At 58.2% G+C, this 55,886-nt stretch carries 53 protein-coding genes and 3 pseudogenes; 35 read left to right on the top strand and 21 right to left on the bottom strand.

The features are described 5' to 3' along the window. Positions 1-37: 37 nt before the first annotated feature. Genes ilvC through AC07UI_RS28770 form a run of 3 tightly spaced genes read right to left on the bottom strand, consistent with a single transcriptional unit; the run spans position 38 to position 3,321 of the window. Positions 38-1,054, bottom strand: a complete 1,017-nt coding sequence (gene ilvC / locus AC07UI_RS28780) for a ketol-acid reductoisomerase (protein WP_057725048.1) — start codon at positions 1,052-1,054, stop codon at positions 38-40. Between the two features lie 48 nt (positions 1,055-1,102). Next, positions 1,103-1,594 carry an acetolactate synthase small subunit gene (gene ilvN, locus AC07UI_RS28775; RefSeq protein WP_150643298.1) on the bottom strand — a complete coding sequence of 164 codons (492 nt, stop codon included), beginning with the start codon at positions 1,592-1,594 and terminating at the stop codon, positions 1,103-1,105. Between the two features lie 2 nt (positions 1,595-1,596). Then, the gene (locus AC07UI_RS28770) at positions 1,597-3,321 is read right to left on the bottom strand and encodes an acetolactate synthase 3 large subunit (RefSeq protein ID WP_494995688.1); all 1,725 of its coding nucleotides are present in this window, start codon (positions 3,319-3,321) and stop codon (positions 1,597-1,599) included. Between the two features lie 382 nt (positions 3,322-3,703). On the opposite strand from AC07UI_RS28770, the pseudogene AC07UI_RS28765 reads away from it, so the two are divergent. Beyond that, positions 3,704-3,808, top strand: a pseudogene (locus AC07UI_RS28765) (DUF4124 domain-containing protein); the annotation flags it as partial. 21 nt (positions 3,809-3,829) lie between these two features. On the opposite strand, the gene AC07UI_RS28760 reads toward AC07UI_RS28765, so the two are convergent. Genes AC07UI_RS28760 through mrcB form a run of 3 tightly spaced genes read right to left on the bottom strand, consistent with a single transcriptional unit; the run spans position 3,830 to position 7,237 of the window. After that, positions 3,830-4,165, bottom strand: a complete 336-nt coding sequence (locus tag AC07UI_RS28760; RefSeq protein ID WP_494995687.1) for a YqcC family protein — start codon at positions 4,163-4,165, stop codon at positions 3,830-3,832. After that, a complete protein-coding gene (locus AC07UI_RS28755) occupies positions 4,165-4,896 on the bottom strand; it encodes a tetratricopeptide repeat protein (protein WP_494995686.1) in 732 nt (243 codons plus the stop codon). Before AC07UI_RS28755 ends, AC07UI_RS28760 begins: the two co-directional genes overlap by 1 nt. A gap of 16 nt (positions 4,897-4,912) precedes the next feature. Further along, positions 4,913-7,237: a penicillin-binding protein 1B gene (mrcB, locus tag AC07UI_RS28750; RefSeq protein ID WP_494995685.1), complete on the bottom strand. Its 2,325-nt coding sequence runs from the start codon at positions 7,235-7,237 to the stop codon at positions 4,913-4,915. 117 nt (positions 7,238-7,354) lie between these two features. On the opposite strand from mrcB, the gene AC07UI_RS28745 reads away from it, so the two are divergent. The 3 genes from AC07UI_RS28745 (at position 7,355) to AC07UI_RS28735 (ending at position 9,866) form a co-directional block, all read left to right on the top strand. Beyond that, a complete protein-coding gene (locus AC07UI_RS28745; RefSeq protein WP_494995684.1) occupies positions 7,355-8,911 on the top strand; it encodes a bifunctional aminoglycoside phosphotransferase/ATP-binding protein in 1,557 nt (518 codons plus the stop codon). A gap of 91 nt (positions 8,912-9,002) precedes the next feature. Beyond that, the gene (locus AC07UI_RS28740) at positions 9,003-9,347 is read left to right on the top strand and encodes a pentapeptide repeat-containing protein (protein ID WP_494995683.1); all 345 of its coding nucleotides are present in this window, start codon (positions 9,003-9,005) and stop codon (positions 9,345-9,347) included. Positions 9,348-9,593: 246 nt separating this feature from the next. Next, positions 9,594-9,866 (top strand): TfoX/Sxy family protein, encoded by a 273-nt coding sequence (locus AC07UI_RS28735; protein WP_007902045.1) that lies wholly within the window; start codon positions 9,594-9,596, stop codon positions 9,864-9,866. A 567-nt stretch (positions 9,867-10,433) separates the two neighbouring features. Here AC07UI_RS28735 and AC07UI_RS28730 read toward each other — a convergent pair. From AC07UI_RS28730 to AC07UI_RS28715, 4 genes are read right to left on the bottom strand one after another with little or no spacing between them, the layout of a single operon-like run. Further along, positions 10,434-11,312: a ChaN family lipoprotein gene (locus tag AC07UI_RS28730; protein WP_494995682.1), complete on the bottom strand. Its 879-nt coding sequence runs from the start codon at positions 11,310-11,312 to the stop codon at positions 10,434-10,436. A 21-nt stretch (positions 11,313-11,333) separates the two neighbouring features. Next, positions 11,334-12,101 carry a heme ABC transporter ATP-binding protein gene (locus tag AC07UI_RS28725; protein ID WP_494995681.1) on the bottom strand — a complete coding sequence of 256 codons (768 nt, stop codon included), beginning with the start codon at positions 12,099-12,101 and terminating at the stop codon, positions 11,334-11,336. Continuing rightward, on the bottom strand, positions 12,101-13,138 hold the full coding sequence (locus AC07UI_RS28720) for a FecCD family ABC transporter permease (RefSeq protein WP_494995680.1): 1,038 nt from the start codon (positions 13,136-13,138) through the stop codon (positions 12,101-12,103). The genes AC07UI_RS28725 and AC07UI_RS28720 overlap by 1 nt, the downstream gene beginning before the upstream one ends. After that, positions 13,135-14,022, bottom strand: coding sequence for a heme/hemin ABC transporter substrate-binding protein (locus AC07UI_RS28715; protein WP_494995679.1), 888 nt, complete (start codon positions 14,020-14,022; stop codon positions 13,135-13,137). The genes AC07UI_RS28720 and AC07UI_RS28715 overlap by 4 nt, the downstream gene beginning before the upstream one ends. 209 nt (positions 14,023-14,231) lie before the next feature. Between AC07UI_RS28715 and AC07UI_RS28710 the strand changes: the two genes are divergently transcribed. Continuing rightward, positions 14,232-14,549 (top strand): Rieske (2Fe-2S) protein, encoded by a 318-nt coding sequence (locus AC07UI_RS28710; protein WP_494995678.1) that lies wholly within the window; start codon positions 14,232-14,234, stop codon positions 14,547-14,549. On the opposite strand, the gene sfsA is transcribed toward AC07UI_RS28710, so the two are convergent. Further along, positions 14,546-15,259, bottom strand: coding sequence for a DNA/RNA nuclease SfsA (gene sfsA, locus AC07UI_RS28705; RefSeq protein ID WP_494995677.1), 714 nt, complete (start codon positions 15,257-15,259; stop codon positions 14,546-14,548). The two genes, AC07UI_RS28710 and sfsA, sit on opposite strands and share 4 nt — an antisense overlap. Further along, positions 15,259-16,431: a pyridoxal phosphate-dependent aminotransferase gene (locus AC07UI_RS28700; RefSeq protein WP_494995676.1), complete on the bottom strand. Its 1,173-nt coding sequence runs from the start codon at positions 16,429-16,431 to the stop codon at positions 15,259-15,261. The genes sfsA and AC07UI_RS28700 overlap by 1 nt, the downstream gene beginning before the upstream one ends. Before the next feature lie 332 nt (positions 16,432-16,763). On the opposite strand from AC07UI_RS28700, the gene dksA reads away from it, so the two are divergent. From dksA to AC07UI_RS28615, 17 genes are all read left to right on the top strand, one after another. Then, positions 16,764-17,207: an RNA polymerase-binding protein DksA gene (gene dksA / locus AC07UI_RS28695; RefSeq protein WP_494995675.1), complete on the top strand. Its 444-nt coding sequence runs from the start codon at positions 16,764-16,766 to the stop codon at positions 17,205-17,207. A gap of 185 nt (positions 17,208-17,392) precedes the next feature. Next, positions 17,393-18,289 carry a tRNA glutamyl-Q(34) synthetase GluQRS gene (gene gluQRS, locus AC07UI_RS28690; RefSeq protein WP_494995674.1) on the top strand — a complete coding sequence of 299 codons (897 nt, stop codon included), beginning with the start codon at positions 17,393-17,395 and terminating at the stop codon, positions 18,287-18,289. A 77-nt stretch (positions 18,290-18,366) separates the two neighbouring features. After that, positions 18,367-18,543: a hypothetical protein gene (locus AC07UI_RS28685; RefSeq protein ID WP_003176118.1), complete on the top strand. Its 177-nt coding sequence runs from the start codon at positions 18,367-18,369 to the stop codon at positions 18,541-18,543. Next, a complete protein-coding gene (locus AC07UI_RS28680; RefSeq protein ID WP_494995673.1) occupies positions 18,527-21,481 on the top strand; it encodes a sensor histidine kinase in 2,955 nt (984 codons plus the stop codon). The genes AC07UI_RS28685 and AC07UI_RS28680 overlap by 17 nt, the downstream gene beginning before the upstream one ends. A gap of 22 nt (positions 21,482-21,503) precedes the next feature. Then, positions 21,504-22,940: a sigma-54-dependent transcriptional regulator gene (locus AC07UI_RS28675; RefSeq protein ID WP_494995672.1), complete on the top strand. Its 1,437-nt coding sequence runs from the start codon at positions 21,504-21,506 to the stop codon at positions 22,938-22,940. A 185-nt stretch (positions 22,941-23,125) separates the two neighbouring features. After that, positions 23,126-23,515, top strand: coding sequence for a hypothetical protein (locus AC07UI_RS28670; RefSeq protein WP_494995671.1), 390 nt, complete (start codon positions 23,126-23,128; stop codon positions 23,513-23,515). Between the two features lie 155 nt (positions 23,516-23,670). Then, a complete protein-coding gene (locus AC07UI_RS28665; RefSeq protein ID WP_494995670.1) occupies positions 23,671-25,080 on the top strand; it encodes a polynucleotide adenylyltransferase PcnB in 1,410 nt (469 codons plus the stop codon). A 4-nt stretch (positions 25,081-25,084) separates the two neighbouring features. Then, positions 25,085-25,564: a 2-amino-4-hydroxy-6-hydroxymethyldihydropteridine diphosphokinase gene (gene folK, locus AC07UI_RS28660; protein ID WP_494995669.1), complete on the top strand. Its 480-nt coding sequence runs from the start codon at positions 25,085-25,087 to the stop codon at positions 25,562-25,564. A gap of 259 nt (positions 25,565-25,823) precedes the next feature. After that, complete coding sequence (gene panB / locus AC07UI_RS28655) at positions 25,824-26,624, top strand: 3-methyl-2-oxobutanoate hydroxymethyltransferase (protein ID WP_494995668.1); 801 nt, start codon at positions 25,824-25,826, stop codon at positions 26,622-26,624. After that, the gene (panC, locus tag AC07UI_RS28650; RefSeq protein WP_494995667.1) at positions 26,621-27,475 is read left to right on the top strand and encodes a pantoate--beta-alanine ligase; all 855 of its coding nucleotides are present in this window, start codon (positions 26,621-26,623) and stop codon (positions 27,473-27,475) included. Before panB ends, panC begins: the two co-directional genes overlap by 4 nt. 205 nt (positions 27,476-27,680) lie before the next feature. Further along, positions 27,681-28,061: an aspartate 1-decarboxylase gene (gene panD / locus AC07UI_RS28645; protein ID WP_003228271.1), complete on the top strand. Its 381-nt coding sequence runs from the start codon at positions 27,681-27,683 to the stop codon at positions 28,059-28,061. A gap of 245 nt (positions 28,062-28,306) precedes the next feature. Beyond that, positions 28,307-29,971 (top strand): glucose-6-phosphate isomerase, encoded by a 1,665-nt coding sequence (pgi, locus tag AC07UI_RS28640; RefSeq protein WP_494995666.1) that lies wholly within the window; start codon positions 28,307-28,309, stop codon positions 29,969-29,971. A gap of 188 nt (positions 29,972-30,159) precedes the next feature. Then, positions 30,160-32,097: an acetate--CoA ligase gene (gene acs, locus AC07UI_RS28635; protein ID WP_494995665.1), complete on the top strand. Its 1,938-nt coding sequence runs from the start codon at positions 30,160-30,162 to the stop codon at positions 32,095-32,097. Positions 32,098-32,149: 52 nt separating this feature from the next. Next, complete coding sequence (locus AC07UI_RS28630; RefSeq protein ID WP_494995664.1) at positions 32,150-33,022, top strand: oxygenase MpaB family protein; 873 nt, start codon at positions 32,150-32,152, stop codon at positions 33,020-33,022. Between the two features lie 163 nt (positions 33,023-33,185). Next, positions 33,186-34,364: an acetyl-CoA C-acetyltransferase gene (locus AC07UI_RS28625; RefSeq protein WP_494995663.1), complete on the top strand. Its 1,179-nt coding sequence runs from the start codon at positions 33,186-33,188 to the stop codon at positions 34,362-34,364. A 98-nt stretch (positions 34,365-34,462) separates the two neighbouring features. After that, entirely contained in the window at positions 34,463-35,476 is a 1,014-nt protein-coding gene (locus AC07UI_RS28620) for a class I SAM-dependent rRNA methyltransferase (protein WP_494995662.1), read from the top strand. Positions 35,477-35,582: 106 nt separating this feature from the next. Then, positions 35,583-38,534 carry a DUF748 domain-containing protein gene (locus tag AC07UI_RS28615; protein WP_494995661.1) on the top strand — a complete coding sequence of 984 codons (2,952 nt, stop codon included), beginning with the start codon at positions 35,583-35,585 and terminating at the stop codon, positions 38,532-38,534. 222 nt (positions 38,535-38,756) lie between these two features. On the opposite strand, the gene AC07UI_RS28610 is transcribed toward AC07UI_RS28615, so the two are convergent. Both AC07UI_RS28610 and AC07UI_RS28605 read right to left on the bottom strand, forming a co-directional pair. Further along, a complete protein-coding gene (locus tag AC07UI_RS28610) occupies positions 38,757-39,113 on the bottom strand; it encodes a BON domain-containing protein (RefSeq protein ID WP_494995660.1) in 357 nt (118 codons plus the stop codon). A gap of 371 nt (positions 39,114-39,484) precedes the next feature. Beyond that, on the bottom strand, positions 39,485-39,901 hold the full coding sequence (locus AC07UI_RS28605; protein ID WP_494995659.1) for a pilin: 417 nt from the start codon (positions 39,899-39,901) through the stop codon (positions 39,485-39,487). 277 nt (positions 39,902-40,178) lie between these two features. Between AC07UI_RS28605 and AC07UI_RS28600 the strand changes: the two genes are divergently transcribed. From AC07UI_RS28600 to yacG, 4 genes are read left to right on the top strand one after another with little or no spacing between them, the layout of a single operon-like run. Further along, positions 40,179-41,396, top strand: a complete 1,218-nt coding sequence (locus AC07UI_RS28600) for a type II secretion system F family protein (protein WP_494995658.1) — start codon at positions 40,179-40,181, stop codon at positions 41,394-41,396. Positions 41,397-41,398: 2 nt separating this feature from the next. Beyond that, a complete protein-coding gene (locus AC07UI_RS28595) occupies positions 41,399-42,271 on the top strand; it encodes a prepilin peptidase (RefSeq protein WP_494995657.1) in 873 nt (290 codons plus the stop codon). Further along, positions 42,268-42,891, top strand: coding sequence for a dephospho-CoA kinase (gene coaE / locus AC07UI_RS28590; protein ID WP_494995656.1), 624 nt, complete (start codon positions 42,268-42,270; stop codon positions 42,889-42,891). The genes AC07UI_RS28595 and coaE overlap by 4 nt, the downstream gene beginning before the upstream one ends. Next, positions 42,888-43,091, top strand: coding sequence for a DNA gyrase inhibitor YacG (gene yacG / locus AC07UI_RS28585; RefSeq protein WP_494995655.1), 204 nt, complete (start codon positions 42,888-42,890; stop codon positions 43,089-43,091). The genes coaE and yacG overlap by 4 nt, the downstream gene beginning before the upstream one ends. An 8-nt stretch (positions 43,092-43,099) precedes the next feature. On the opposite strand, the gene AC07UI_RS28580 is transcribed toward yacG, so the two are convergent. Both AC07UI_RS28580 and AC07UI_RS28575 read right to left on the bottom strand, forming a co-directional pair. After that, a complete protein-coding gene (locus AC07UI_RS28580; RefSeq protein WP_494995654.1) occupies positions 43,100-43,315 on the bottom strand; it encodes a hypothetical protein in 216 nt (71 codons plus the stop codon). A gap of 72 nt (positions 43,316-43,387) precedes the next feature. Continuing rightward, on the bottom strand, positions 43,388-44,077 hold the full coding sequence (locus AC07UI_RS28575; RefSeq protein WP_494995653.1) for an energy-coupling factor ABC transporter permease: 690 nt from the start codon (positions 44,075-44,077) through the stop codon (positions 43,388-43,390). A 357-nt stretch (positions 44,078-44,434) separates the two neighbouring features. On the opposite strand from AC07UI_RS28575, the gene AC07UI_RS28570 reads away from it, so the two are divergent. Continuing rightward, positions 44,435-44,638 carry a co-regulatory protein PtrA N-terminal domain-containing protein gene (locus AC07UI_RS28570; protein ID WP_494995652.1) on the top strand — a complete coding sequence of 68 codons (204 nt, stop codon included), beginning with the start codon at positions 44,435-44,437 and terminating at the stop codon, positions 44,636-44,638. Between the two features lie 241 nt (positions 44,639-44,879). On the opposite strand, the gene AC07UI_RS28565 is transcribed toward AC07UI_RS28570, so the two are convergent. Next, a complete protein-coding gene (locus AC07UI_RS28565; protein WP_494995651.1) occupies positions 44,880-46,088 on the bottom strand; it encodes an MFS transporter in 1,209 nt (402 codons plus the stop codon). Positions 46,089-46,347: 259 nt separating this feature from the next. On the opposite strand from AC07UI_RS28565, the gene AC07UI_RS28560 reads away from it, so the two are divergent. Both AC07UI_RS28560 and dmeF read left to right on the top strand, forming a co-directional pair. Next, the gene (locus AC07UI_RS28560) at positions 46,348-46,623 is read left to right on the top strand and encodes a metal/formaldehyde-sensitive transcriptional repressor (protein ID WP_494995650.1); all 276 of its coding nucleotides are present in this window, start codon (positions 46,348-46,350) and stop codon (positions 46,621-46,623) included. Between the two features lie 11 nt (positions 46,624-46,634). Further along, positions 46,635-47,555, top strand: a complete 921-nt coding sequence (dmeF, locus tag AC07UI_RS28555) for a CDF family Co(II)/Ni(II) efflux transporter DmeF (RefSeq protein WP_494995649.1) — start codon at positions 46,635-46,637, stop codon at positions 47,553-47,555. A 54-nt stretch (positions 47,556-47,609) separates the two neighbouring features. On the opposite strand, the gene AC07UI_RS28550 is transcribed toward dmeF, so the two are convergent. Continuing rightward, complete coding sequence (locus AC07UI_RS28550; RefSeq protein ID WP_494995648.1) at positions 47,610-48,317, bottom strand: response regulator transcription factor; 708 nt, start codon at positions 48,315-48,317, stop codon at positions 47,610-47,612. A 148-nt stretch (positions 48,318-48,465) separates the two neighbouring features. Here AC07UI_RS28550 and AC07UI_RS28545 point away from each other — a divergent pair, with 148 nt between their 5' ends. Beyond that, entirely contained in the window at positions 48,466-49,158 is a 693-nt protein-coding gene (locus tag AC07UI_RS28545) for a response regulator transcription factor (RefSeq protein WP_494995693.1), read from the top strand. Further along, entirely contained in the window at positions 49,136-50,503 is a 1,368-nt protein-coding gene (locus AC07UI_RS28540) for a sensor histidine kinase (protein ID WP_494995647.1), read from the top strand. Before AC07UI_RS28545 ends, AC07UI_RS28540 begins: the two co-directional genes overlap by 23 nt. Positions 50,504-50,687: 184 nt before the next feature. On the opposite strand, the gene AC07UI_RS28535 is transcribed toward AC07UI_RS28540, so the two are convergent. Continuing rightward, positions 50,688-51,368: a class I SAM-dependent methyltransferase gene (locus AC07UI_RS28535; RefSeq protein ID WP_494995646.1), complete on the bottom strand. Its 681-nt coding sequence runs from the start codon at positions 51,366-51,368 to the stop codon at positions 50,688-50,690. Positions 51,369-51,596: 228 nt separating this feature from the next. On the opposite strand from AC07UI_RS28535, the gene AC07UI_RS28530 reads away from it, so the two are divergent. From AC07UI_RS28530 to AC07UI_RS28515, 4 genes and pseudogenes are all read left to right on the top strand, one after another. After that, positions 51,597-52,223 (top strand): DUF1780 domain-containing protein, encoded by a 627-nt coding sequence (locus AC07UI_RS28530; protein WP_494995645.1) that lies wholly within the window; start codon positions 51,597-51,599, stop codon positions 52,221-52,223. A 20-nt stretch (positions 52,224-52,243) separates the two neighbouring features. Next, positions 52,244-52,366, top strand: a pseudogene (locus AC07UI_RS28525) (MOSC domain-containing protein); the annotation flags it as partial. A gap of 66 nt (positions 52,367-52,432) precedes the next feature. Continuing rightward, positions 52,433-52,606, top strand: a complete 174-nt coding sequence (locus AC07UI_RS28520; protein ID WP_494995644.1) for a DUF3094 family protein — start codon at positions 52,433-52,435, stop codon at positions 52,604-52,606. 60 nt (positions 52,607-52,666) lie between these two features. Then, on the top strand, positions 52,667-53,965 hold the full coding sequence (locus AC07UI_RS28515) for an NAD(P)/FAD-dependent oxidoreductase (protein WP_494995643.1): 1,299 nt from the start codon (positions 52,667-52,669) through the stop codon (positions 53,963-53,965). Positions 53,966-54,023: 58 nt separating this feature from the next. Here the strand turns inward: AC07UI_RS28515 and AC07UI_RS28510 are convergent, their stop codons facing one another. Beyond that, the gene (locus AC07UI_RS28510; RefSeq protein WP_494995692.1) at positions 54,024-54,887 is read right to left on the bottom strand and encodes a methyl-accepting chemotaxis protein; all 864 of its coding nucleotides are present in this window, start codon (positions 54,885-54,887) and stop codon (positions 54,024-54,026) included. Next, positions 54,879-55,649, bottom strand: a pseudogene (locus tag AC07UI_RS28505) (MCP four helix bundle domain-containing protein); the annotation flags it as partial. The pseudogene AC07UI_RS28505 and the gene AC07UI_RS28510, both read right to left, overlap by 9 nt. Positions 55,650-55,886: the final 237 nt, after the last annotated feature.

Raw genomic sequence — 55,886 nt, 5'->3', positions numbered from 1 at the left:
CGCGGCCTAAGCCGCGTTTTCTCTTCAAGGCTAGAACTTAGTTCTTGGCTTTGTCGACGATCTTGTTGGCACCGATCCACGGCATCATCGAGCGCAGTTGCTCGCCGATGATTTCGATACCGTGAGCGGCGTTGTTACGACGCTTGGCGGTCATCGATGGGTAGCCGGTAGCGCCTTCACTGATGAACATCTTGGCATACTCGCCGTCCTGAATGCGTTTCAGGGCGTTGCGCATGGCCTGACGGGATTCGGCGTTGATCACTTCAGGACCCGTCACATATTCGCCGTATTCAGCGTTGTTGGAGATCGAGTAGTTCATGTTGGCGATACCGCCTTCGTACATGAGGTCAACGATCAGCTTCAGTTCGTGCAGGCACTCGAAGTAGGCCATTTCTGGCGCGTAGCCAGCTTCAACCAGCGTTTCGAAACCAGCTTTAACCAGTTCAACAGTACCGCCACACAGAACAGCCTGTTCGCCGAACAGGTCGGTTTCGGTTTCGTCTTTGAACGTGGTTTCGATGATGCCGGTACGACCGCCGCCAACGCCAGCAGCGTAGGACAGAGCAACGTTTTTGGCGTTGCCGGAAGCATCCTGATAAATAGCGATCAGGTCAGGGATACCGCCGCCCTTGACGAACTCGGAACGCACGGTGTGGCCCGGAGCTTTCGGCGCGATCATGATCACGTCGAGGTCAGCGCGTGGCACAACCTGGTTGTAGTGGATCGCGAAGCCGTGGGAGAAGGCCAGGGTTGCGCCCTGCTTGATGTTCGGCTCGATTTCGTTCTTGTACAGAGCGGACTGGAACTCGTCCGGGGTCAGGATCATGACCAGGTCGGCAGCGGCGACAGCGCTGGCAACGTCGGTCACTTTCAGGCCGTGAGCTTCCGCCTTGGCAACGGTTGCCGAGCCTTTGCGTAGACCAACAGTGACGTCAACGCCAGAGTCTTTCAGGTTGCAAGCTTGTGCGTGACCTTGGGAGCCGTAACCGATGATGGCTACTTTCTTGCCCTGGATGATCGACAGGTCACAGTCTTTATCGTAATAAACTTTCATGAATTTCCCCTATATATCCAGGCCGTTCAGGCCATTCGCTAATTTGAGTTAGATGCTCAGCACTTTGTCGCCACGGGCAATCCCGGTGACGCCACTGCGTACGGTTTCCAGAATCGCGGCAGTGCCGATCGACTGAATGAAGCTGTCGAGCTTGTCGCTGGTACCGGTCAATTGAACGGTATACACGCTAGCGCTGACATCGACTATCTGCCCACGATAAATGTCGGTAGTACGCTTGATCTCGGCGCGCTGGGCACCGGTGGCTTTGACCTTGACCAGCATCAGTTCACGCTCGATGTGAGCACTTTCCGACAGGTCGACCAGTTTGACCACTTCGATCAGCTTGTTGAGGTTCTTGGTGATTTGTTCAATCACTTCATCATGGCCAACAGTGGTCAGCGTCAAACGCGACAGAGTCGGGTCTTCAGTCGGTGCCACGGTCAGACTTTCGATGTTGTAGTTACGCTGGGAAAACAGGCCAACAACGCGAGACAAGGCGCCCGGTTCGTTTTCCAGAAGCAAGGAGATAATGTGCCGCATGATTAAGTACGCTCCGTCTTGCTCAGCCACATATCGCGCATGGAGCCGTCTTTGATCTGCATCGGGTAGACGTGTTCGCTGGTATCGACCTGAATATCGAGGAACACCAGGCGATCTTTCATGGCGAACGCTTCTTCCATCTTCGGCTTCAAATCCTTCAGATCAGTGATGCGTATGCCCACGTGACCATAGGCCTCGACCAGCTTGACGAAGTCAGGCAGCGATTCCATATAAGAGTGCGAGTGACGACTGCCGTAGCTCATGTCCTGCCACTGACGAACCATACCCAGCACGCCGTTGTTCAGGTTGACGATTTTTACCGGCAAACCATATTGCAGGCAGGTCGACAGTTCCTGAATGTTCATCTGAATACTGCCTTCACCGGTGACACAGGCAACATCAGCATCAGGGAAGCTCAACTTGACGCCCATGGCAGCAGGGAAACCGAAGCCCATCGTCCCCAGGCCACCGGAGTTGATCCAGCGGTTAGGCTTGTTGAACCGGTAGTACTGCGCCGCGAACATCTGGTGCTGGCCCACGTCGGAGGTCACATAGGCATCGCCCTTGGTCACTTCGCAGAGGGTTTCGATCACGGTCTGCGGCTTGATGATGCTGCCGTCGCCCTTGTCATAAGGGAACAGGCCGCGATCACCGCGCCACTCCTCGACTTGCTTCCACCAACTGGCAACGGAGTCCTTGTTCGGGGTCTCGCCGATTTCCTTGAGGGTCGCAACCATTTCGGTCAGGACGCTCTCGACCGGACCAACGATAGGCACGTCTGCCTTGATGGTCTTGGAAATCGAAGCCGGGTCGATGTCGATGTGAATGATCTTGGCATTCGGGCAAAACTTGGCCGGGCCGTTGATCACGCGATCGTCGAAACGCGCACCGACTGCCAGGATCACGTCGGCGTGGTGCATCGCCAGGTTGGCGGTGTAGCTACCGTGCATGCCAAGCATGCCGATGAACTGGCGATCAGTGCCAGGGTATGAACCCAGGCCCATCAATGTATTGGTCACCGGCAGGTTGAGCATTTGCGCCAGTTCAGTCAGCGGTGCGGAGCCGCCACCGAGGATCACGCCGCCGCCCGCATAAAGAACTGGACGCTTGGCCGCCAGCAGCATTTCTGCCGCTTTGCGGATTTGGCCGGAGTGACCACGAACAGCCGGGCTATAGGAACGCAGCTTGGCTTTCTTCGGGAAGATGTATTCGAACTTCTCGGCCGGGTTGGTCATGTCTTTCGGGATATCGACCACGACCGGACCAGGACGACCGGATTGCGCCAGGTAGAACGCCTTCTTCATGACTTCCGGAATTTCCGACGCATGCTTGATCATGAAGCTGTGCTTCACGATCGGCCGGGAGATACCGATCATGTCGGTTTCCTGGAACGCATCGGTGCCAACCATGGTGCTAGGCACCTGACCAGAAATGATCACCATCGGAATGGAGTCCATGTAGGCCGTGGCAATACCGGTGATGGCATTGGTTGCGCCCGGGCCGGAGGTCACCAGTACCACACCGGCTTTACCGGTGGCACGAGCGTAGCCGTCAGCCATATGGGTCGCGGCCTGTTCATGACGAACCAGAATGTGGGTCACTTCCGGTTCTTTGAACAGGGCATCGTAAACATGAAGGAGAGCACCACCCGGGTACCCGTAAATATATTTGACGCCTTCGTCACGCAAAAAGCGGACGAGCATCTCACCGCCAGATAAAAGCTCCACGTTGTTCACCTCTAAAACGCCAGAATACCGTCCACTAAAAAGGGAACGGGTCTTAATAGGTTTACTGCTTAGCAGAGCATGAGCGACGGTGGTCGCCGACTACGTCAGCACTGACTGAGCAAGTATTGGGAGCTCCCCAAGTGTTGCGGGGTTTTCCCACCCAGCGCGAGGTAACGCGTTGCGGGTGTAACAGGTCGGCGCGGATGTGCGCCTCATGATCTACTGAGCGGGTCTGCTTCTGGCAGTCCCTCTACAGCGGACTTTGGATTGTTCTGATTCGCCCTCTCCAAGTCAAGTCGTCAATGTGCTTTATTCAAACCAAGTACATGAGAAAGCAAGAAAAAACCTTTAAACAGCAGCTGTGTTAGCTTCAATTGCGCAACCCATGACCAGGAAATGGGTCGACGGTGAGATGCGCCGCCTGACCGACCAACAACGTCAGGAACGCATCACCGAAGCACAGAAACAGATTGCAGATATCTGCCAGCAGGTACTGGCAGCCTCCAATTCAGCGAGAGGCGGTGATCAGCAGATCGAATTCTTTGAGCAAGACCTGCAGTTGCCGATCCTTGCCCTGGACATTTCGGGCAGCGAAGACCATTTCGGCCATCTCCTGAATACCCGAGACATTGGGCAGCGGTAGATCGCTTTCCAAAATCGTTTTCATCCGCGGCAGGAAGATCCATTGCAGCCATTGCTCGAAGTCCAGGGTATCGATCGAGAACGGTTCGACACTGAGCAGAGCGTCTGCCGATGGCGAGACTTCACCCCACCACCCCTGAACCCGCAGCTCACGCTCGATCAACAGGAGTTGTTCGGCAATTTTCGGAAAGCGTGCATCCATCAGAGAGAAACCTTGGCCTTCTGACGAGCCAGTGCCGCGCCTGCGGGGTCACCCTGTTTCTCACGCGCCTGAGCGATCAGCTCCCACAGGTTCGCCTGAAGAGCCGGACGACCATTGGCGAAGGTCAGGCCCCGACGAGCGAACTGCTCGGCTTGCGCCGCATCACCCTGAGCCATGCGCACCTGCGCCAAACGGTAGAGCACTTGCGGTTCGCGCGGGGCGACACGCTGGGCGCGCTCCAGACTGGAGGAGGCACCGTTCAGGTCACCGCTCGCCTGTTGCTGCTGGGCGGTGGTCAGCAAGGCCAGCACAGGACCATCCAACTGCTCGTCAGCGGACAAACCACCGGTGCTGGCGGAAGGAATCCCGCTCGGCGTCGACGGCATACTGTAATTGCCCTGATTGATCGGTGCCGACTGAACAGGCGATGTATCGATCGGTCCTGGAGTGATCGGCCCCGGGGTAATCGGCGCACTGCTGATCGGCGCCGACGTGGTCGCGCCACCGCCCGGAATCATCACCACCACGCCCGAGTCTTGCGGGACGGCCTGAGTCTGAGCTTGCGTCGGGCGCTTGACAGTCGTCTGACGGAAGCCGCCATTGGCCGAAATCCTCTCGCTGTTGGAAACGGCGCTGCCGGAATCCACCACCGGTATCGCGCCGCGCTGCACGCTGGAGCAACCGTTGAGCAAAGCCAGAGCTGTAATAGCTGGAATCCACCACTTGTTCACTTAAATCCCTCTTCGCTTAATTCATCCAGCCTTTGACCCAATCCATAACCGACTCAACGGAAGCCGGGCTTGCGCCACCGCAAGCGGCACCGGGAGGCGGTTCACTGCCGCGAATATACGGCATCTGCACCGCGCCCGGGCAGCTCGCTTCGGAACCCTGCCCGGTACGGGAGTCGACCCAAGCCTGAACAACGTTTTCCGGCTGCGGCATATCCAGCGGCAACGGGTCAGCCTTGCGCATGAAACTGGTCCAGACCTGCAGGGCGCCAGTGGCACCGGTGAAGGGTGTTTTACCGTTGTCATCGCGACCGAGCCAGACCACTGCCAGCAAATCCTGGCTAAAACCGGCGAACCAACTGTCTCGTGAATCGTTACTGGTGCCGGTCTTGCCCGCCAGCGCCAGGGTTTTCGGCAGGACGTTGTAGACCGAACTGCCGGTACCTTCGCGCATCACCCGCTGCATGGCGCTCTGGATCAAGTAGATCGAACCCGGATCGAAACGCTGCTGAATCTGGAACGGATAACGCTTGAGCGGCTGGCCTTCGGCGGTCAACACGCTACGAATCCCACGCATCGGCGTATTGAAACCGCCGTTGGCCAGGGTCTGATACATAGTCGCCACTTCCATCGGACTCAAGCCACCAGCCCCCAGCAACATCGACGGGAAGGCTGGAAACTCGCGGGTAATACCCAGGCGCGCCAGTGTCTTGAGGACATTTGGCACGCCGACTGCCAGGCCCAGACGTGCGGTCGACAGGTTGTAGGAATGCGCCAACCCCTGGTACAGGAAGACCGTGCCGTGGGAACGGCGATCATAGTTCTGCGGCTTCCAGATCTGACCGTCAGCCCCCTTCACCGAGAAAACATCATCGGAGAGCCAGCTGGTCAATGTGTATTGGCTCGGTTTCTCAAGTGCAGTCAGGTAAACCGCAGGCTTGACCAACGAGCCGATTGGCCGCACGGCATCCAGTGCCCGGTTGAAACCGGCAAAGCTTGCCTGACGGCTGCCGATCATGGCCTGGACCTCCCCCGTTTCCGGGTTGGTCACCACCATCGCGGCTTCGACCTCATCCGACCCCTTGCGGCCGGCAAGACGCTTGAAGGTATCGTTGACCGAGGCCTCTGCCTTCATCTGCAGAATCGGATCGAAACTGGTGAAAATCCGCAGCCCTTCTTCGGTCAAGTCTTCGTCGCGGTAGTCTTCGCGCAACTGACGTTTGACCAGATCAAGGAAACCCGGGAACGAGCTGTCAGCCAGACTGCCGCGCGTGGTTACGCCCAACGGCATCTTCTTGGCTGCTGCCACTTGCTCGGCAGTCGCAACGCCTTGCTGCTCCAGCAGATCGAGTACCAGGTTACGACGCTCAAGCGCATGTTCAGGGTAACGACGCGGGTTATAAAAGGACGGCCCCTTGACCATGCCCACCAGCAACGCGACCTGATGCAGTTTGAGTTCGGACAGCGGCTGGCTGAAGAAGAACTGACTGGCCAGCCCAAAACCGTGCACCGCCCGCTGACCGTCCTGACCGATGAAAACTTCGTTGAGGTAAGCCTCAAGGATTTCGCGCTTGTCGTAATGCATCTCAAGCAGCAGGGCCATCATCGCTTCGGTCAGCTTACGCGACAGGCTGCGCTCGTTGGTCAGGAAGAAGTTTTTGACCAGTTGCTGAGTCAACGTACTGCCGCCCTGACGCATTTGCCCCGACGAGGTGTTGACCCAAACGGCCCGGGCAATCGACTTCGGAGAAACCCCGAAGTGGTGATAGAAGTCCCGGTCTTCCACGGCTACCAACGTATCAAGCAGGTACGGTGGCACCTGATCGATCTTGATCAGGATGCGATCTTCGAGGTTTTTCGGGTAAAGACCGCCGATCAATAGCGGTTCCAGACGCACGACCGAGACTTTCGAGCCATTGATCGCCGAAAGCTCGGCCACATAGTCTCCGGAGAAACGCACCCGCACCGGCTGGGCCTGCTCCAGACCTTCATAGAACTGGAAACCGCGAGTATTCAAATCGACCGTGTTGCCATTGACCGATGCTGCGCCGGGACCATTGGCGACGCTTTCGCGCCGGTAACCCAGAGCATCGAGTTCAGTCAGGAAATCTTCCTTGCTGAGCTTTTGTCCGACGAACAGCTCCAGCGGCCGGGCATAAACCTTGGCCGGGATGGTCCAGCGCTTGCCGGAGAACTTCTCCTGAACCACTGCATCGAGATAAACCGCAAAGCCGGCGAGCACCACCAGGCCGACCAGGCTGAGCTTCAGAGCCCAGCCTAACCAGGGGCGCAGGCCACCAGAGGGACGTTTTTTAGCGGAACGGGGGGATCGAGTACGAGTCATGGCGGCGGATTATACGCACTTTATTGAGACTCAACAGGAGCCCTCCCAGGTTTGCACTCCCGCCGCTTGCAGCCATAATGACGCCCTTGAATTTTTCCCGACTCCAAAGGATCGCCTGTGAGCCAGTCCCTGATCGCCGCCCTGCAAAATCCGGCCCTCTATCCTCATCCCGTAGAAGGGTTTCAGGTCATCGAGACGCATATCTCCTGGGTGCTGCTCACCGGCCCCTACGCCTATAAAGTGAAGAAGCCAGTCAACTTCGGCTTCCTGGACTTCACTGGCCTGGAGGCTCGCGAACACTTCTGCGGCGAAGAGCTACGCCTGAACCAGCGCCTGACCCATGATTTGTACCTGGAAGTGTTGCCGATTACCGGCAGCGCCGAAGCTCCGCAATTGGCTGGCAGTGGTCCGGTGATCGACTACGCGCTGAAAATGCGTCAGTTCCCGCAAAGCCAATTGCTTAGCACCCTGCAAGCCAATGGCGAGCTGACGACTGCGCACATCGATGCGATGGCCAAACAGATCGCTCAGTTCCACCTCAGTGCACCAGTGGTTCCGGCAACCCACGAGGCCGGCACTCCCGAAAGCGTCATGGCACCGGTTCGGCAGAACTTCGAACAAATTCGCCCATTTCTCAGCGACAAGGCTGACCTGCTGCAACTCGACGCCCTGCAAGCCTGGGCAGAAAGCAGCTTCGAGCGTCTCAAGGCACTGCTCGCCCAGCGCAAGGTCGAGGGGTTTATCCGTGAGTGTCACGGTGACATCCATTTGGGCAACGCCACCGTCATTGACGACAACGTAGTGATCTTTGACTGCATTGAGTTCAACGAACCGTTCCGCTTCACCGACGTATACGCCGACACCGCGTTCCTCGCGATGGACCTGGAAGATCGCGGCCTTAAAAGCCTGGCGCGGCGCTTCATCAGCCAGTACCTGGAGCTGACCGGCGATTACCAGGGACTTGAACTGCTGAACTTCTACAAGGCCTATCGCGCGCTGGTTCGCGCCAAAGTCAGCCTGTTCAGCATGCCGGCCGAAGCCGACCCGGTACAGCGAGCGGCCACGCTGAAGCAATACCACAACTACGCCAATCTGGCAGAAAGCTACAGCACCATTCCTTCACGTTTCATGGCGATCACCTGCGGCGTTTCGGCTGTCGGCAAAAGTCATGTAGCCATGCGCCTGGTGGAAGCATTGGGCGCGATCCGCCTACGCTCCGATGTCGAACGCAAGCGGTTGTTTGGCGAGCAACAGGTGCAAAACAACGTTGAGGCGGGCATTTATAGCGCCGAATCCAGTGTTGCCACCTACGCCCGCCTGCATCAGATTGCCGATGTAATTCTGCGTGCCGGTTTCCCCGTAGTGATTGACGCCACATACCTCAAGCGCGAGCAACGCGATGCCGCTTCGAAAATCGCCGAAGCCACCGGCGCGCCGTTCCTGATCCTTGACTGCAATGCTCCGCAAGCGGTCATCGAGAGCTGGCTCGCACAGCGTCAGGCGGAAAAAAATGATCCGTCCGACGCAACCATGGCAGTTATCGAAGCTCAGCAAGCTACTCGTGAGCCCCTGACCGCTGCGGAAATTCTGTGCAGCAAACGTGTCGAGACCAATGAAAGTGGCACGCTCGACAGCTTGGTCGCACACATTCGCCAACGCTTGCCGGGCCTGTAAGCAACTATTTCAGCCGTGAAACCGGTATCGGCTTCACGGCTGCAAAATAGTGGCACTATAATGGCGCCATAAATCCAACAGGTGACGCCCCATGAGCCAGCCGAAATTTCTAGACACGCCGCTTTACACGTTGCTGCACAAAGACGACATCGAAGGTTTCAATAGAGAAAGGCCTAACGGCGGACCTATCGACATGCGTGGCGGTGATTTCCGCGGGCTCGACCTACGTGATCTGAACGCCGAAGGTATCGATTTCACTGACGCCTATTTCCGCTCAGCTGATTTGCGCGGCCTGGATTTGCGCAGTTCTTCCATGGAAGGCGCGAGCCTGGCACATGCACAAATCTCTGGCGCTTACTTCCCACCAGAGCTGACAGCCGATGAGATTCTCATGTCGGTGAATTTCGGCACGCGCTTGCGCTACCGCACCAGGTAATTCACTCACCTGAAGTCCGGCGCCCCCTTACTATGCGCTGGACTGTGCATCGTGATTTCCGCTGTCAACCAGCGTGCCCGCTCTCAACCTCCTTCCCACTGCGTTTGCAGCCCTTTCTATAGTTCTCTGACCTCCCGGCTTAGAAGCTTTTCATCGAAACCTACCAAACAATCACGCTTTTCCTACTGACCGCTACACTCCTTTGAAGCTCGCCCACGCACCGCTCGGCCGTCGCAAGGAGGCTTGATGAATGATGAACTGCAGCACCTGAAAAACCTTGGCAAGACGTCGGCGCAATGGTTACACGCCGTGGGCATCCACAGCGCTTCTGACTTACGCCGCCTGGGGGCGGTGGATGCATATCGGGCCGTGCGAACCCGGGGGTTTCGTGCATCGAAGGTGTTGCTCTATGCAATCGAAGGCGCGCTGATGGACGTGCACTGGAACGACATCCCGGCAGAGCGCAAAGAGGCATTAAACAAACAGCTGGATGCCATATCGTCACGCCATAAGATTTGAGCGGGCAGGATTTTCATGTATTTACTCGGGAAGCAACCGGCCTGCGCCGACGTACTGATCGTTCGACTACAACGGATTCGAAATCCGTTGCTGAAGGACCTTATGCCATGCAGTGAGGTGCTCCGGTTTGAATCGACCGAAGACCTCTCGACGTCATTTCCGGGCAATCAAAGAAGTCATCCGCTTCTATTCGCTCAAAGAGAAGAGCTTGAAGCCCCTGCATATAGGCGATCAGAAAGAGCGCTTGGCTCAATTCACAGAAATGAGAAAACAGCTGTTGACACAGAAATGAGAATCGTTATGATTACCACAACTGGTCGCGAGATCAGTCGATAACCTGGAAGACCAGTGGTTCGGACTCTCAGCTTATCTCCTCATCAGGCTAATCACGGTTATTTGACCCGGCTTTTGCCGGGTCTTTTTTTACCTGTCGAAAAGTGGCCAAAATCCGTGCTGAACGGCTTTTCAATTCGCGCTACTGGATCAAGGGAGGATTCCTGGCCCGTCCGTGGGCACACCACAAGCCCCGGCGAAGCATTTGGGTGAGTTCTATGGCCAGTCAGGATTTTACTGACGCAACTGAGCGCAATAATCCCGTTCCGGCATGGCGGCGGTATACCAGACATAGTCCGCCGTTTCCGGAGCAACCTCGACACCTTCCTGTGCCAGCATCAATACGACCGTCCCGCTCGCCGCCCCAAGGTCAAGCAGATGGACCGGTACTCCAACATCCTTGCGCGCGTGGTAAGCACCGGCAAATAGCAGCGAGGGTATGGGGGCCGCCAGCAGGCGCTCAGCCATCCGCCGATCACGTTGCTGCTGGACAGCCAGCATCGCGGGCATTTGCGCTTCCGGTAGCAGACCACAATGAGATTCGCGTACTTGTGCCAGCAGTTCGTCCTTTACCGAAGCCGAGTTCGAACGAACACCACTCAACGCAGGCGCCTGAGTATAAATTCGCCGTACTTCACTTCTGTCCAGATTGGCCGCCAACAACGGATAAGGCTGAGCCAGGGCAAAGCGCACGACAGGACCGTACAGCGTCCAGTCCCAACCGGATTGCCACGCCAACGCCCCAGGTAGATCGCCGGGCCAGCCAGACGCCTTCAACCCCATGCGGACCTTGTCGACGCGTGACTGCTGATCCGGCATCAACATCTCCAGAAGAAGACTGCCTTGAACACGACGATCAGCCAACGCCTTTAACAACTGCAATTGCAGTGCATGGTGATCGGGATTGTCGTGCTGCTCACCGACGACGACCCGCGAAGCCTTGGCCAAGTGACCGACCAGTTCATCCACCGTCAGCACCTGTCCATTATTGAGATCACGGATCACACCGGCAGTTGGCTCTTTCGAACTGTTTGAAACCGGTGTGTCCGGCAATATCGCCGCGTTATGACATGCACCGAGGAGCATCAGAGCCAGTATCAGAATTGCGCGCATGCTCTCACTCCGAGGGTGCTCTTAACGGGCGATGATCAACGGGTGCCCGCGCTCCGGATGCTGCTGCACCAGCACATCCAGCCCAAAAACGGCTTTCAGGGGTTCCGGTCGCAGCACCCGCGCCGGGCTGTCCAGCACATGAGGGCGTCCGCCCTCAAGCAACAATAGACGATCACAATAGCGCGCTGCCAGGTTCAGATCATGCAGGATCACCAACACTGCCGCGCCGTGGTCGGCAAACTCGCGAATCGCCTGCAACGTGGTGTGTTGATGCAGCGGATCGAGCATCGACGTCGGCTCGTCGAGCAGCAGGGTTTGCCCGACTTGCCCCGGCCACAGCTGCGCCAGCACTCGCGCCAGGTGCACCCGTTGCCGCTCGCCACCGGACAACGCCAGGTAACTGCGCCCGCTCAGATGTCCGGCGTCGGCTGCATGCAAGGCGGCGGCAATAATTTCGTCGTCGCGGACTCGACCGCTTTGGTGGGGCAAACGCCCCATACCGACCACCTCTTCGACCCGAAAGGCAAAATCCAATGTCGAGGTCTGTGGCAATACCGCCAGGCGTTGTGCCCTTTGCGCACCATCCCAGTGTCCCAACTCACGCTCATCCAGCCAGACCTTTCCCTGAGCGGGACGCAACTCACCGCACAATGCACCGAGCAAGGTGCTCTTGCCCGCACCGTTCGGCCCGAGCACGCCGAGCACTTCGCCCGGTTTGAGCTCCAGGTTGATATCCGCCAACACCGTCTGCTTGCCGCGGTGGATCTGCAGGTTTTCCGCTCGCAGCATCAGGCGCGCCCTCGTAACAACAAATACAGAAAAAACGGTGCACCGATAAACGCCGTGACTATCCCGATCGGTAGCTCGGCGGGCGCCAAGGCCAAACGCGCCACCAGATCGGCAAACAGCAGCAGACTCGCCCCCGCCAACACCGAGGCAGGCAACAAAACCCGGTGATCCGGCCCGACCAACAACCGCACCAGATGCGGCACCACCAACCCGACAAAGCCAATCATCCCGGCCGCCGCAACCGCCGCGCCGACTCCGAGCGCCGTGCAGAACACCAATTCACGCTTGAGCCTTTCAACGTCGATGCCCAAATGGCTGGCCTCCGATTCGCCCAGCAACAGTGCATTCAGCGCCTTGGCCCGACGCGGAAGCCACAGCGCCACCGCTGCGCTCACCAGCAGTAACGGCCACAGTCGCGAATAACTGGCGCCGTTAAGGCTGCCCAGATTCCAGAAAGCCAGCGTACGCAATGTGGCGTCATCCGCCAGATAAGTGAACAAACCGACTGCCGAGCCGGCCAGCGCGGTCAGGGCGATCCCCGCCAACAACATGGTCGCCACGCTGGTTTGACCATTACGACGGCCGAGGCGATAAACCAGCGCCGTCACCCCCAGCCCGCCGAGAAAGGCACACAGCGAAAGCAGGTAAGGACCTATCGCCTCAGGCAGCCCGCCAAGCGCCGCGCCACCAACAATCGCGATCGCAGCGCCCAACGCGGCACCACTGGATACGCCGACCAGCCCTGGGTCGGCCAACGGATTGCGGAATAAACCCTGCATCGCCACGCCGGACAACGCCAGTACCCCGCCCACTGCCAGGCCGAGCAACGTCCGTGGCAGACGGATCTGGCCGAGGATCAGTTCGGCCTGCTCCAGCCCCTCTGCCGGAATTGGCAACCCGCTCAAGCGCAATGCTGCGCGCAACGTATCCAGCAACGGCAAACTGACCGGCCCCAGCGCCAATGACAGCCAAATCGCCAATACACACAACAGGCTCAAGCTGATAAACAACGCTCGCGGCTTTACCAGAGTGCTCATAGGGCAGTTTTAGCCTTGGCTGATTCAATGGAATAGAAGCTGGCCGACAATTTCACCAGACTTTCCGGCAACCGTGGACCGAGACCGCCTACCAACAAGCTCGGATCGAGCTCAAACACTTGCCCGCCCTTGGCTGCACGGGTTGAGGCAAGGATCGGGTTCTCCTTGAACAGTGCGGCGCGCGCAGCTTCGCCGGTCAAGCTGCGGTCAGCGAAGACCAGTACTTCGGGATTCAGGCCGGCCAGAGACTCGACTGAAAAGGGTTTGTAGCCGCTATGAGTCGCCAGATTCTGGCCGCCGGCCTCCTGCAGCAACCAGTCAGCTGCCGTGTCCTTGCCGGCAACCAAGGGCTTGCCACCCGCATGCCCCAGTAACAACAGCACACCCGGTGCTTTTTGCCGGGTCTGCAGCTGGCTGACCCAGGCCCTCTGCTGTTCCAGTTGCTGCTGATAGTTCCGGAACAATTGCGCGGCCTTGTCTTCGGTGCCCAACAGCTTGCCCAGATGCTGCAAGTTACCCTGCAAGGTCGGCAAATCAGGTTGCGCCGAGAACAGCTCGACCTGCACGCCTGCGCTACGAATCTGCGACAGCGTCGGCGGTGGGCCCATTTCTTCGGTGCCGACGAGAATCTGCGGGCGCAAACTCAAAATGCCCTCAGCTGACAACTGCCGCTGATAACCGATACTGGGCAGTGCCTTGAGTGATTCCGGGTGCTGGCTTGTAGTATCTACACCAACCAGCTTCGACTCGCCCCCCAATGCGCTGACCCACTCCGACAACGCTCCACCGGCACTGACCCAACGTTGCGGCAATTGAGCCGCTACGGCGCCATGGGCAAGCAAAAGTCCGACACAGAACACAATAGCGCTGGAACTCAGGCGCATAAGAGGTTTTCCTTTGAGGGGCTGCCCCACTGGATTACGCGTCAATGTGACATGCCGAGGACCCTCGGCATCGTAATCAGCGAGTGCATGCACAACGAGCGAAGCGCGCATTTGATAATTGCTTGCATTTGAGCGTCAAGCACAGACATGTTTCGTCACATCACACCATGGCAGCCCGAGCATAGAGCCTTCGGCATTTGAGGATAGACATGAAGTTTCTTTGCACCCACGCCGAACTGGGCGACGCCAGCAGCCGCGGTTTTGATATCGACGGCCAGAAGCTGTTCGCCGTACGCCGTGACGGCCAGGTCTATGTCTATGTAAACCGCTGTCCGCACCGGGGCGTTGCGCTGGAATGGCAGCCCGATCAGTTTCTCGACCAGAGCGCCAGCTTGATCCAGTGCGCCACCCACGGCGCACTGTTCCTGATCGAAAGCGGTGAATGCATCGCTGGCCCTTGTGCCGGGCAATCCTTGACCACCGTCCCCTGCAAGGAAGATAGCCATGGGATCTGGGTGCAACTCTAGCTGTTCAGGATGACCTCCAGACGCCGGTCGATGCAAACCTCTTCTGCGCTCAGCCGCACGCCGTAAGCCAACACCTCGACCCCGGACGCAATCGCCTCACGCAGCGCCGCGGCATAACCCGGATCGATCTCCTCGGCCGGACGCACTGCCTCGATGCCGGTCAGGTTGACGCAATACAACTGCACCGCACGAATACCGTCCCGCGCCAGACAGGCCAACTCCCGCAGATGCTTGGCGCCGCGTACGGTCACGGCGTCGGGAAACGCGGCGATCGGTGAACCATTGAAGCCTAGCGTGACACTTTTGACCTCGACAAACGCCGGGCCACTTGGGTAATCCAGGCGGAAATCGATACGGCTGTTTTCCTGACCGTAAGCCACTTCGCGCTTCAGCCCGGTGAAGCCATTGAGCTCAGCGATCAAACCGGCGCGCAAAGCCTCCTCAATCAAGCCATTGGCCCGTGCCGTATTGACGCACGCCAGCCGCCCCTGTGGGGTTTCGCTGATTTCCCAGGTACCGGGCAATTTGCGTTTAGGGTCATTGGAACGACTGAACCAGACCTGCCCGCCTTCCACCATGCAGTTCAACATCGAGCCGGTATTGGGGCAGTGAATGGTCAGCAACTCGCCGCCAATGGTTTCGATATCCGCCAAAAACCGTTTATAGCGACGTAGCAAACGACCTTCTTCGAGTGGAGGATGAAAGCGCATCAGCCTTGCCAGTTCCGCAAACCGCGAGCAATCCGCTCGACTGCTTCCTGCAAACGATCCAGGTTCTGGGTATAGGCAAAGCGCACGTGATGGCCGGCCTGATGACGGCCGAAGTCCAGCCCCGGCGTAAAGGCGACGTGCTCGGTTTCAAGGAAATGCCGGCAGAAAGCAAAGGCATCGCCACCAAACGCGCTGATATCCGCGTATAGGTAAAACGCACCTTCCGGTTCCACGGCAATACCGAACCCCAGCTCCCGCAGGGCTGGCAACAGGAAGTCACGACGACGGCCAAACTCGGCGCGCCGCTCTTCAAGAATGCTCAGCGTGTCGGGCTCGAAGCAGGCTAATGCGGCGTGCTGGGCCATGCTTGGTGCACTGATATAGAGATTCTGCGCAAGTTTTTCCAGTTCACCGATGGCCGCTTGCGGCGCCACCAACCAACCCAGGCGCCAGCCCGTCATGCCGAAATATTTCGAGAAACTATTGAGGACAAACGCGCTGTCATCGACTTCCAGCACGCTGGCCGCGTCAGTGCCATAGGTCAGACCGTGATAGATCTCGTCCACCACCAGATGACCGTTACGCGCCTTGATCGCAGCAGACAACCCGGCCAATTCGTCACGACTCAAAATGGTCCCGGTCGGATTGGCCGGTGAAGCCACCAGCGCACCGACGCTATCCTGATCCCAATGATGCTCGACCAGCTGCGGGGTGAGTTGATAACGCGTGTGCGGACCCACCGGCACCAGCTGCGCTGCACCTTCCACCAATCGCAGAAAGTGCCGGTTGCACGGGTAACCCGGGTCCGCCAGCAGCCAGTGTTTACCCGGATCGACCAGTAAACTGCTGGCCAGCAGCAGCGCACCCGAGCCACCGGGGGTGATCAGAATACGCTCGGGATCGATGTCCAGGCCGTAACGCTGCCGGTAAAAACCAGAGATGGCGGCTCGCAACTCCGGGATTCCACGGGCGGCGGTGTAACGGGTTTTCCCCGCTGTCAGCGCAGCCTGGCCAGCCTTGATAATCGGCTCAGCCGTGGTGAAGTCCGGCTCACCGATTTCCAGGTGAATGACATCGTGGCCGGCCGCCTGCAACTCATTGGCGCGTGCCAGCAACGCCATGACGTGGAAAGGTTCGATAGCGCGGCTGCGCGCACTGTAGGGCTGAGCCATTAGCCATTCCTTCAATGGGGAGCAAAAAACTGATTCTACCCAACGACTGGATCGAGGGAGAGCTTAAAGCAGTTTGAACCATCAGATCGCAAGATCAAACAACTCGAACGTCTGGCTCAAGTTTGACTAAAATCATTAATTGAGCAGGCTCCAGACCTACCAGGCCAGACTTTTCAACCTTTTGCAAACATCACGGACCGCAGGCTCGACAACCGGGAGTAGCGCGGCCCGTTTTGATCTGGTAAGTTCGCCCGCTTGCAGCCGCAGGGCCGGCAGGTGTCGGTATGGAACATTCCTGCGCAATGGATTACAAGAGTAGAGGCGGTCCATTCATGCCCACCCAAGCAAAGCAAAAGCAGAGCCAGTCGATCAGTGGCTTCGAACCCTACGTTGAAACCAAGGGTGAGGAGTACATGGGCGAGCCCATGCGCAAGCACTTCACCAAGATCCTGAACAAGTGGAAACAGGACTTGATGCAGGAAGTCGACCGCACTGTTGATCACATGAAAGACGAAGCGGCCAACTTCCCTGACCCGGCCGACCGTGCCAGTCAGGAAGAAGAATTCAGCCTTGAACTGCGTGCCCGCGATCGCGAGCGCAAGTTGATCAAGAAAATCGACAAGACCCTGCAGCTGATCGAAGACGAAGAGTACGGCTGGTGCGAGTCCTGCGGCGTCGAAATCGGCGTCAAGCGACTGGAAGCCCGCCCTACCGCCGACATGTGTGTCGATTGCAAAACGCTGGCGGAAATCAAGGAAAAGCAGGTCGGCAAGTAACAGTCGACTTGAACGAAGAACGGAGCGTGCAAACGCTCCGTTTTTGTTTCTGGCGCCTGAGCGCCCGCAGGAGCAGCCGGTCGACGCTCGATTGGTCCGGGCGGCGTTCCGACGATGTCGATTTCAAGGACACCATCGCCGGCAAGCCGTGCGCCTACCGGAACAGACAACGTAACATCGCACCCATGACTACCATTAAATCCCCCGCGTACATCGGGCGCTTCGCCCCCACTCCCAGTGGTTACCTGCACTTCGGCTCGCTGGTCGCTGCCCTGGCCTCGTACCTCGATGCCCGCTCGGTAGGCGGACACTGGTTGGTACGCATGGAGGATCTTGACCCACCACGGGAAGAACCCGGCGCCCAAGTTGCGATCCTTGCTGCTCTGGAGCACTACGGCTTCGAATGGGATGGCGAAATGGTCCGACAGAGTGACCGTCACGACGCTTACGCCGAAGTGCTCAATCGCCTGTTCAACCATGGTTTGGCCTACGCTTGCACCTGCTCACGCAAACAGCTTGAGCCCTATCACGGCGTCTATCCCGGCCTGTGTCGCAATGCTGGCCACGCCAGTGACAACGCCGCAATCCGCTTGCGGGTACCCGAGCTTGAATACCATTTTGAAGATCGGGTGCAGGGCGAGTTTCGTCAACATCTGGGGCGCGACGTCGGTGACTTCGTCATTCGCCGCCGCGACGGGCTTTACGCCTATCAACTGGCGGTAGTGCTCGATGACGCCTGGCAAGGTGTGACGGATATTGTCCGCGGCGCCGACCTGCTGGACTCCACACCGCGTCAGCTGTACCTGCAAGAATTGCTGGGACTGCCGCAACCGCGCTACCTGCACGTGCCGCTGATAACTCAACCGGACGGCCACAAGCTGGGAAAATCCTACCGTTCAGCACCGCTGGCCGACGATCAAGCCACGCCACTGCTACTCCGAGCACTGCGTGCCCTGGGCCAGAAACCCGCTAGCGAACTCGACTACGCCAGCCCCCGGGAAGTGCTGAACTGGGGCATTAAGCACTGGGATGCTTTGCAGATCCCGCGCACACTGACCCTGCCCGAAGCGCAAATACGCTGACGGCGCTTGCAGCTTGGCGCCCATCCGTTACCATCGCCGCACGTTTTCGGGCACGCGCACAATAAAGAGAGGCCAGGATGTACATCTATCGTTTGGTCCTGCTCCTGGTAGTCGGGATCTATCTGTTCTCCCCGGCCATCATGGATTGGTGGATCGACGCCACTGGCGCCTGGTATCGCCCTTATCTGCTCTGGCTGATTCTGATCGTCGTGACCTTCATCCTGCAGAGTCAAAAAGATGCCGATGAGCTTTAGCCTGACCCAGATGATCCTGATCAGCGCCGCCTACCTGGCGGTGCTGTTCGCAGTGGCCTGGATCAGTGAGCGCGGGATGATCCCGCGCTCGATCATTCGCCACCCACTGACCTACACCTTGTCGCTGGGTGTGTATGCCAGCGCCTGGGCGTTTTACGGCACGGTCGGCCTGGCCTATCAGTACGGCTATGGCTTTTTGTCCAGTTACCTCGGGGTTTCCGGGGCCTTCCTGCTGGCGCCAGTGTTGCTGTATCCGATTCTGAAAATCACCCGCACCTACCAGCTATCGTCGCTGGCCGACCTGTTCGCATTCCGTTTCCGCAGCACCTGGGCCGGCGCGTTGACGACGATTTTCATGCTGATCGGCGTCTTGCCATTGCTGGCGCTGCAGATTCAGGCAGTCGCCGACTCCATCAGCATCCTCACCCGCGAGCCGGTACAGCATCGCGTGGCCCTGAGTTTCTGTGCGCTGATCACCCTGTTCACGATCTTCTTCGGCTCCCGGCATATCGCTACCCGGGAAAAGCACGAAGGGCTGGTGTTCGCGATCGCTTTTGAGTCGGTGATCAAGCTGATCGCCATCGGCGGCGTCGGTCTGTATGCCCTGTACGGTGTATTCGACGGTCCGCAACAGCTTGAGCTATGGCTGCTGCAAAACCAGACCGCCCTCGCCGCCTTGCACACACCTCTGCAAGAAGGCCCATGGCGCACGCTGTTGCTGGTTTTCTTCGCCTCGGCAATCGTCATGCCGCACATGTACCACATGACCTTCACCGAAAACCTCAACCCGCGCGCTTTAGTGAGCGCAAGCTGGGGCCTACCGCTTTTCCTGCTGCTGATGAGCCTGGCGGTGCCACTGATTCTCTGGGCCGGCCTGAAACTGGGTGCCACCACCCATCCGGAATACTTCACCCTGGGTGTCGGCATTGCCGCCAACAGCAAGGCACTGGCGCTATTGGCTTATGTCGGCGGGCTGTCGGCCGCCAGCGGGCTGATCATCGTCACCACCCTGGCGCTGTCCGGGATGGCCTTGAACCACCTGGTGCTGCCGCTCTATCAGCCGCCCGCCGAAGGCAACATCTATCGCTGGTTGAAGTGGACCCGCCGGGCGCTGATCGTCGCGATCATCATGGCCGGCTACGCGTTCTATCTATTGCTGGGAGCCGAGCAGGATCTGGCCAACCTCGGCATCGTCGCCTTCGTCGCGACGTTGCAATTCTTGCCCGGCGTGCTGTCGGTGCTGTATTGGCCTACGGCCAACCGCCGCGGCTTCATTGCCGGGTTGCTGGCGGGGACGCTGGTGTGGCTGGTGACGATGCTGTTGCCGTTGATCGGCAATCTGCAGGGCTTCTATATTCCGCTGCTGAACATGATCTACGTGCTGGATGACACCAGTTGGCACATGGCGGCCATCGCCTCGCTGGCCGCCAACGTGCTGATGTTCACCCTGATCTCGCTGTTCACCAATGCCAGCACCGAAGAAGCCAGCGCCGCTGAAGCCTGTGCAGTGGATAACGTCCGTCGCCCGCAACGCCGAGAACTTCACGCGGCCTCGCCACAGGAGTTCGCCACGCAACTGGCCAAACCGCTGGGGGCCAAAGCCGCACAGAAAGAAGTCGAACAGGCGTTGCGCGACCTTTATCTGCCCTTCGATGAGCGTCGTCCTTACGCCTTGCGCCGGTTGCGCGATCGTATCGAGGCCAACCTCTCCGGCTTGATGGGGCCGAGCGTGGCCCAGGATATGGTCGAGACTTTCCTGCCATACAAGGCCGGCGGTGAGAACTATGTCACTGAAGATATCCACTTCATCGAAAGCCGCCTCGAGGACTACCACTCGCGCCTGACCGGCCTGGCGGCCGAGCTCGACGCCTTGCGTCGATATCACAGACAAACCTTGCAGGAACTGCCGATGGGCGTCTGCTCGCTGGCCAAGGACCAGGAAATCCTCATGTGGAACAAAGCCATGGAAGAGCTGACCGGCATCGCCGCCCAGCGTGTGGTGGGTTCGCGTCTGAGCACTATTAACGATCCGTGGAAAGAATTGCTGCAAGGCTTCATCAACCTGCCGGACGAGCATTTGCACAAGCATCACCTGGCCCTCGACGGCCAGACCCGCTGGTTGAACCTGCACAAAGCCGCCATCGACGAGCCGCTGGCGCCCGGCAACAGCGGCCTGGTGCTGCTGGTCGAAGACCTGACCGAAACCCAGATGCTTGAGGACAAACTGGTGCATTCCGAGCGGCTGGCCAGCATCGGCCGACTGGCTGCCGGCGTGGCACATGAAATCGGCAACCCGATCACCGGTATCGCCTGCCTGGCGCAAAACCTGCGTGAAGAGCGCGAAGAAGACAGCGAACTGACCGAAATCAGCGGCCAGATACTTGAACAGACCAAGCGCGTCTCACGCATCGTCCAGTCGCTGATGAGCTTCGCCCACGCTGGCAGCCATCAGCACAGCGACGAGCCCGTGTGCCTGGCCGAAGTGGCGCAGGACGCCATTGGCTTGCTGGCACTGAACCGACGCAACTTCGAAGTGCAATTTTTCAACCTGTGCGACCCCGAGCACTGGGTCGACGGCGACCCACAGCGGCTCGCCCAGGTACTGATCAACCTGCTGTCCAATGCCCGCGACGCCTCACCGGCCGGCAGTGCAGTACGGGTCAAAAGCGAAGCCGGCGAACACACGGTCGATTTGATCGTCGAAGACGAAGGCAGTGGTATCCCGAAGAACATCATGGACCGATTGTTCGAACCCTTCTTCACCACCAAGGATCCTGGTGAAGGCACCGGTCTGGGCCTTGCACTGGTCTATTCCATCGTTGAAGAGCATTATGGACAAATCACCATCGACAGCCCGGCTGACTCCGAAAGCCAACGCGGCACCCGTATCAGGGTGACCTTACCGCGTCATGTCGAAGCGACGTCCGCTGTGAACTGAGACCGTCGAGAGAATCGAATCAATGCCGCACATTTTGATCGTCGAAGACGAAACAATTATCCGCTCCGCCTTGCGCCGCCTGCTGGAACGTAACCAGTACCAGGTCAGCGAAGCCGGTTCCGTGCAGGAAGCACAAGAGCGTTTCAGCATTCCCACGTTTGACCTGATCGTCAGTGACCTGCGTCTACCGGGCGCACCTGGCACCGAGCTGATCAAGCTCGGCCAGGGCACTCCAGTGCTGATCATGACCAGCTACGCCAGCCTGCGCTCGGCAGTCGACTCGATGAAGATGGGCGCGGTGGACTACATCGCCAAGCCTTTCGATCACGACGAAATGCTTCAGGCCGTCGCACGCATTCTGCGTGACCGGCAATCGGCACAGAGCGCTGCGGGTGAACGTCCTGCCGGCAAAGCGGCCAATGGCGCAGAGAAAGCCGGTGTTGATAACAGCAACGGCGAAATCGGCATCATCGGTTCCTGTCCGCCCATGCAGGATCTTTACAGCAAGATCCGCAAAGTCTCGCCTACCGATTCCAATGTGCTGATCCAGGGTGAGTCCGGTACAGGTAAAGAGCTGGTCGCTCGCGCCCTGCACAACCTGTCCAGACGCGCCAAAGCGCCGATGATTTCGGTGAACTGTGCGGCCATTCCGGAAAGCCTGATCGAGTCCGAACTGTTCGGCCACGAGAAAGGCGCCTTTACTGGCGCCAGCGCTGGCCGTGCGGGCTTGGTCGAAGCCGCTGACGGCGGCACTTTGTTCCTCGATGAAATCGGCGAGTTGCCGCTGGAAGCTCAGGCTCGTTTGCTGCGCGTGTTGCAGGAAGGCGAAATCCGCCGGGTCGGCTCGGTGCAATCGCAGAAGGTCGACGTACGCCTGATCGCCGCGACTCACCGTGATCTCAAGAGTCTGGCCAAAATAGGCCAGTTCCGTGAGGACTTGTATTACCGTCTTCACGTAATTGCCCTGAAGTTGCCAGCCCTGCGTGAGCGTGGAGCCGACGTCAACGAAATCGCCAACGCCTTCCTCGCCCGGCAAAGCGCCCGGGTCAACCGCACTGACCTGAAGTTCGCCCCGGATGCCGAGCAAGCGATTCGTCATTACTCCTGGCCGGGTAACGTTCGTGAACTGGAAAATGCGGTCGAACGTGCGGTGATTCTGTGCGAGAGCCCACAGATTTCCGCCGAGCTACTGGGAATCGATATCGAGCTTAGCGACCTGGAAGATGACGATTTCATCGGTTTGGCGCCGCAACAGGGCAGCGCCAACAACACCAGCCACGAGCCCACGGAAGACTTGTCACTGGAGGACTACTTCCAGCATTTCGTCCTTGAGCATCAGGATCACATGACCGAGACCGAACTGGCCCGCAAGCTCGGGGTCAGCCGCAAATGCTTGTGGGAACGGCGCCAGCGCCTGGGTATTCCGCGGCGCAAGACCGGGGTTGCCAGCGAGAGCTGAGTCCGCTCAGCCACACGGGTAACACCCTCATACGTAAAAAAACTGTTACCTAAGCTTTTTCACGTAACAAAAGCCGGGGCTTACGGTAACGAAGCCCCGGCTTTTTTACGCCCTGAAAAACCTCCGCCTACCGGCTAACCCCTTGTTTTACTGAGCCTCTCAAAAGTTGGCACGACACCTGCTATATGCTTAGTACAAAAACAATAACAAGCAACGTAAAAGACAATAAAAATAAGACGAATCGGCTCACGCACAATAAAAACAACACGGCGGAGGCGCAGCTAACTGATTCTTTTGGAGAGGCGTTGTATTTGGGGCTTGCCCCGCAACCAGGCCGAGAACAACAAAAAACTGTCCTAAGACAGAGCCTGAACTGGTTGGATCACTGGATCATGCAACACAGCGACCAAAGCAATCCGTTTGCTCTTGGCTCCCGATTGGGAGGGTCACGAAGGCAAAACCTCGTGGCAAGGGCGATCAACAAAAACAAAAAGCCCAACACCAATAATAAAAATAGAGCATGCAACTACTTCTTGGGGAGCTTCGGCTCCCCTTGTAGTTTCTGCGATTCCTGACACCGCGATCAGAACCCGCCGCCTCAGCTCTTAAGAGTTATCCGTGTCAGCGTGGCGCAGCTTCCTACACCATCCCCCGACTAAATGCTAGAATCCCCGCCCATCATGCGGTCATTCTTCGTTATGGCCGAACATTCCTTCAAACAGTGCATCCCATGCTGAAGAAGTTGTTCCAGTCATTCCGTTCTCCCTTGCGTCGTACGCAACACATTCGCAGCACGCCTGAAGTGCTCAACAGCAGCCAGCATTCGCTGCAACGCGCCCAGTTCAGCCGTTATGCGGTAAACATCGTCGAACGCCTGCAGAACGCCGGCTACCAGGCTTATCTGGTCGGCGGCTGTGTGCGCGACATGTTGCTTAACATCACCCCCAAAGACTTCGACGTTGCCACCAGCGCCACACCGGAACAGGTTCGCGCCGAATTTCGTAATGCGCGGATCATCGGCCGTCGCTTCAAACTGGTGCACATCCACTTTGGCCGCGAAATCATTGAAGTCGCGACCTTCCGCGCCAATCACCCGCAAAACGACGACGAGGAAGACAGTAACCAGTCCTCTCGTAACGAAAGCGGGCGCATTCTGCGGGACAACGTCTATGGCACACTGGAAGAAGACGCTCAACGTCGCGACTTCACCATCAATGCCCTGTATTACGATCCGGTCAGTGAACGCATTCTCGACTACGCCAACGGCGTACACGACATCCGCAACCACCTGATCCGTCTGATCGGCGATCCACGACAACGTTACCAGGAAGATCCGGTACGGATGCTGCGGGCCGTGCGTTTCGCCGCAAAACTGGACTTTGGCATCGAGAAGCACAGCGCCGCGCCTATTCGTGAGCTGGCGCCGATGCTGCGGGAAATCCCGTCGGCCCGACTGTTCGAAGAAGTGCTCAAGCTGTTCCTCTCCGGGCATGCCGCCGACACCTTCGAAATGCTGGTGGACCTTCAGCTGTTCGATCCATTGTTCCCGGCCAGCGCCGAAGCACTGGAACACAACCCGACGTACACCCACACCCTGATCAGCGAAGCCTTGATCAACACCGACCTGCGCATCAAGCAGAACAAGCCGGTCACCCCAGCGTTCCTGTTCGCCGCCCTGCTCTGGCCTGCCCTGCCGGCCCGCGTGCTGCGTCTGCAGGACCGTGGCATGCCGCCGATTCCGGCAATGCAGGAAGCCGCTCACGAGCTGATCAGCGAGCAGTGCCAGCGCATCGCGATTCCGAAACGCTTCACCATGCCGATCCGCGAGATCTGGGACATGCAGGAACGCCTGCCTCGGCGCAGCGGCAAACGGGCCGATCTACTGCTGGACAACCCGCGCTTCCGTGCCGGTTACGACTTCTTGCTGCTGCGCGAAAGTGCCGGCGAACAGACCCATGGCCTGGGCGATTGGTGGACCGATTATCAGGACGGCAACGACAGCGAGCGCCGCGACATGATCCGCGACCTCAGCAGCAAGGACGATAGCGCCAGCGGTGCCCCGCGCAAACGGCGCCGCAGCGGTGCCAGCAAGCGCAAGCGCAGTGCCACTGCCGGTACACCGAGCGCGTCGGGCGAGTAAGTTCATGGAACGCATCTACATAGGTATGGGCAGCAACCTGGCAGCCCCGGTGGAGCAATTGCGTAACGCCGTCGATGCGTTGGCGCAGTTGCCGCAGTCCGAACTGGTCGGCGTGTCAGCCTTCTTCCAGAGCGACTCTCTGCTCCCCGGTCAACCGCGTTACACCAACGCCGTGGCCGCGCTGGACTGCAGACTCGCGCCACTGGAGCTGCTCGATGCGCTGCAAGCCATCGAAAACGATCAGGGCCGCGAGCGCAATGAACGCTGGGGACCACGCACGCTGGACCTGGACATCCTGCTGTTCGGTAACCGACTGATCGACGAACCGCGCCTTAAAGTCCCCCACTACCACATGCAGGCCCGAGCCTTCGTGCTCTACCCCTTGGCCGAACTGGCCCCCTCAGGCCTGCAACTGGCTGATGGCCGACTTCTCAGCGAATTGCTCGCCAACTGTCCATTTATCGGACTCGAACGTCTGGCGTAGCTTTGATTTTTTGCAGGAGCGAGGTGCTGAATCGCATCAGTAACGTCGGTAACACCACCGCCGTAACAATGCGGTAACACACACAATTGACTTCCAGAGTTCTCCTCACGACTATAGGCGTCCCGCTGCCGCCAACCCGGCGCTAAAGGGCGCAATCCAGGCCATATAAGCACCACGAAAGAGGGTGCGCCTGTATAAATGACGAATCACGCGCGTTACTCGCAGTAGTTTCCACAGCGCCTGAATGAGGACTTTTTTCATGCCAGACATCACCCTGACCACCCTGCAAAGCCTCAAGCAAAAAGGTGAAAAAATCACCATGCTGACTTGCTATGACGCAACCTTCGCCCACGCCTGCTGCCAGGCTGGCGTCGAAGTGCTGCTGGTGGGCGATTCCCTCGGCATGGTGTTGCAAGGGCATGACAGCACACTGCCAGTGACCACTGCTGAGATGGCATACCACGTTGCAGCCGTCAAACGCGGTAACACCGGAGCACTGATCCTCGCGGACCTGCCGTTCATGGCCTACGCGACCACCGAACAGGCCCTGACCAACAGCGCACAGCTGATGCAGGCCGGGGCCCATATGGTCAAGGTCGAAGGTGCAGTCTGGCTGGCGGAGTCGATCCGCCTGCTGGCTGAGCGCGGCGTACCGGTATGTGCACACATGGGGTTGACGCCGCAGTCGGTGAACATCCTCGGTGGCTATAAAGTCCAGGGCCGCAATGAGAACCAGGCCCGGCAGATGCGCGCCGACGCCATTGCCCTGGAGCAGGCGGGTGCCGCCATGTTGCTGCTTGAGTGTGTACCGAGCGAACTGGCACAAGAGATCACCCAGGCAGTGAGGATTCCGGTAATCGGGATCGGCGCCGGTAGCGCCACCGACGGCCAGGTGCTGGTTCTGCACGACATGCTCGGCCTGTCCCTCACTGGCCGTGCACCGAAGTTCGTGAAGAACTTCATGGCGGGTCAAGATAACATTCAGGCGGCCTTGAACGCATACGTCACTGAAGTCAAAGCCGTAACTTTCCCTGGCGCTGAACACGGATTCTCTGCATGAACACTGTCAAGACCGTGCGCGAGTTGCGCGCCGCTGTAGCCCGCGCCCGCAGCGAAGGCAAGCGTATCGGCTTCGTGCCGACCATGGGCAACCTGCACAGCGGCCATGTGGCGCTGGTGACCAAGGCGGCCCAGCGAGTGGATTTCGTGGTGGCGAGCATTTTCGTCAACCCGCTGCAATTCGGCGCGGGTGAAGACCTCGACAAGTACCCGCGGACCCTGGCCGCCGATCAGGAGAAACTGCTCCAGGCCGGCTGCCATCTGCTATTTGCCCCAGGCGTTGAAGAAATGTACCCGGACGGCATGGCCGGCCAGACTCGGGTCAGCGTCCCGCAACTGTCCGAAGGTCTGTGCGGCGCCAGCCGTCCCGGTCATTTCGAGGGCGTGGCGACGGTGGTCTGCAAGTTGTTCAATATGGTCCAGCCAGATCTGGCGATCTTCGGCCAGAAAGACTTCCAGCAACTGGCGGTCATTCGCGCCCTGGTCCACGACCTGAACCTGCCGATCCAGATTATTGGCGAGCCGACCGTCCGCGCCGCTGATGGTCTGGCGCTATCCTCGCGCAACGGCTACCTCACTGAGGAACAACGCGCCATCGCACCGGCCTTGTACCGCAGCCTGAGCCAGATAGCCGAAGCCATCGAACAAGGCGAGCGCAATTACCCCAAGCTCCTGTCAATGCATAACCAAAAGCTCGAAGCGGCCGGCTTTCGCCCCGACTACCTGGAAATCCGCCAGGCACTGAGCCTGCGTCCGGCCACCGCGGATGACCGCGACCTGGTGATCCTCGCCGCAGCCAATCTGGGCGCCACCCGGCTGATCGACAACCTGCATTTGAACCTCGACGCGTAAAAGAAAGCGGCTCCGCCACATACTTGTGGGAGCGGGCCGGGCGGCGTTCCGATGCTCGCGATGACGGCTTAACATTCAACAAAGATGTTGACTGCCAGACCGCTATCGCGAGCAAGCGAACGTCGCCCGGCCCTTCCCACATATTGCCCGCCTCAATGGCTTCGGGCAAACTCCCCGCCGTTCGGATCTGACCAAGGAAACATTCATGCACGCCATCATGCTCAAAGCCAAGTTGCATCGCGCCGAAGTCACCCATGCTGTGCTCGACTACGAAGGCTCTTGCGCCATCGATGGCGAATGGCTGGACTTGTCCGGAATCCGCGAGTACGAACAGATCCAGATCTACAACGTCGACAACGGCGAGCGCTTCACCACTTATGCGATCCGTGGCGAAGAAGGCTCACGCATGATTTCGGTCAACGGCGCCGCAGCACACAAAGCCAAGGTCGGTGATCGGGTAATCATCTGCGCCTATGCCCACTACAGCGAAGCTGAACTGCTCAACTTCAAGCCGCGCATGCTCTACATGGCGCCGGGCAATGAACTGAGCCACACCAGCAATGCCATCCCGGTTCAGGTCGCCTGACCAACCGCGCATTTCTCCACACTGAAAGCCTGGCGGTCATGTCCGCCGGTCGCGATGTTATAAAAAAGTACCGTTCACCGGTCAGACAAAGCCAAGACAGATCAAGACGCGAGGTTTACTGTATTCGCCCTGCGCTTTTCAATCGTGTTAACGCAGGTTGACTGGACATTGTCTTGTGACTGAGCAGGACATTCCGGGCTTTTTAGTGTCCAAAAGGCAGTTCAAGTAAAAGGAAACCCGCTGCGATGGCGTACTACCGCACTCCTCACGACGTTACCGCTCTGCCCGCCTGGCAAGCGTTGAATCAACACCGCGAAGCCATGCAGGATTTCAGCATGCGCGAAGCGTTCAATGCCGACCCCCAGCGCTTCAATGAATTCACCTTGAGCGGCTGTGGGCTTTTTCTCGATTACTCGAAAAACCTGATCAACAAAGAAACCCGCGACCTGCTGGTGGGCCTGGGTAACGAAGCCGGTCTGCAGGACGCGATCAAGGCGCTGTTCGCTGGCGAGCTGGTCAACTCTTCTGAAGGCCGCCCTGCCCTGCACACCGCACTGCGCCGCCCGGTAGGCGACAAGCTGTCGGTGAACGGCGTCAACGTGATGCCGGAAGTGCACAAGGTTCTGAACCAGATCACTGAGTTGGTCGGCCGGATCCACGACGGTCTGTGGCGCGGTTACACCGAGAAGCCGATCACCGACGTGGTGAACATTGGTATCGGTGGCTCGTTCCTCGGTCCGGAGCTGGTCTCCGAAGCACTACTGTCCTACGCCCAGAAAGGCGTGCGCTGCCATTACCTGGCGAACATCGACGGCAGCGAGTTCCACGAGCTGTCGGCGAAGATTCGTGCAGAGACCACGCTGTTCATCGTTTCCTCGAAATCCTTCAACACCCTGGAAACCCTGAAAAACGCTCAGGCCGCTCGTGCCTGGTATCTGGCCCAGGGTGGCTCTGAAGCCGAACTGTATCGTCACTTCATCGCAGTCTCCAGCAACAATGCCGCCGCCGTGGCGTTCGGTATTCGCGAAGAGAACATCTTCCCGATGTGGGACTGGGTTGGCGGGCGTTACTCGCTGTGGTCGGCCATCGGCTTGCCGATCGCCCTGGCCATCGGCATGTCCAACTTCAAGGAGTTGCTGTCCGGCGCCTACACCATGGACCAGCACTTCCAGAGCGCGCCATTCGAAAAGAACATGCCGGTGCTGCTGGCGTTGCTCGGCGTCTGGTACGGCAATTTCTGGGGCGCGCAAAGCCACGCGATCCTGCCGTACGACCACTACCTGCGCAACATCACCAAGCACTTGCAGCAACTGGACATGGAATCCAACGGCAAGAGCGTGCGCCAGGACGGAACACCGGTGTCCACCGACACCGGCCCGGTCATCTGGGGTGGCGTAGGTTGCAACGGTCAGCATGCATACCATCAGTTGCTGCACCAGGGCACCCAGTTGATTCCGGCCGACTTCATCGTGCCGATCGTCAGCTTCAACCCGGTGGCCGACCATCACCAATGGCTGTACGCCAACTGCCTGTCGCAAAGCCAGGCGCTGATGCTCGGCAAGACTCGCGCCGAGGCCGAAGCCGAACTGCGTGACAAGGGCATGAGCGAGGACGAGGTGCAGAAGCTTGCGCCGCACAAGGTGATCCCGGGCAACCGTCCAAGCAACACGCTGGTCGTCGAACGCATCAGCCCGCGTCGCCTCGGCGCACTGGTGGCAATGTACGAACACAAAGTCTTCGTGCAAAGCGTGATCTGGGGCATCAACGCCTTCGACCAATGGGGTGTGGAGCTGGGTAAAGAGCTGGGCAAAGGCGTCTACAACCGTCTGGTCGGCAGCGAAGAAACCCTGGCCGAAGACGCATCCACCCAGGGCCTGATCAACTACTTCCGCGGTCGTCACCGCGGGTAATCTGAAACTTGCTCCCGTAGGAGCCGAGCTTGCTCGCGATGCAGACGCCGCGGTGTATCAGGTACACCGCGTTATCGTTCATCGCGAGCAAGCTCGGCTCCTACAGAGTCGCTTCTTCCCCCTCTTGAACCCACCTGCTACTCGGCGCATCTTTATCACTTGTCGCAAAACAAGAATAAGGAACCGTCATGTTCGATATCAGCACTTTCCCCAAAGCCGATGCCGTCCGCCGGGCTGCGCAACTGAGTCAGGACGACTACCAGCGCCTGTACCGCCAATCCATCGAGCAACCCGACATCTTCTGGGCTGATCAGGCCAAGCGTTTCCTCGACTGGTCAACACCGTGGCAAAGCGTTCACCACGCGGATCTGAAAACCGGCGCGGCGAGCTGGTTCGCGGGCGGCCAACTGAACGTCAGTTACAACTGCATCGACCGCCATCTTGAACAGCGCGGCGACCAGATCGCGATCATCTGGGAAGGCGACGACCCCGCCGAATCGGCGCAGATCACCTATAAAAAACTTCATCACAACGTCTGCCGCCTGGCCAACGTACTGAAAAGTCGTGGCGTTAAAAAAGGCGACCGGGTCTGTATCTACATGCCGATGATTCCCGAAGCCGCCTACGCCATGCTCGCCTGCACACGCATTGGCGCGGTGCACTCGGTGGTCTTCGGTGGTTTTTCCCCGGACGCCCTGCGTGACCGGATTCTCGACGCCGACTGTCGCACTGTGATCACCGCCGATGAAGGCGTGCGCGGCAGTAAGCTTGTCCCACTGAAAAAGAACGTCGACAAAGCCCTGCTCAGCTGTCCGGACGTCAGCACGGTGCTGGTGGTCGAGCACACCCAAAATGAGGTCAACTGGGTCGAAGGCCGTGACCTCTGGTATCACCAGGCCCTACGCAGCATGAGTGACGACTGCCCCCCCGAACCAATGGGCGCTGAAGACCCACTGTTCATCCTTTACACCTCTGGCAGCACCGGCAAACCCAAAGGTGTACTGCACACCACTGGCGGCTACCTGCTGCAAGCGGCGATGACCTTCAAGTACGTATTCGACTACCGTGACGGCGAAGTCTTCTGGTGCACCGCCGATGTCGGCTGGGTCACCGGCCACAGCTACATCGTCTACGGGCCGTTGGCCAATGGCGCGACCACACTGATCTTCGAGGGCGTGCCGAACTACCCGACCAGCTCGCGGTTCTGGCAGGTCATCGACAAACATCACGTCAACATCTTCTACACTGCGCCCACCGCATTGCGCGCGCTGATGCGTGAAGGCACAGAGCCGTTGCAAGAGACATCGCGCAGCAGCCTGCGGTTGTTGGGCACTGTCGGTGAACCCATCAACCCGGAAGCCTGGGAATGGTATTTCAATGCCGTCGGCGAGCAACGGTGTCCGATCGTCGATACCTGGTGGCAGACCGAAACCGGCGGCATCATGCTCAGCCCGCTGGTCAGCACCCGCCGAATCAAACCCGGCTGCGCCACCCAGCCAATGTTCGGCGTACAACCGGTGTTGCTGGACGAACAAGGCAAGGAAATCAGCGGCGCCGGTAGCGGCATACTGGTGATCAAGGCCAGCTGGCCGGCGCAGATCCGCAGCGTCTACGGCGACCCGAAACGCATGCTTGAAACCTACTTCAAACCCTACCCGGGCTATTACTTCACTGGCGACGGCGCCCGTCGCGACGACGACGGCGATTACTGGATCACCGGGCGTATCGATGACGTGATCAACGTGTCCGGGCACCGCATCGGCACCGCTGAAGTAGAAAGCGCGCTGGTTCTGCACGACAGCATCGCCGAGGCCGCAGTCGTCGGTTACCCCCACGACGTCAAAGGCCAGGGGATCTATGCCTTTGTCACACCGATGAATGGCATCGAACCCAGTGACGCACTGAAGAAAGAACTACTGGCGCATGTCAGCAAAGAAATCGGCAGCTTCGCCAAACCGGATTTGATCCAGTGGGCACCGGCCTTGCCGAAAACCCGTTCGGGCAAGATCATGCGACGGATTCTGCGCAAGATTGCCTGCAATGAACTGGACAGCCTGGGCGATACTTCGACCCTGGCCGACCCGAGCGTGGTCGAGGGTCTGATCGACAAACGCCTGAACCAATAAACCTGCGCGGCCAACGCCGCGCCTTGCTTAGCGCTGTAACAACCGAGCAGTCATGGAATTCATTCGTAGTCGTATCGAAACCCAGATCATGAGCCTGAGCGGCCTGTCCCTCGGCAAGCTTGATCTGGAGAACCCCAAGGGCGATCCCGGTCTGTTCGGCCCGGATTCGGTCAGTTGGCAAGTGCATGGTGACTTCAGCAGCATGTTGATCGGCGGCATCAGCGCCTTGATGCTGCAAGCCCTGCATCCACTGGCGCTGGCCGGGGTCTGGGATCACTCGAACTTCCGTGAGGACATGCTCGGCCGACTGCGCCGTACCGGGCAGTTTATTTCCGGCACTACCTTCGGCTCTCGACAGGACGCCGAGTGGCTGATCGACAAGGTTCGCACCATCCACCTGCAAGTGGTCGGCACCGCGCCCGATGGCCAGCCTTATGCGGCCAGCGACCCGCAGCTGCTGACCTGGGTGCACGTGGCTGAGGTGAGCAACTTCCTCACCGCTCACCTGCGCTACCGCAACCCGAATCTGTCGCCGGCCGATCAGGATCGTTACTACGCGGAAATCGCCGTGGTCGCCGAGCGCCTTGGTGCCCAGGATGTACCGCGTTCACGCCAGGAAATTGCCGACTACCTTGTACGAATCCGCCCACAGTTGGTGTGCGATGAGCGCAGCCACGAAGTGCTGCGCCTACTGCTGGACGCCCCGGCACCGAGCCGTTTGGCCAAGCCCTTCGGTGCGCTGATGATGCAGGCCGGTATCGATTTGTTACCAGACTGGGCGAGCGACATGCTGGGTGTCAGCCAAGGCTCGCTGCAACGCCAATTGATCCGCGCCAGCGTCAACCGCAGTGCGCCGTTGCTGCGCTGGGCGGTGCGCAACGGCTCGGTGCATCGTGCCCGGCGCCGCATGGGTTTGCAGACCTGAGACGGCATGAACAAAACGCGACCGGCCGGTTCGCGATTGGAACCGCTCAGGTTTTGTGTGCAACCATGCGGTCTTGATCGTCAACGCCTCAGGCACGAGCTCCCCGCTTCACAAGGTCGGCCGCGAACCGAGGTGACATCCAACAATAAAGAGGACCTGTGCCATGCAAGACGTCGTAATCGTTGCCGCCACCCGGACCGCTGTGGGTAGTTTCCAGGGTTCGTTGGCGAATATTTCTGCCGTTGATCTGGGCGCTGCGGTGATCGTTCAGTTGCTGGCGCAAACCGGTCTGGACGGTGCGCAGGTCGACGAAGTGATCATGGGCCAGGTCCTCACCGCTGGCGCCGGGCAAAACCCTGCCCGTCAGGCCGCGATCAAGGCCGGCCTGCCTCACGCCGTTCCCGCCATGACCCTGAACAAGGTCTGCGGTTCGGGCCTCAAGGCGCTGCATCTGGCGACCCAGGCCATTCGCTGCGGCGATGCCGAAGTGATCATTGCCGGCGGTCAGGAGAACATGAGCCTGTCCAACTATGTCATGCCCGGCGCACGCACCGGTTTGCGCATGGGCCACGGCCAGATCGTCGACACCATGATCAGCGACGGCTTGTGGGATGCCTTCAACGATTACCACATGGGGATCACCGCGGAAAACCTGGTGGCCAAGTACGACATCAGCCGTGAAGCACAGGATGCGTTCGCCGCAGCCTCGCAACAGAAAGCTGTGGCGGCCATCGAAGCCGGGCGTTTCGTCGATGAAATCACTCCGATCCTGATCCCCCAGCGCAAAGGTGACCCGCTCGCCTTCACCACCGATGAGCAGCCACGGGCCCATACCACGGCGCAATCCCTGAGCAAGCTCAAACCCGCCTTCAAGAAAGACGGCTCGGTCACCGCCGGCAACGCCTCGTCACTGAACGATGGTGCCGCCGCAGTGATTCTGATGAGCGCCGCCAAAGCCCGCGCTCTCGGACTGCCAGTGCTGGCGAAAGTCAGCGCTTATGCCAACGCAGGCGTTGACCCGGCAATCATGGGCATCGGCCCCGTCAGCGCCACACGTCGCTGCCTGGACAAGGCCGGCTGGACGCTGGATCAACTGGACCTGATCGAAGCCAACGAAGCCTTTGCCGCACAAGCATTGGCGGTCGGCAAGGAACTGGGTTGGGATACCAGCAAGGTCAACGTCAATGGCGGCGCCATTGCCCTCGGCCACCCGATCGGTGCCTCAGGCTGCCGTGTGCTGGTGACCCTGCTCCACGAGATGATCAAACGCGATGCGAAAAAAGGCCTCGCAACCTTGTGCATCGGTGGCGGTCAGGGTGTGGCATTGGCGATCGAGCGCTAGTTCTCCCCGCCTTGTAGGAGCGTCGACCGGCTGCTCCTACAGGGGCTGCGGTGAAACTGATAGACTGCCGCGCCCAATCACCTTGCAAGGCGCCCGGCATGTCTTCCTTGAATCAGGCGCTGCGCGCCGCCCTCGATCATCGCAAAGACCTGCTCGCTGAACTGCATCAGCAAGGCACCGACTGCTATCGGTTGTTCCATGGCAGCCAGGAAGGTGCCGGCGGCCTGACCATTGACCGTTACGGCCCGCAACTGCTGGTGCAAAGCTTTCACCAGCCGTTGGAGCGCGACGCACTGCTGCAACTGCATGAAACCATCAATCAGCATCTGGACCTGAACACCCTGCTGGTCTACAACGACCGCTCCCGGGGCAATTCGCGCATCGATCGGGAAGACTCGGTCTACCGTGCCGAAGACGCCGCCCTGGAAGATATGATCGGCCACGAATGGGGTTTGAACTACCGCGTCCGCGGCCGTCATGCCGGACAGGACCCTTTGTTGTTTCTTGATCTGCGTAATGCTCGTGGCTGGGTCAAAGATCACAGCGCCGGTAAAAGCGTACTGAACCTGTTCGCCTACACCTGCGGCGTCGGCTTGAGCGCAGCCGCTGGCGGCGCCAGCGAGGTGTGCAATCTGGACTTTGCCGAGGGCAATCTGGCGGTCGGCCGTGAGAACGGCCAGCTCAATCCACAATTGCCGAAAATGCAGTTCATTCAGTCCGACTATTTTGCAGCGATCCGTCAACTGGCCGGTTTGCCAATCATTCAGCGCCGTCACAAATTGCCGAGCTATCCACGCCTGGAACAGCGCCAATACGACCTGGTCCTGCTCGACCCACCCGCCTGGGCCAAAAGTGCTTTTGGCACCGTTGACCTGTTGCGCGACTATCAAAGCCTGCTCAAACCGGCCCTGCTGAGCACCGCAGAAAATGGCGTACTGATCTGCTGCAACAATCTGGCAAAGGTCAGCATGGACGACTGGCGAGAACAGGTACTGCGCTGTGCTGAAAAGGCCGGGCGTCCGGTGCGCGACTGGCAGGTACTGATCCCGGGCAGCGACTTCCCTTCCATGGATCAGCAACCACCCTTGAAAACGCTGATTCTGCAACTTTGAGTCGCCTGTCAAAATCAGAAAAAATCCTGATAACGGCGATTGCTTTGGAACCGGAAACGCGTGCCATACTCCAACGCACTTCCGATTCAGATAGATGACACCCCAGATGCCCAAAGGATTGATTCGCGCTATTGGCGCCTTGCTGACCGCTCTCGCCCTTTATAGCTTGCTGGGGTTTCTGATATTGCCGGGCATCGCCTTGCGAGTCGTCAATCAACAATTGGCCAACTACGCAACAGTCCCGGCACACATCAATCGGATCGAGCTCAACCCCTTCAGTCTGGAGCTGACCTTGTGGGGTCTGAATATCGGTGAGCCGGGAAAGGAGCAAATCGGCTTCGAACGGTTGTACGCCAATCTGCAGATCGACAGCCTCTGGACCCGTGCACTGCACTTGGCCGATGTCGAGTTGGACAAGCCCAAGACCGAAATCCTGTTCGGCAAAGACGGCAAGCTCAATCTGCTGGGACTGTTCAAACTGCCCGCCAGCGAGCCGACACCTGTCGATCCTCAAGCCAAACCATTCCCGCTGCGCATTGAGCGCATCAAGCTGGCAGGTGGCTATGTGCATTTCCAGGATGCGCGCCCAAGCGAGCCCATCGAATTTCTTTACAACACGCTCGACCTCGAACTGAAAAACCTCAGCACCTTGCCCAATGACAATGCCGACATGACCCTGGTCGCGGCAGGTCCCGAAGGTGGGCATCTCGACTGGACCGGCAATTTCAGCCTGGTGCCGATCGCCTCCGAAGGCACACTGAAAGTCACCGACGGCAAAATGAAAGTCTGGTGGCCGTACGTGCGCGATGCCGTGCCGCTGGTGCTCGAAGACGGAATCCTGAACCTCAGCACTCATTACAAACTCAACCTGGCCAAAGAAACCGAATTGCTGCTCAGCGACACCTCGCTAAGCGTGGCGCCATTTGCAATCAAAGCGCCCGACGGCCGGCCACTGGCACGCCTGGAGCGGCTGGATGTCAGCGAGACCTCGGTCGATCTGCTCAAGCAGCAAGTAATCGTCGGCAAGATCCGCAGCCAGAAACTGGAAACCTGGGCTGCCCGCGAAGCCGATGGTCAACTCGATTGGCAGAAACTCTTTGCCAGCCAACCGGCCAAGCCCGCTACGAAACCGGAGCCTGCCAGTGCTCCGGCAGCAGCCGACTCGCCCAAGCCGGCACCGAGCGCCCCAAACAAACCCTGGAAGGTCCTGTTGAAGGACGTGCAACTACGTAACTACCAGGTCCATTTGGCGGATCGCCAGGCACAACCAGCGGTGGAGCTGGAACTCGGCCCGCTGAATCTGGACCTGCAAAACTTCGACAGCCTCAATCAGTCGCCTTTCACCCTCAAGCTCGATACCGGGCTGGGCAAGCAGGGCAAGATCCAGGCAAGCGGCGAAGTCAATCTGAGCCCGGTCAGTGCCAGGCTGCAGGTGCAGACCAAAGACATCGACCTGCGCGTCGCCCAGTCCTATATCAGTCCATTCATTCGCCTGGAGCTGCGCAGCGGCATGCTTGGCAGTGATCTGGCAGTCAATCTCAAAAGCACCGAGCCGTTGGCGTTCAACGTCACCGGTCGGGCTCAGGTCGATCAGTTGCACACCCTGGATACCTTGAAGACCCGCGACTTCCTCAAGTGGCAGCAATTGGTGCTCGAAGGGTTGAATTACCAACACGGCGACAGCCTGTCGATCACCAAGGTCAACCTGTTACAGCCATACGTGCGCTTCATGATCAACGATGACCGCACCACCAATATCGATGATCTGTTGATCCCGCAGCCAGCTGACAACGGCAGCAAAAGCGCCATTAAACCGGCCGCCACCAGCAACGAAAAACCGCTGGGTATCCATATTGGTGAAATCGCCATCAACGACGGCTCGGCCAACTTCGCCGACTTGAGCCTGACACCAAACTTCGCCACCGCCATTCAACAGCTCAATGGTCAGATCGGCACCATCGACAGCCGCCAGGCAAAGCCGGCGAGCGTCGATATCAAAGGCAAGGTCGACCGTTACGCCCCGGTCACCATCAAAGGCAGCGTGAACCCCTTCGACCCAATGGCGGCGCTGAATATCGCCACCAGCTTCAAACGTGTCGAGCTGACAACCCTGACGCCCTACTCCGGCAAGTTCGCCGGTTTCCGCATTCGCAAGGGCCGACTCAATCTCGACTTGCATTACCTGATCAGCAAAGGTCAGTTGAAAGCCGAAAACAAAATGGTGGTCGAGCAACTGCAACTGGGTGAAAAAGTCGACAGCCCGGATGCCGTAGACCTGCCGATTCGCCTGGCAATCGCACTGCTCAAAGACTCGGACGGAAAAATTTCCATCGAGCTCCCGATAAGCGGTGACTTGAACAATCCCCAGTTCAGCGTGATGCCGGTCATCTGGCAGACCCTGCGCAATCTGGTGCTGCGAGCGGTTGAAGCTCCGTTCAAGTTTATTGGCGGTCTGGTCAGCGGCGGCGGCGGCGGCGGCGGCGGCTCGGAAGATCTCGGCAGCGTGTTGTTCGCTCCAGGCTCCAGTGACCTGAGTAAGGACTCCGAATCGACGTTGACCAAACTGGCCAACGCCCTGAAAGAGCGCCCGGCCCTGAAACTGGAGATTGAAGGCACCAGCGCCCAGAGCAGTGACGGCCCACCGATCGCCGAACAGCGGCTAGAGCGTGAATATCAATACAACTACTACAAAATGCTTCAACGCCGCGGTGAGAAGGTCCCTGCGCAAGCCTCGCTGTTAGAGGTGCCGGACAGCGAAAAGGCGCCGTTGCTCGAAGGCATCTATCGCACCCGCCTGAAAACACAGCCACCGGCCGAATGGACGCAACTGAGCCGCGACGAACGCACGGCAAAGCTGCGTGAGGGTTTGATTAAATTCTGGAGCGAAAGCGACGCTCTCCTACGTCAACTGGGACAAGATCGGGCCAGCAGCATCAAGGACTTTCTGGTGGACAAAGGGCAGTTGGCTGACGATCGGGTTTACTTCATCGACGCTAATCTTGGGCAAGCTCAAAGTGATGGTCGGGTAATCACGCCGCTGCATCTGGACAGCGAGTAAACATGCAAACACGCTTCTTGCTCAGCCTGGCATTGGCCTCTGCCGCCAGCCAGGCTCAGGCCGATACGCTGCGCTTCAAATAAAACAAGCTCCGACACTCAGTGCCGGAGTCTGTAATGACCACGTCTGCATGGCTTTTGGCATGAACCTTGGAGGAATGACAGGCGTACTGCTGGAGCGCCTGTCGTCCCCTTCTCCCAGCCCAGGCGAGAAGCTTGAACCCTACTCGGCTTTCAGACCGTCAGCCGATACGGCTTTTACGCCTTTGATTTTCCTGGTGATATCCACTGCCATTTTTTTCTGTGCGTCGGTTACAAGAACAGTCGAGGACAAAGAAACCACGCCTTTGTTGGTTTCAACTTTGATGTCAGTGCCAGGAATACCTTTCTCGGTTACCAGATCGCTTTTCACTTTAGTCGTGATCCAGGTGTCAGAAGTGACTTCCTTGACCTTCGCCATTTCACCAGCAGCCACAAGCATTGGCGACTGGGTGGTTTGAGTGGTCTGGGCAAAAGCAGCATTGGCCATGGTCAGGGTCAGAGCGGTTGCCGTAGCGGCAGCGATAGCGAACCTCTTCATACGAGTAACTCCTGTTTTTCCAGAAAGCCTGCGCCGTGCTTTGGCGACAGGGTCTAGCAGAGATATAGCAGGCGTTGTGCCAACTCCAGGATAAAAATAAATACTTGAAAATCAATGTATTGAGATATAAGCAAAGTTCCTGAATCGTGCAGATTGCATGACCTGTATGTAATCTGCATGCAAGTTGCGAGTATCACAAAAGTTCCTGACACCCTGAGTTTCTGGCCATTTACGGTTTGATCTAACCTGCTATGAATAGACTGAAACGACTCCGCTGATCACCCTCGGTTCATCTTCGATTTTCCCCATAAGAAGTGCCCTGACTTCACTAGCCGGGGCACTTCTTACTGGTTTACCGGCTTGCGAGAACGCTACGTACCGCTGGCAGCACAACCTTTTGGAGAGTACTCAGGCTCCACAGTGGTAGAGCAGCTCCAGCCCTCGTCGTGTGTGCGGGTGATAGTGATGGTTTTGCTCAGCACAGGGCCCGGAGCATTCAGAATCGTGCAAGCAATTGTGCCTGCACCCGTCGAGGCGGTACCTGATGCGGTCATTGTGCAGTTAGACGTAGTAGCGGTGCCGCCCACCAAGGCTAATGTCGGATCGGTGCCCTGATTGATGATGTCTTCAAATGAAACTTTCAGCGCGGATATCTCTGCCAGACCGGCCGTACTCTTGGCCCGCGCCTGATATTTCGTATAAAGCGGCAACGCAAAGGTGGCCAAAATGCCGATGATCGCGACCACGATCAACAGCTCGATCAAGGTAAACCCTTTTTGACTATTCATAGACAAGCTCCAGGCATTAAGTGAAGTCTGATGACCTATACAGGTCAACGCACAGTGCATGCCAAACACGTTGGGCCTTTGTCTGCGGGTGCGCGAGGCTGCTGGCGCATCGCCCTTATCCCCAGAAACTGCACAAAATGACACTTTTTGTCACTCGCCTGCCGCTGGCTTGCTGATCTGACCGACTACGCTATAAATCAAATCCATCGACTTGCGGGTCAACACCCTGCCAACACGGTGGGGCGAGCCGGGATCGATAAAGTGGTGAGACTGAACGATGGCAGTCAAAGCAGTAAAAGTCAGTGTTTACGCGTGGGAAGGTACCGATAGAAAAGGCACCAAAATGACCGGCGAACTGAGCGGCCATAATCCGCTGCTGATCAAGGCGCAGTTACGCAAGCAAGGCATTAGCCCGGGCAAAGTACGAAAAAAAAACGGCTCGATCTTTAACGCCGGCAAACGCATCAAACCCGTGGATATCGCTCTGTTCACCCGTCAGATGGCGACCATGATGAAAGCCGGAGTACCGTTGCTGCAGTCCTTCGACATCATCGGTGAAGGTTTCGATAACCCCAACATGCGCAAATTGGTGAGCGAGGTGAAACAGGAAGTCGCGGCCGGCAACAGTTTTGCCGCGGCGCTGCGCAAAAAACCGCAGTATTTCGATGACCTGTACTGCAACCTGGTGGACGCCGGTGAGCAGGCCGGAGCTCTGGAAACCTTGTTGGAGCGGGTGGCAACCTACAAGGAAAAAAGTGAAACCCTCAAAGCCAGGACCAAGAAAGCCATGACCTACCCCTTGGCCGTGATCTTCGTCGCGAGCATTGTGACTGGCATTCTGCTGGTCAAGGTGGTCCCGCAATTCCAGACGGTATTTTCAGGTTTAGGTGCGCAACTCCCGGCCTTCACCCAGATGGTCATCGCCCTCTCGGAGTTCATGCAGCAGTGGTGGCTACTGGTGCTGGTCGGGATTGTCGCTGTGGTATTTGGTTTCCGGCATACGCGCAAACGTTCACAACGCTTGCGTGACTGGCTGGACGTCAGCCTGCTAAAACTGCCGCTGGTGGGCACGCTGATGTACAAATCAGCCGTGGCTCGTTATGCCCGCACACTCTCCACCACCTTTGCTGCCGGCGTACCACTGGTGCAAGCTCTGGATTCGGTGGCTGGCGTCACAGGCAATATCGTGTTCACGAATGCGGTCAATCGCATCAGGCAGGATGTCTCGAACGGCATACAGCTGAATTTCTCCATGCGCACTTGCGGCGTCTTCCCGAACATGGCGATCCAGATGACCGCCATTGGCGAAGAATCGGGTGCACTGGACGACATGCTGGAAAAGGTCGCAACTTACTATGAGGGTGAAGTCGACAATATGGTCGATAACCTGACCAGTCTGATGGAGCCGTTCATCATGGTGACTCTTGGCGTTATCGTCGGCGGTCTGGTGGTAGCCATGTACCTGCCCATCTTCCAACTCGGCTCAGCGATCTGAATATGCCCTTGAACGATTTTTTGGCCAACTATCCGCTGGCCTTTGTTGTATCAGTGCTGGTCCTGGGACTGATTATCGGCAGCTTCCTCAACGTGCTGGTCTGGCGCCTGCCAAAAATGCTCGAACGCGAATGGAGGGAGCAAGCCCATGATGTGTTGGGCTTACCGCCAGAGGCGCCAGGCCCGACCTACAACCTGCTGCTGCCCCACTCTCAATGCCCGCACTGCGCTCAGCCGATTCGGGTCTGGGAAAATATCCCCGTCCTCAGCTATCTGCTATTGAGAGGCCGCTGTGCGAAGTGCAAGGCCCCTATCAGCAAACGCTACCCGGTCACCGAACTGGCCTGCGGACTGCTTTCTGCCTTCGTCGCCTGGCATTTCGGTTTTGGCTGGCAGGCGGGGCTGGTATTGATCTTGAGCTGGGGCTTGCTGGCGATGAGCTTGATCGATGCCGACCATCAACTGCTGCCAGATGCCTTGGTTCTACCGATACTTTGGCTGGGCTTGATCGTCAACAGCTTCGGCCTGTTCGTGTCCTTACACGACGCCTTGTGGGGCGCGGTGGCCGGCTACATGAGCCTGTGGTCGGTGTATTGGCTGTTCAAGCTGCTCACTGGCAAGGACGGTATGGGCTTTGGTGACTTCAAGCTCCTGGCGATGCTCGGTGCCTGGGGCGGCTGGCAAATTCTGCCGCTGACGATTCTGCTGTCATCCTTGGCCGGCGCCGTTCTGGGCCTGATTTTGCTGCGCGTGCGTAACGCGCAAACTTCGACGCCAATTCCTTTCGGCCCTTATCTGGCAATTGCCGGCTGGATTGCGTTGCTCTGGGGTGGTCAAATAACCGACTCCTACTTGCAGTCTGTCGGTTTCAAATGACTACCTCTGTTATCAAACCCTGGATTCTTGGCCTGACCGGCGGGATCGGCAGCGGCAAAAGTGCCGCGGCTCAGCACTTCATTGACCTCGGTGTGCATCTGGTCGATGCCGATCATGCCGCTCGTTGGGTTGTCGAGCCGGGGCGTCCGGCACTGGCGAAAATCGCCGAGCACTTCGGTGCGGGCGTGCTGCAAGCGGATGGTCAACTGGATCGTGCGGCGTTGCGCAGGCTGATTTTCGAAGTTCCTGAAGAGCGGCGCTGGCTCGAATCCCTGTTGCACCCACTGATCGGTCAGGAGATCGCCAGTCATTTGGCCAAGGCCCAGTCGCCTTACGCGATTCTGGTGTCGCCGCTATTGGTCGAATCCGGACAGTACGCGCTGGCTCAACGTGTCCTGGTGATCGATGCGCCAGAGCAACTGCAAATCGAGCGAACCCTGCTGCGCGACCAGACCAGCGAGCAACAGGTCCAGGCGATTCTCAAAGTCCAGGCCAGCCGTGAAGAACGCTTGCGCCATGCCGACGATGTACTGGTCAATGACCGCGATCTAAACTGGCTGCACAGCGAGGTCGAACGCCTGCATCACTTTTATCTTACTTTGCGTGGAGGCCAGTCATGAGCCAAACCCTGACCGTCGAATGCCCAACCTGCGGTGCCCCTGTGGAATGGAGCGCAACCAATCTCAACCGGCCGTTCTGCTCGGACCGCTGCAAACTGATCGACCTGGGTGCCTGGGCCGCCGAAGAACACAAGATCCCGGTCAGCCCGGATGCCGAAGACGAGATGTTCTCCGAGGACTTCGATCCTCGTACGCACTAATTAGAAAATCACGGCCGCATAAAACCGTAATCCTGCCCCTCGTCGAGGTTCTCGGCCAGAAACTGCAACTCATCCGCCAGATCCTCGACGCTGCGTATGCCCTTGCTCTGCTGCACCACAGCACTGAGCAAGGCGCGCAGACTCAACCCCGGATCAAAGCCCACTTCTTGCGCCGTATCCAGACTCCTGCGCAGTTCCTGCCTTGCCCATTCGTAGACACTCATGACCGTGCTCCTGAAGATTTTCCAGAGCATGCCGGGAGCCGTGATTTGAGTCCTTGATCCGGATCAAGGTTCTTACTCCCGTGGCCCGTCGTCTTTCCACGGTGCCGACAGGTAGCGCGTGCGATTGAAAGTCTCCAGCCACTCAGGGCAGAACACCACCAGGGCACTCACCACCATGCCGTTGATAAAGGCCTCGGGGAAAATGATCAGCCACAGATAGCCGACAAAATCCTCCAGCCATTCGGGCATGGCGAAGCGCTCGTCGAACCACAGCAAGCCGAGCGCCAGCAACAGACACAACAACGCCGAGAGTGCCGCCGCAAAAAAGCCGGAGCAAAAGATATACACAAAGGGACTACGCGGCTGCGCTCGCTCCACCAGGATCGCACAGCATTCGGTGACCAGCACCGGCAGCAGGATCAACAAAGTGCCGTTGACCCCAACCGCCGCCAGATCCTGACGGCCCAACGCGACCAGCCCGAGTTGCGCGATCAAGCCACCGACGATTGCCAATGGCCAGTCCAGCAACAAGGTCACCGCGGTCATGCCGATAAAGTGGTAAGACACGCCAGTATCGAAGTCCCGTCGCACCAGCCACAAAATGAACAGCGCGAACACCGTACCAAACAGCAAATGCTGACGGCGGCTATCAGTGAACAGCTCGACCCACGGCGAGCGCAGAATCGCCCAGACCAGCACCGGCACGTACAACAACCAGCCGACAGTAAGGGTTTGCGGCGAAAGTAGCCCGGCGCTGATCATGGCCGGGCTCGCGGCAAAGCATCACGCAATAGCGCGGCGCCGGCGTAGCTGCCCTGCTGAACTGACAAAAACTGCACCCGATACTCCTTGATGAGAGATGAGGACCTGACAGACACCCCACTTTACGATCTCTCCATACTTGAGTGCACCTATACGTACAACGCGGCCTGCGGCTTTAACCGCCGTTTGCTCTTTGACCTGGGGGAACAGCCGCAAAAGTCAGGCTTGGCGAACCTGTCAAAAAATTCATGTGGCGGGGAACGGGCTGAAATACGGGCGCCACTAGGATGAGCTCAAGCCTAAAGCTTAAGCCAACAAACATTCTTGCTGGCAGAACCCGAGTATTGGAGATCCCCCATGAAAACCCTTAAAGCGTTGTTGATCGTTACCCTGATGGGCGCGTCTGTGGCTGCGATGGCCGCAGGTGGCAGCGACCGGGTAATGGCCCGGATGGATGCTGCGCGAGATGCCTCGATGGCGCACTACCAGACGTCTGAACATGCCAAGGCTGTAGCGAGCACTCAGAAAGCCGCTTCCAGCGATGTCGAACGCTCAAACTGACAGTGCTTTACCGGTCAAGTCGACTGGGCAGCCGCGTTAATCGCCATGCGCCTGGGGTGTCATGGGATACAGACGGGCAACTGCGCAAACGATGCTTTAACCGAATCGCTGACTCGCCTTGTGGCAGTGGGATTCGGCGAGGAAGAGGCGATGAAATATCGCCTCAGGCCGGGACTGCGGGGTACTCCGAGAGTCCTGGCGATTACCGCAAACACCAGCTAGCCACCGAAAACCAGGCTGGCTATCTTTGACTCCTGGCCCCGTAAATGCGTTGTTGGATAAGCAGTAGAATCAGCGCTGCTGCTGAAAATGCCGCCCCCGCGTAGAAAGCTACCGCGGCGCCGTATACCTGCCAGAGTCCGCCGGCGATGACGCTGGCTAACAGCAAAGCAATCCCGCTGACCAGATTGAACAGTCCAAAGGCTGTGCCTTTAAGATTGGGAGGTGTCGTGTCCGCTACCAGCGTCGCCAGAATGCCTTGACTGAAGCCCATGTGCAGCCCCCACAAGGCGACACCGAGTAGAACCATACTGACGGACCCGGCATAAGCCAACACCACATCTGCAAGAATCAGCAGCACCAGACCGACGCTGAGTAACGCCGTGCGGCTGATACTGTCTGACCATTTTCCAACCGGATAGGCCGACAGCATATAAAACCCCGCCATCACCACCATGACCAGAGGAACCCAGGTAGCAGAGAACCCTAATTGCTGGGCACGCAAGATCAGGAAAGCTTCACTGAAACGCGCAAGGGTGAATGCCGCACCTATGCTCACAACCCACCAATAGTTTTTTGAGAACTGCCTCAATGACCTCATTTGTATGGGCGAGCGGAAATGCCGCGGTACGGCTTCATGCTCCGGCTCATCAATCCCGAAAAAAAGCAGCATGACTGCCAGTACTGCGGGAATCACTGCAAACCACAACACCAGGGAAATATCGTCGGCAAACCAGGCCATCAGAAAAATGGCCAGAATGGGGCCTAAAAAAGCGCCCACGGTATCCATCGACTGACGTAACCCAAAGCACGCACCTCGAATGGCAGGTGGGGCCACATCTGCGACTAACGCATCACGCGGCGCACCGCGGATGCCTTTACCAATCCGGTCGAGGATTCGGGCGGTGAAGACCAGTTCCGCAGAGGCGGCCAGCGGAAATAGCGGTTTTGTAAGCGCCGCAAGACCGTAACCCAAGAGCAACAATTCTTTCCTGCGGCCAATGAAGTCGCTGATTGCTCCAGAAAAGACTTTAACGACCAGTGCTGTAGCCTCCGCCACCCCTTCGATGAGTCCAATAGTCATCACACTGATGCCCAGCGTACCCACCAAAAATACGGGTAAGAGGCTATGCACCAGCTCCGACGACAGATCCATGAACAGGCTGACGAATCCCAACGCCCAGATCGTGCGCGGAATGGCTCGGGTCGAGCTACTTGCAAGTTCGCCCATCTCTTTTCCCCCAGGTGATTAGCCTGATTCCTTTCACTATCACTTGAAACCCTGCACGACATTTACCCATACCACAGCTTAAACGTTTCGACGTGGCTCAATGTCGGCGGCAAGACGATCCGTTGAACACTGACTAACAGTAGGCCTGCTCCCCAGCTATCGCGCCACTACCGCAACGTTTTTGAGAGGACGAAAGGAGTTGTGCTGCCCCCGCCTTTCTGTGACCATCGCCGCCATATATAGGTAGGGGGGGTATGGTATGTCTCATGTAATGGCCGGCAAAGACGAGCTTCTCAAGCGCGTCAAGCGAATCGCCGGGCAGATCCAGGCAGTCGAACGCGCACTGGACTCTGACGATGACTGCGCGAAAACCCTGCATCTGGTGGCTGCAACACGGGGTGCCATCAATGGGCTGATGGACGAAATCATTGAGGCTCATGCCCATGAGCACGTTGCAAACCCGCAGTTAAGCGATGAAGAAAGGGCAAAAGGCGTCGAGGAATTACTTGAAGCCATACGCCGGTATTCAAAATAGGGGGTGTTGAGATGGTTGATCCACAGATGAGTTACACCCATGACCATGTATTTCTCGGTGCGTCACATGATGAGAACGCCAAGCGCACCCTCTGGGTCGTCGCGCTGACGGTCGTCATGATGATTGGGGAAATTACCGCGGGCTATCTGACCGGGTCGATGGCGTTGCTTGCGGACGGCTTTCATATGGCCACGCATGCCGGTGCTCTGGGTATTGCAGCGGCGGCTTATGGTTATGCCAAGCGGCATGCTTCAAGTTCTACCTATAGCTTCGGTACGGGAAAAGTAGGTGACTTGGGGGGATTTGCCTCAGCGCTTGTACTAGGCCTGGTATCCGTCGGGATTGGTGTCGAATCAGTGCTGCGTTTATTCGAACCTGCCAATGTCCAATTCGGTACGGCGACGCTTATTGCAATTGTCGGGCTCATCGTCAATATCGTCAGCGCTCTTCTCCTGTCCGGTAGCCATGACCACCACCATGATCATGCACACGACCATAGCCACGGCGCCCATGGCCAGGACAACAACCTGCGGTCTGCCTACGTCCATGTTCTTGCTGATGCGCTGACGTCTATCCTTGCCATCGCGGCCTTGTTGGCCGGTCGATACCTGGGCTGGGTCTGGCTTGATCCAGCAATGGGCATTGTCGGTGCGCTGGTGATTGCGCGTTGGGCCTGGACGCTGATGCGCGATACCGCAGGGGTCCTGCTCGATAAAACAGATGATCACGTCGCTCAGGAAATTCGCGACATCCTTGATGGCTCTGATGATGCCAAAATTACCGATCTGCATGTATGGCGTGTGGGCCCGCAGGCTCGGGCCGCGATTGTAAGCGTCCTGGCGAGCCCGGCTATCAACGCAGACATTATTCGAGAGCGACTGGCAGCGGTTCATGAGGTGACTCACCTGACCGTGGAATACCGTAGCTTCTAGAGCATCATGCCACCGGGCTACCCAGTGGCATTCCAATCCTGAATAACCCGCGTGTTAATCAACCGCTTCGTTGCCGGATGCATCGTCACCTGCGTCGAGCCGGTAACCCACGCCTGCAATTGTAATGATCAGAGAGTGATCAAACCCTTCGTCCAGCTTGCGACGCAAGCGATAGATATGTTTATCGATGACGTTGTCATTGGGATCAAACTCATAGTCCCAGGCGCTCTCAAGCAACATCATGCGGGACACGACTTCACCGCTGTGACGCATGAGTTTTTCCAGGATCAAGGTTTCACGATAGGCTAGAGCAATGGTTCGTCCCTGACGCGTTGCCTGGCGCACAGCACAGTCGAGGTACAGGTCACCGACCCTCAGACTGCGCGCAGGCCCTGGTTGCTGATCGCGAGTACGCAGCAAGGCATCCAGCCGAGCCAGGACTTCGACAAAAGCATAAGGTTTAGCCAGATAATCGTCGCAGCCAGCCTGCAAGCCTTCGACTCGCTGTTGAGTCGAGGCCAGCGCACTGAGCATCAGCACCGGCATGGCAATGTGCTGGCGGCGCAACTCCCGGACCACCGCCAAGCCGTCCATACCCGGCAGACGTCTATCGATAATCAACGCATCGTAGATACCTTCCAGCGCCAAGGCCAAACCGGTTGGGCCATCTTCGGCCGCATCAACGATATGCCCGCTCTCACTCAATCCGCGTACCAGATAGCTTGCCGCACGAGCATCGTCCTCAATCACCAGGATGCGCATGCAGACCTCCGAGTCTGCGCAGCTAAACTTTCTTTCATGTTGCCGCGACCTTTGCGTCTATGTCGATTTGGCACACTATGCCATCAACCCGGTCGAGAGCCAGTGCCACGACCTGCAAACATCAACTACAGAGTTGCGCTTAACGCTTATGACCCATGTATTGGTTGTTGAGGATGACCCCGTCACCTCTCGCGAGATAGAAGCAGCCCTCCAGGATCACGGCTTCGACGTGACACTGGTCGACAATGGCCGAGACGGTTTGCTGCAAGCAATCAGCGATACATTCGACATTATCATCCTGGACCGCATGCTACCTGGCGCTCTGGATGGCTTGGGCATGCTCACCGCTTTACGCGCCTCGGGCATTTCCACGCCAGTACTGATTCTGAGCGCCTTAAGCGCACTGGATGATCGGGTCAAAGGCCTTCGCGCAGGGGGTGACGACTATCTGACCAAACCCTTCGAGTTCATCGAGTTGACCGCCCGTCTGGATGCACTGAGCCGACGACGCGTCCTGCAACCGGGTCAGGACCGCGAGAACCGTCTGCGCGTTGGCAATCTTGACCTTGACCTGCTGCGCCGCTCAGTACGGCGTGGAGAACGGCAAATTGATTTGCTGCCCCGTGAATACGCCTTGCTTGAATACCTGGCGCAGCACGCAGGACAAGTTGTGACCCGCACGATGTTGTTCGAGGCGGTGTGGAACTACAGCTACGACGAACGTACCAACGTCATCGAAGTCCATATTGGTCGCCTGCGCCGCAAGATTGATAGCGATGGCGAAGCACCCATGCTCCAAACCATTCGCGGGGCCGGCTATGTTCTCCGTTCACCTGAGTGAAATTCCACGCACCATCAGCTTCCGCACCGCACTGATGTTTCTGGCGCTGTTCGGGTTCTCGTTTTTGGCCTTGTTTGGTTATATTTACTGGCAAACCACTGGGTATCTCATATCCGAAGTGGACACCGCCCTGTATCACGAGATGGATAACCGCAGCCAACAGACGCCCGTCTTGCGCCAGCAGGAAATCCTCAAACATACCGAGCAGGATCCGGACGGGCGACTCCCTTACACATTGTTCAATACCCAAGGCAAGCCCATCGCTGGAGCGTTACAGTCCTTACCTCGATTGCGCGACTATGACAAACCCACTGAATTTGTCTGGGATAAAGTCAAAGGCCACGACCGGCCTGTGCGCTTTATTGCCCATCACCTGGAAGATGGCACAACCTTGCTGATAGGCCAGGACATCCACGACATCCGTGAGTTCGACGAACTATTGATCAAGGCCCTGATCTCCGGGGGAGCACTGTTATTGGTAGTAGGCCTGCTCGGTGCCATTGCACTGGGTTATTCCGCCCGGCGACGCCTGGATGCCCTCAGTCGGTCCATAAAGAAAATTGTCGAAGGCGATCTAAGCCGACGTCTTCCCACACGTGGCAACCGCGACGACATCGATCGTATCGCCAGTGTGGTGAACGGCATGCTTGATGCGCTTGAACGGTTGATGAGTGAAGTAAAAGGTGTCTGCGATGATATAGCCCATGATTTACGCACACCGCTTACCCGCCTGATCGCTGGACTGGAGCGTGCACAGCGACGCAACCTGAGCCAAGAGGAATATGCCAGCGCCATCGATTCCGCCATTGAGGAAGCGAAGGGCTTGATGCAAACCTTCCGCGCCCTGCTGCGTATATCGGAAATCGAAGGCAGTGCCCGTCGTAGCAACTTTACCCAGGTCGATCTCAACAGGATTGGCGCCGATGCCACCGAGCTTTTCGAGCCTCTGGCTGAAGAGCGTGGCATGACCCTGGAATTCATTCCCAGCTCAGTGCCCGCCAACCTGTCGGGTGACCCTCAGCTATTATTCGATGCGGCCTGCAACTTACTCGATAACGCCATCAAGTTCTCTGCGCCTGACGGTCATGTTCGCGTCAATATTATTGCCGATGAGACCCGTAGCGGGCTAAGCGTTAGCGACAATGGTCCGGGCATACCGGAGGCCGAGCGAGAGGCCGTGTTCCGACGCCTTTATCGCTCAGAGTCCAGCCGCCACACGGTAGGAAATGGACTGGGTTTAAGTATGGTTTCGGCAATTGCGCGATTACATGACATGTCGCTCAAAGTTCATGATGCACAACCGGGTTGCCGGATTGATCTGATAGGAAAAGCACTGTCAGCTTGAGTGATCGACATCGATAGAAACGGCGTTATATGTACTGGCTAAACCATTAGCACGATTAGCCATGCTCATCGTGCGTTATTGGGTATCCGTCCAGATCGCCACCCTACACGGCGCATATGCCTGGCTATGTTCAGTGTCGCCCTGCACTTGACCACCGATCACTTTAACACCCGCTGTAGAAGCCTTAGATCTTGCGCAAGACATAGACTCGCCACATGGAGTACAGCGGGATGAAATCCAGTCGTTCCTGAATTCGAAACCCCGCCTTTATGAACTCAGCCTCCGCTACCGCCTTAGGAATAACGAGTCGGTTCTGATGTTCCAGTCCATCTCCTCTGGCGCGCCGCCGCTGCTCATGGTGCTTGCGCCGCCAGGATTTGAAGTTACCGTCTACCCACAAGGAAATAATTACCGCATCCCGGGTAACTCGATAAAACTCGGTAAGCATGCCCAATCGATGTTGCGGTTCGCCGACGTGGTGTAATAAACGCATGCTGAAAATACAATCGACCGAATTGTCGGGCAAATCGATATCAACTGCGGATGCTTGTAACGTCCGCACGCGCTTTGCAATGTGCGCAGGCTGAGAGGCGTAAGCGGCCTGAATCATTTCACCCGAGTTGTCCGCTCCAATGATGATCCTGTTCTGTTTCTGCGCAAGCAATGACCAAAATCTTCCGGTGCCACAAGGAAGATCAAGAACGAGCCCGGGTTCGCCAGCCAGCGCCAATGCCTTGCGAGCCAGTTGTTCATCCCGCCAGTGCGACAACCTGCGAGCAAGCCCGGCCTGATACGCCAACAAGTATTGTTGCGCATGTTCCAGGACGTTTTTTTCAAAAAGCTTAAGCTTGATTGGGCTGCTCATAATGCCCTCCGGCCACTCATGAACCGAAGGCTAAGCATTTAAAAGTCTCCAAGAGGTCCATACATTGTGAAAAACTTGTTCACCCTCTGTTTTCAGGCACCTCCTTCACGACACTGCTCGAGCGGGTCGTGCCTGGTACCCGGCTTTTCAAAAACGCGGCGAAGCCAGGCAGCAAGTGCCCGACAGACTTTATTCCTTCGGACCACATTTGGACGCTAAGCTTGGCATATGGATGACTCAGATTATTTGCGCCTGCTCACCATCGCGGCCGAACAAGCCAACGCGTTTCTGTCCAATGCCCGCAAATGGGAGCGTGAGCGTTGGGTCTGCCAGCGCCTGCTGCAAGGCTTGAATATCCCCTATCGTGCCGACGAATTCGCTCCCGCCGGAGAGCCGCCGGACGTGCTGTTTCGTGACGCCAGTTTCGAGGTGTTCTTCGTGCTCGATGAAGGACGACGACTGAACGACGAATGGCGCGACGAACTGCAACGCCGACGCAGTGCGTTTTCCCTGAGCCAGCTGGTGCGCCGCGAAGCCAAACCCCGGCGCATTCCTGCCAACGAGTTCCTGCTGCGACTGGCGCCGACCCTGCGTAAAAAAGCCCATAACTACAAAGAACGCGGCATGGAGCTGGGCGAGCTGGACATCATCGCCTTCGCCAGCCTCAAACGTGAAGTGCTCGACCTCAACAGCCACTTCCCGCCGCCGACCGAATACCTGCGCCAGGGCTGGCGTTCACTGTCGCTGGTCGGTCCGACCTTTGCCCGCGTGCTGTTTGCCCACCCGGACGCCCCCGACTTCCTGCGCAACAACCTGGGACGCAGCATCGTTTTCGACGTCGGTATCAGCCTGTGAGCCCGCAGCAGGAGCTGATCGCCGAGCGAGGGCATGGCGCAATCACTGCCCGAGTGTTACAAAGCGCAATCATTCGCCTGGACGACAGCGTGCGCGTCGAACCCCTGACTGCGAGCGGCTATGCTCCCTTCATTGCCGGATAGCTTGGCAACATGGCTCCGCGTTGTAGCTTCAACACATTTAGCAACGTCTACCTGACGAGGCCCGATATGACCAGCCGCCTGAAACCCGACGACCAGCAGCACGTCGAAGAGTACCTGCAACTGCCCCAGAACCGAGTCGAGCGCCGGCCATTCCGGCCGTGGATGCTCCTGGTGGTGGTACTGGCAGTGACTATTGGCCTGGGCCTGTTGAGCCGACTTGTGAGTTACCTGACGCTATGAGCTGCCTCGCGCTCGCTCGGGTAACTGCACCGATTTCTTTTAGCCTTGCGAGATATCCCCATGACTCATCGTATTGTCATCGTTGGCGGCGGCGCCGGCGGTCTGGAGTTGGCTACCCGTCTGGGTAAGACTCTGGGCAAGCGTGGTACGGCCAGTGTAATGCTGGTCGACGCGAACCTGACCCACATCTGGAAACCGCTGCTGCATGAAGTGGCCGCCGGCTCCCTGAACTCTTCCGAAGACGAACTCAACTATGTCGCCCAGGCAAAATGGAACCACTTCGAGTTCCAGCTAGGGCGCATGAGCGGGCTCGATCGGGCACAGAAGAAAATCCAGCTGGCCGCTACCTACGACGAAAACGGCCTGGAACTGGTGCCGGCCCGCGAGGTGGGTTACGACTCGCTGGTGATCTCGGTCGGCAGCACCACCAACGATTTCGGTACTCAAGGCGCAGCGCAACACTGCCTGTTCCTGGACACCCGAAAACAGGCCGAACGCTTCCATCAGCAATTGCTCAACCACTACCTGCGCGCCCATGCCGGTCAATCCGATACAGTCCAGCAAATCAGCGTGGCCATCGTCGGTGCCGGTGCTACCGGTGTCGAGCTGGCGGCCGAACTGCACAACGCGGCCCATGAACTGGCGGCCTACGGTCTGGACCGCATTCTTCCGGAAAACATGTACATCACCCTGATCGAAGCCGGCCCTCGAGTACTGCCAGCGCTGCCGGAACGGATTGGCGGCCCGGTGCATAAAACCCTGGAGAAACTCGGCGTCACCGTACTGACCAACGCGGCGGTCAGCGAGGTGACTGCCGATACGCTGATCACCAGCAGTGGCCAGGAGATCAAGGCCAGCCTGAAAGTCTGGGCCGCCGGGATTCGCGCGCCGGGTTTCCTCAAGGATATCGACGGCCTGGAAACCAACCGGATCAACCAGCTGCAAGTACTGCCGACCCTGCAAACCACCCGCGACGAAAACATCTTCGCCTTCGGCGACTGTGCGGCCTGCCCGCAACCGGGCACAGACCGCAACGTTCCGCCACGGGCACAGGCTGCGCACCAGCAAGCGTCGTTGCTGGCCAAGTCGCTGAAGCTGCGGATCGAAGGCAAGCCGCTACCGGAGTACAAGTACACCGACTACGGCTCGCTGATCTCGTTGTCGCGCTTTTCGGCTGTGGGTAACCTGATGGGCAACCTGACCGGCACCGTCATGCTCGAAGGCTGGCTGGCACGGATGTTCTACGTGTCGCTATACCGCATGCACCAGGTGGCGCTGTACGGTCCGTTCCGCACGGCAATGCTGATGCTGGGCAGCAAGATTGGCCGTGGGACTGAACCGCGTCTGAAACTGCACTGATAAAGCCAATAAGGTGGGAGCGAGCAAGCTCGCTCCCACATTTTTTTATCGCTCAAATTTACACCTGAAAGCGCCGTACCATGCCCTGCAACGCGTTGGCCAGCTGCGACAGTTCATGGCTGGAAGTGCTGGTCTGATCCGCACCCGCCGCAGAACGCATCGACAAATCACGGATGTTCACCAGATTGCGATCCACTTCCCGCGCCACTTGCGCCTGTTCTTCGGCGGCACTGGCGATCACCAGATTGCGCTCGTGAATTTCATGCACCGACGCTGTGATGGTTTGCAGGGCTTCGCCTGCCCGCTCGGCCAGTACCCGCGTACTGGCGGCACGGGAGGCACTGGCCTGCATGGACTCGAGTGCCAGGCTCGACCCGTTGCGCATGCCCTGCACCATCTGCTCGATTTCCTGAGTCGATTGCTGTGTGCGATGCGCCAGCGCGCGTACTTCATCGGCCACCACTGCAAAACCTCGCCCGCTCTCCCCCGCACGTGCGGCTTCGATCGCGGCATTTAGCGCCAACAGGTTGGTTTGCTCGGCAATGGCGCGAATCACATCCAGCACCTTGCCGATGTCCTGTGATTGGTTGGCCAGCGACTGCACCAGTTCACCGGTGTGCTGCACATCGCTGGCCAAGGCGCTGATGGCACTGGCGGTTTCGCTGACCCGCTCCTGGCCCAGATGCGCCGACTCACTGGACTGGCGAGTCGCATCGGAAGTCGACACCGCATTGCGCGCGACTTCTTCCACGGCGGTGGTCATTTCGTTGACTGCGGTCGCCGCCTGTTCGATCTCGTTGTTCTGCTGTTGCAGTCCCTGAGTGCTGTCGAGGGTCACCGCGTTCAACTCATCCGCCGCCGTGGTCAATTGCGTGGCCGAACTGCTGATGCCTTGCAGGGTTTCCCGCAGGTTCTGCTGCATGGTCGCCAGCGCCTTGAGCAAACGGCTGACTTCGTCGTTGCCATGGGTTTCGATGGCCCGTGTCAGGTCGCCCCGCGCCACGTTTTCGGCTGCATTCAGGGCTTCGGTCAGAGGGCGCACGATGCTGCGGGTCAGCAACATGGCGAGTCCGACGGTGGCCAGAGCGGCCAGACCGATGAACAGGCTGACAATCAGGCGCGAGGTTTCGTAATGCGCTGCGGAGTTCTGGCTTTCAGTGGCGACCTGTTTGGCGAACAGTTCTGCCAGGTCATTGAGCTGCTTGCCGGAACCGTCGACCACGGTTTTCATGTCGACCAGCAGCAGCTTGGTCAGCTCGTCACGCCGACCTTGCTCGGCCAGGACGAAGGACTGGGCGATGCCCGAACGATAGGCCAGGAAGGCTTTTTTGAACTGCTCATACAACCCTTTGCCTTCGGCGGTGGTGACCAGCTTATCGTAGGCGGCGATCTTGTCGCTCAGCTCCTTGTCGCGGGTGTCCATCTGGCTGCGGTACTGCGTAATGTTCTTCAGATCCGGATCCAGGGCCATGCGCAGGGAAATGGTACGGATGCGCAACATGATCTCGCGGATCTCGTCGCCGCCACGAATGCTCGGCAGCCATTGGTTCTCTACCGCGACCTCACTGTCGCGAATACTCGACATCTGTCCCAGTGCAAACACGCCGAGCAAGGCGACCAGCACTGCAATAAGGGCAAATCCCAACGCTGCGCGAGGAGCGATATTCAACTGACGAAGCAACATAACGAGCGCCCTTTTTCTTGTCGTGGCTTGAGTAAAGGGGCGTTACTGCGGCAGTCCCCCGTCAACTCGTTATCGGCAAGTTGTACGATGACTGAAGGCGACGGAGATTTTTCAACAGCCAAAAAAAATCCCCGTATCTTTCGATACGAGGATTTTTAATATGGTCGGGGTAAGGGGATTCGAACTCCTGACATCCTGCTCCCAAAGCAGGCGCGCTACCGGACTGCGCTATACCCC

This window comes from Pseudomonas sp. GW821-FHT04C07 (assembly GCF_059420325.1).
Note: the sequence above shows the minus strand (reverse complement) of the source record. Positions and strands in the feature narration are given on the sequence as shown.

What these genes read in the sequence shown, in the direction of transcription:
- AC07UI_RS28685 (WP_003176118.1), top strand. Translation starts at nt 18,367, where the DNA reads ATGTACATCTATCGTTTGGTCCTGCTCCTGGTAGTCGGGATCTATCTG.
- AC07UI_RS28670 (WP_494995671.1), top strand. Translation starts at nt 23,126, where the DNA reads ATGCTTAGTACAAAAACAATAACAAGCAACGTAAAAGACAATAAAAAT.
- AC07UI_RS28600 (WP_494995658.1), top strand. Translation starts at nt 40,179, where the DNA reads ATGGCAGTCAAAGCAGTAAAAGTCAGTGTTTACGCGTGGGAAGGTACC.
- ilvN (WP_150643298.1), bottom strand. Translation starts at nt 1,594, where the DNA reads ATGCGGCACATTATCTCCTTGCTTCTGGAAAACGAACCGGGCGCCTTG.
- AC07UI_RS28740 (WP_494995683.1), top strand. Translation starts at nt 9,003, where the DNA reads ATGAGCCAGCCGAAATTTCTAGACACGCCGCTTTACACGTTGCTGCAC.
- yacG (WP_494995655.1), top strand. Translation starts at nt 42,888, where the DNA reads ATGAGCCAAACCCTGACCGTCGAATGCCCAACCTGCGGTGCCCCTGTG.
- AC07UI_RS28675 (WP_494995672.1), top strand. Translation starts at nt 21,504, where the DNA reads ATGCCGCACATTTTGATCGTCGAAGACGAAACAATTATCCGCTCCGCC.
- AC07UI_RS28545 (WP_494995693.1), top strand. Translation starts at nt 48,466, where the DNA reads ATGACCCATGTATTGGTTGTTGAGGATGACCCCGTCACCTCTCGCGAG.
- mrcB (WP_494995685.1), bottom strand. Translation starts at nt 7,237, where the DNA reads ATGACTCGTACTCGATCCCCCCGTTCCGCTAAAAAACGTCCCTCTGGT.
- coaE (WP_494995656.1), top strand. Translation starts at nt 42,268, where the DNA reads ATGACTACCTCTGTTATCAAACCCTGGATTCTTGGCCTGACCGGCGGG.
- AC07UI_RS28625 (WP_494995663.1), top strand. Translation starts at nt 33,186, where the DNA reads ATGCAAGACGTCGTAATCGTTGCCGCCACCCGGACCGCTGTGGGTAGT.
- AC07UI_RS28595 (WP_494995657.1), top strand. Translation starts at nt 41,399, where the DNA reads ATGCCCTTGAACGATTTTTTGGCCAACTATCCGCTGGCCTTTGTTGTA.
- AC07UI_RS28565 (WP_494995651.1), bottom strand. Translation starts at nt 46,088, where the DNA reads ATGGGCGAACTTGCAAGTAGCTCGACCCGAGCCATTCCGCGCACGATC.
- panB (WP_494995668.1), top strand. Translation starts at nt 25,824, where the DNA reads ATGCCAGACATCACCCTGACCACCCTGCAAAGCCTCAAGCAAAAAGGT.
- AC07UI_RS28540 (WP_494995647.1), top strand. Translation starts at nt 49,136, where the DNA reads ATGTTCTCCGTTCACCTGAGTGAAATTCCACGCACCATCAGCTTCCGC.
- panC (WP_494995667.1), top strand. Translation starts at nt 26,621, where the DNA reads ATGAACACTGTCAAGACCGTGCGCGAGTTGCGCGCCGCTGTAGCCCGC.
- dksA (WP_494995675.1), top strand. Translation starts at nt 16,764, where the DNA reads ATGCCCACCCAAGCAAAGCAAAAGCAGAGCCAGTCGATCAGTGGCTTC.
- AC07UI_RS28725 (WP_494995681.1), bottom strand. Translation starts at nt 12,101, where the DNA reads ATGCTGCGAGCGGAAAACCTGCAGATCCACCGCGGCAAGCAGACGGTG.
- AC07UI_RS28550 (WP_494995648.1), bottom strand. Translation starts at nt 48,317, where the DNA reads ATGCGCATCCTGGTGATTGAGGACGATGCTCGTGCGGCAAGCTATCTG.
- AC07UI_RS28630 (WP_494995664.1), top strand. Translation starts at nt 32,150, where the DNA reads ATGGAATTCATTCGTAGTCGTATCGAAACCCAGATCATGAGCCTGAGC.
- AC07UI_RS28700 (WP_494995676.1), bottom strand. Translation starts at nt 16,431, where the DNA reads ATGGCTCAGCCCTACAGTGCGCGCAGCCGCGCTATCGAACCTTTCCAC.
- AC07UI_RS28715 (WP_494995679.1), bottom strand. Translation starts at nt 14,022, where the DNA reads ATGCGCCTGAGTTCCAGCGCTATTGTGTTCTGTGTCGGACTTTTGCTT.
- AC07UI_RS28665 (WP_494995670.1), top strand. Translation starts at nt 23,671, where the DNA reads ATGCTGAAGAAGTTGTTCCAGTCATTCCGTTCTCCCTTGCGTCGTACG.
- AC07UI_RS28680 (WP_494995673.1), top strand. Translation starts at nt 18,527, where the DNA reads ATGCCGATGAGCTTTAGCCTGACCCAGATGATCCTGATCAGCGCCGCC.
- AC07UI_RS28510 (WP_494995692.1), bottom strand. Translation starts at nt 54,887, where the DNA reads ATGCAGCAGAACCTGCGGGAAACCCTGCAAGGCATCAGCAGTTCGGCC.
- AC07UI_RS28730 (WP_494995682.1), bottom strand. Translation starts at nt 11,312, where the DNA reads ATGCGCGCAATTCTGATACTGGCTCTGATGCTCCTCGGTGCATGTCAT.
- AC07UI_RS28610 (WP_494995660.1), bottom strand. Translation starts at nt 39,113, where the DNA reads ATGAAGAGGTTCGCTATCGCTGCCGCTACGGCAACCGCTCTGACCCTG.
- AC07UI_RS28520 (WP_494995644.1), top strand. Translation starts at nt 52,433, where the DNA reads ATGACCAGCCGCCTGAAACCCGACGACCAGCAGCACGTCGAAGAGTAC.
- AC07UI_RS28720 (WP_494995680.1), bottom strand. Translation starts at nt 13,138, where the DNA reads ATGAGCACTCTGGTAAAGCCGCGAGCGTTGTTTATCAGCTTGAGCCTG.
- panD (WP_003228271.1), top strand. Translation starts at nt 27,681, where the DNA reads ATGCACGCCATCATGCTCAAAGCCAAGTTGCATCGCGCCGAAGTCACC.
- dmeF (WP_494995649.1), top strand. Translation starts at nt 46,635, where the DNA reads ATGGTTGATCCACAGATGAGTTACACCCATGACCATGTATTTCTCGGT.
- AC07UI_RS28605 (WP_494995659.1), bottom strand. Translation starts at nt 39,901, where the DNA reads ATGAATAGTCAAAAAGGGTTTACCTTGATCGAGCTGTTGATCGTGGTC.
- AC07UI_RS28515 (WP_494995643.1), top strand. Translation starts at nt 52,667, where the DNA reads ATGACTCATCGTATTGTCATCGTTGGCGGCGGCGCCGGCGGTCTGGAG.
- AC07UI_RS28760 (WP_494995687.1), bottom strand. Translation starts at nt 4,165, where the DNA reads ATGGATGCACGCTTTCCGAAAATTGCCGAACAACTCCTGTTGATCGAG.
- acs (WP_494995665.1), top strand. Translation starts at nt 30,160, where the DNA reads ATGTTCGATATCAGCACTTTCCCCAAAGCCGATGCCGTCCGCCGGGCT.
- AC07UI_RS28530 (WP_494995645.1), top strand. Translation starts at nt 51,597, where the DNA reads ATGGATGACTCAGATTATTTGCGCCTGCTCACCATCGCGGCCGAACAA.
- AC07UI_RS28735 (WP_007902045.1), top strand. Translation starts at nt 9,594, where the DNA reads ATGAATGATGAACTGCAGCACCTGAAAAACCTTGGCAAGACGTCGGCG.
- AC07UI_RS28615 (WP_494995661.1), top strand. Translation starts at nt 35,583, where the DNA reads ATGCCCAAAGGATTGATTCGCGCTATTGGCGCCTTGCTGACCGCTCTC.
- AC07UI_RS28570 (WP_494995652.1), top strand. Translation starts at nt 44,435, where the DNA reads ATGAAAACCCTTAAAGCGTTGTTGATCGTTACCCTGATGGGCGCGTCT.
- pgi (WP_494995666.1), top strand. Translation starts at nt 28,307, where the DNA reads ATGGCGTACTACCGCACTCCTCACGACGTTACCGCTCTGCCCGCCTGG.
- folK (WP_494995669.1), top strand. Translation starts at nt 25,085, where the DNA reads ATGGAACGCATCTACATAGGTATGGGCAGCAACCTGGCAGCCCCGGTG.
- ilvC (WP_057725048.1), bottom strand. Translation starts at nt 1,054, where the DNA reads ATGAAAGTTTATTACGATAAAGACTGTGACCTGTCGATCATCCAGGGC.
- AC07UI_RS28535 (WP_494995646.1), bottom strand. Translation starts at nt 51,368, where the DNA reads ATGAGCAGCCCAATCAAGCTTAAGCTTTTTGAAAAAAACGTCCTGGAA.
- AC07UI_RS28575 (WP_494995653.1), bottom strand. Translation starts at nt 44,077, where the DNA reads ATGATCAGCGCCGGGCTACTTTCGCCGCAAACCCTTACTGTCGGCTGG.
- sfsA (WP_494995677.1), bottom strand. Translation starts at nt 15,259, where the DNA reads ATGCGCTTTCATCCTCCACTCGAAGAAGGTCGTTTGCTACGTCGCTAT.
- AC07UI_RS28560 (WP_494995650.1), top strand. Translation starts at nt 46,348, where the DNA reads ATGTCTCATGTAATGGCCGGCAAAGACGAGCTTCTCAAGCGCGTCAAG.
- AC07UI_RS28580 (WP_494995654.1), bottom strand. Translation starts at nt 43,315, where the DNA reads ATGAGTGTCTACGAATGGGCAAGGCAGGAACTGCGCAGGAGTCTGGAT.
- AC07UI_RS28710 (WP_494995678.1), top strand. Translation starts at nt 14,232, where the DNA reads ATGAAGTTTCTTTGCACCCACGCCGAACTGGGCGACGCCAGCAGCCGC.
- AC07UI_RS28620 (WP_494995662.1), top strand. Translation starts at nt 34,463, where the DNA reads ATGTCTTCCTTGAATCAGGCGCTGCGCGCCGCCCTCGATCATCGCAAA.
- gluQRS (WP_494995674.1), top strand. Translation starts at nt 17,393, where the DNA reads ATGACTACCATTAAATCCCCCGCGTACATCGGGCGCTTCGCCCCCACT.